Genomic DNA, 57,671 nt, shown 5'->3' with positions numbered 1-57,671 from the left:
ATCAAAGTTTTAATAAGTTACATGCAGAGCAGTTGTTATTTCTGCCCGGAGTACGGCAGATACGTTCCTTTATGGGATTACGCCAGGTGCTCTCAACCACGCAGTTACCTTTTTGATCATGCTGGCCCAACTGGGCCAGCTATCGATAAAGCACTATCAGCCGTTACGGAAAATATAGCTGTAAGCGCTCAGTGCTGGAGCACCGCCCAGGTGGGCGTACAGCACTTTGGAACCTTTAGGAAACTCTCCGCGGCGCACCATGTCGATCATGCCGTGCATGGATTTCCCTTCATAAACCGGGTCGGTCAATACCCCTTCAGTGCGGGCGCACAGACGAATCGCTTCCAGCGTTCCTTCGTTAGGCAGACCGTACTCCGGCCCACCGTAGCGGGTATCCAGCACCACGTCTTCTTCTGTGATCTCGCGGCCCAGTTCCACCAGATTTGCCGTGTTTTGCGCAATACGCAGGATCTGCGCCTTGGTTTGTTCCGGCTTGGCTGAGGCATCAATCCCGATAACGCGGCGAGAGCGCCCGTCAGCAGCAAAGCCTACCACCATCCCTGCCTGAGTACTGCCGGTGACGGAACAGACCACGATATAATCGAAAGTAAAGCCCAGCTCTTTTTCCTGCTGGCGCACTTCTTCGGCAAAGCCGACGAAGCCTAATCCCCCCAAGGGATGCTCAGAGCAGCCAGCCGGGATCGGGAACGGTTTTCCGCCATCTTGTGCCGCTTCTTCCATCGCTTGCTGCCAGCTTTGACGAATGCCAATGTCGAAACCGGCGGCATCAAGGCGTACATCAGCGCCCATAATGCGTGAGAGTTCGATATTGCCGACCCGATCGTAGACCGCATCCGCGTAATTTACCCAGTTCTCTTGAACCAGCACGCACTTCATGCCGAGGTGCGCAGCCACAGCAGCAACCTGACGCGTTTGGTTCGACTGAATACCGCCAATCGAAACCAGGGTGTCGCACCCTTGCTCCAGCGCTTCTGGGATCAGGTATTCCAGCTTGCGCGTTTTATTGCCACCAAACGCCAGGCCACTGTTGCAGTCTTCGCGTTTGGCATAAAGTTCAACATCACCGCCCAGATGTTCGCTCAACCGTTTCAACGGCGTGATGGGAGAGGGACCGAAAGTCAGCGGATAGCGGGGAAATTTCTCCAGATTCATCATCAAGCTCCAAAATAAAGTGGCATTAGGGAAACGGGAGATGGCTATTTCTTCGGAAATATCCTCACGCCGTAAAAACAGACTACCAAATTAATAATGAATTTAAATTGCGTTATTTATTTAATTTTCGACCATTAAAAACGAAAAAATTAAAAAAAAAGAACCAAAAAACCGAAAAAAAACAAAAAAAAGAAATAAAATTAACAAAGATTTTTAGTGTTCTGGCATCCCATAGCGCTGCCGCAATTGGCTGTCCATTTCCGTCAGCGTTTGCTTGAGAAACTGACAAAAGCTCGCCAGCAGCGCGGTGCGAGGACGCCCGATCTCGGTCTGAATTTGCAGCATGCGTTGCCCTAAGGGTTCGACGTTAACGCAGCGGATCTGAAGCTCATCGTTGAGCATGTGCCCCATCACCGAAAAATGGCTACAGATACCGATCGCGTCGCGATCGTTACGCACATAGCCAAATACCGCAGAAAACTGGTTGCTGGTAAACACCGGTTCGATAAACACGCTGTTCATTCGGCAGCACAGATCGAACAGTTGCCGGATGGTGGCTGTTTGATCCGGCAACACCAACGGATAGGCATTCAGATCGGACAAGGCGAAATCACGCGTCGCCAACGGGTGATCTCGATGCATAAATGCGGTAACCGGTGCGGGAAACGAGGCGATAACGTCAACCCCCGGCTCCGCTGCCAGACTAAACTTAATCTCCACGTCCCCTTCACCGTGCCGCACCCACTCCGGCACCTGCTGGCCGCTGCCGACAATCAGGTGGAAATTGACTTCAGGGTGCAACTGGCGAAAACGCGCCAGCAGCAGCGGCACCAGATTCAACGCCAGGCCATCGGTACACACCACGCGAATCGGGGTTTGCTGCCGGGATTTGAGGCCTTCCAGCTCAGCGATCGCCAGCTTCATATCCGCCATGCTGCGCCTGACATGGTTTGCCAGAATTTGCCCGGCATCATTGAGCACCATCCCGCGCGCGCTGCGCTCAAACAGCGACATGCCTAGACGCTTTTCCAACCGTTGGATATGGCGGCTAATCGCGGAAACCGCGACGAAAAGTTGCTGGCTGGCGGCGCTTAGTGAACCGGTGCTCACCACGGCCATAAAGTAACGGATTTCGGTATTGTGCATGGCTCCCCCCTTGCGCTAAAAAACGACAACGCGCGCACCGGAAAATCGGTACGCGCGAGTGTTGAGGCGAATACCCTGTTGGCGACAGGATCAAGCAACGATGGCGGAAGCCGCGTGCTGCTCTCGCTGGCGACACACTGCCGCCCCCTGCTCTGCCAGATCCCACAACATACCGGCCATCAGTTGTAGCGCTTCCTGCGCGACCGATTGCAGCAAGTGCTCATTCGGCGCGTGCTGGCTACAGGCCGGATAAGAGTGCGGCACCCACAGCGTCGGCAGTCCTCAGGTTTCAGAAAAACAGGCATTTGGCAGGCCGCCGCCGAAATTAGGCAGAATGGCGGCTTTTTTTCCGGTACTGCGGGCAATAGAGGCTTCGCCCCACGCTACCCAAGGGTCGCTGGGATCGAGGCGCGTCGCGGTAAAACAGTGATCGGGGGTGACCATCGTGACATCTTCAAACCCATGCGCATCCAGATGTTCACGCAAATAACGTGGAAAATTATCCACATCACTGCCGGGCACGTAGCGCATATGGCAATGCGCCAGCGCCACTGGCGGGATGGCATGGGCCGGTTTATCGGGATTGCCGGTAGTAAAGGCCAGCACGTCAAAGGTATTCCAACTGTAGAGCTTCTCTGCCGCCGTCAGGCCCGGCTCGTTCCAGTCAGGATCGATGGCCGGATCGTTGGGGCCCGCGCCCAAAGCGATATCACGCAGCAAATAACGCACCTGTTCGGGTAGTACTGCCGGGCGTAATCCCGGCACCAGAATGCGTCCACGCGCATCCACAATGCTGCTCAACGCATGGGCCAGACGAATGCCAGGGTTGGCCAACAGTCCGCCCCAGTTACCGGAGTGGTGCGCACTTTCACGTAGCTTGACCTGAAGCTCAACGTTAAACACGCCGCGCGAGCCCAGAAACAGCGTCGGGCGCTCGGCCACTACGCGCGGGCCGTCAGAAGCGATAAACAAATCCGCCGCCAACCAGTCGCTGTAGCGTGCGCACAGTGCTTCCAGCCCGGGGGAGCCGGTTTCCTCCCCCATTTCCAGAATCAGTTTCAGGTTATAACCGAGGCGGCCTTGCTTCGCTTTCAGCACCAGCATCAAGGCCGCCAGATTGATGGTGTGCTGGCCCTTGTTATCCGCCGTACCGCGTCCATACCAGCGATCGCCATCCGGCGTGACTTTCCAGGGATCGACCCCTTCCAGCCAGTTAGCTTCATCGCCCAGCACCACATCGCCATGGCCATAGGTCAGTAAGGTAAAGGGCGCTTCGGGTTCAATACGGCGCGCCAGCAGAAAAGGCCATTTTCCCGCGACCGGGTTATCCACAATGCGGCACTCAAAGCCTAATGCCTGAAGCGAAGGAACCATCTCTTCCGTCAGGTAGGCCATTATCTGTGGCCCCCGCGCGGCGACCAGACTTTCCGTTGGATAACTTACCCGCCGCGCCAGCGTTTCCAAAAACGCACCAGACGCCATATAGTCGCTCGCCGCTTGCATCAATTCTTCACGCGTCATCTGCCTGCATCCTTCTTCGTTTTTGCCGTGTTCAGGTCATAATCCACTGTAATGGGAGGAAATCTCGGGAATACCCAGCCCCGGCTCCGGCGTCAACACCGACGCGAGCAGTGCCTGGGTATAGGGGTGTCTCGGCGTGTCGAAAATCTGCTCGCGCGTCCCCTGCTCGACAATGACCCCTTTGCGCATCACGGCGACGTGATCCACCAGATGCTCCACCACCGCCAGGTTATGGCTGATAAACAGGTAAGTCAGACCGAGCTCCTGCTTGAGCGTCATCAACAGATTGAGGATTTGCGCCTGAACCGACACATCCAGCGCCGAGGTTGGCTCATCGCAGATGAGAATTGCCGGGCGCATAATCAGCGCGCGAGCGATGGCGACACGCTGGCGCTGACCGCCGGAAAGCTGGCCGGGATACTGCCCGTGGGTTCGGGTTGGCATCCCGACCCGGTCCAACATCTCCTGCACCCGCTGTTTGCGGGTTTCCGGGGTGCCGATGTTATGCAGCCGCAGCGCGACTTCGACGATATCGGCCACCGTGCGGCGCGGGTTCAACGAGGAGTAAGGGTCCTGAAAAATCGGTTGAATGCGGGTCGCCAGCGCTTTACGATCGCCGGCATCGATTTCACGCCCTGCAATCAGGACGTTGCCCGACGTCGGTGGCAACAGCCCCAGCAGCATCTTTGCCAGCGTACTTTTGCCGCAGCCAGATTCGCCCACCAGCCCAAGGGTTTCACCACGCCGCACGCGTAAAGAGACGTTATTGACGGCGGTAAAGATACCGGGCCGCGCAAACATGCCACGATTGAGGCGAAATTCGCGGCTCAGGGCACAAAGCTCAAGCGCCAGATCGTCATTGCCGGGAATGTAGGGAGCAGGTTGTACCGCGCCAAATGTGGTTACCGTTTCGCTCATGCCACATCCTCGCAGGCTTGTGCCTGCACACAACGTACGTGCTGCTGCGGCGTCACCGCAACATACGGCGGATTTTCACTGCAACAGGCCTGGGCGCTGGGGCAACGATTGCGAAACGCACACCCCTGCTGCGCACCGATAAGTCTCGGCACGACGCCGGGGATGGCCTGTAACAACTGGCCCGGAACGGTTTTTCCCCGCACCGGGATGCATGACATCAGCCCTTTGGTATAGGGATGTTGCGGATGTCCAAACAGTTCTTTCACAGGCGCAGTCTCAACAATCTGGCCGGCATACATCACCGCCACACGATCGGCGATGCGCGCGACTACGCCAAGATCGTGGGTGATGAAAATCACCGCAGTACCCAGTTCCTGCTGCAATTCGCGCAACATACGCAGGATCTGCGCCTGAATGGTCACATCCAGCGCCGTGGTCGGCTCATCCGCAATGATCAGCTCAGGCTCACACATCAGCGCCATCGCAATCATGATGCGTTGACGCAAGCCTCCCGACAGCTGATGCGGATACTGCCGCAGACGATCCCCGGCCTGCGGGATACCGACCCGTTCCATTAAATAGAGCGCACGCGCCCTTGCCTGGGTCGGCGTCACCTTGCGGTGCGCGTGCAGCGTCTCGCATAGCTGTTCACCCAACGTGTAGGAGGGATTCAGCGAGGTCATCGGTTCTTGAAAGATCATGGCGATCTGATCGCCACGGAGCGTCGCCATCTGTTTGTTGTTCAACGTTTGCAGATCTTGCCCTTTAAAGCGCAGGTGCGTCGCACTGCGCACCGCCTTACGCGGCAACAGCCCCATCAGGGCCAGCGACGTCATGGATTTACCGCACCCAGACTCGCCTACCAGACACAGCATCTCACCTTTATGCACCGAGAAATCAATACCGCGCACCGCGTGCAAGGTGCCCCGCGCCGTGGGAAGATCGACGCGCAGGTCTTTGATATCCAACAAGCTATCCTGACTCATGGCAACCTCCTCAGTTACGCCCGTCTACGGCGGTGATATCGCGCAAGCCATCACCGACCAGATTGATGCCGAGCACCACCACCGCCAGCACAATGCCGGGGATCAAAATCACCCAAGGCTGGAAGAACATGTAGGCTTTACCTTCTGCCACCATCAATCCCCAGGAGGGCATTGGCGGTTGTACCCCCAGTCCCAGAAAGGAGAGCGTGGCTTCCAACAAAATGGCATGGGCAATCTCGAGCGTAGCCACCACCGTCAGTGGCCCCACTAAATTGGGCAGAATTTCCCGTACCATGATGAAAGCAGACGATGCCCCCAACGTTTTCGCCGCAGCGACAAACTCCTCTTCTCGCAGTTGGCGCGTTACGGAGCGCGAGACGATCAGAAAGCGATCCCACAGCAATAACCCGAGCAGCAGAATCACCACGTTTACCGAGCCCCCCACCAGCGATGCCATCGCCAGCGCCACCAAAATCACTGGCATCGAGAGGCGAACCGTCAGCAGATAACTCACTATCGCGTCCACTCGTCCGCCGAAATAACCGGCGACCACACCCAGCGTGATGCCAATAACGCCCGCCAATGCGGCCGCGGCCAGCCCGATCAGTAGCGAAACCCGCGCACCAAACAGCAGGCGGCTTAAGTAGTCACGCCCCAGTTTATCGGTGCCCAAGATGTGCTCCCAACTGCCCTTCTCATACCAGACCGGCGGGATCAAACGTCGGCTGACATCCTGCGCATAAGGGTCGTGCGGACTGATCCACGGTGCCAACAGTGCCAGCACCACGACAATCCCTAAAATCACCACGCCCAACGTCATGCTGTGATGACCCAGGATGCGCCGCACGGCACGTTGCCACGGGCCTGGTTGCGGTAATAACCCCGTTTGTCCGGCCTCAGTTTGCGTTACTGTCACAGCGCCACCTCGCGAAAAAAATCCTAGCCACAATGCGGATGTCTTTTCAGATGCTTTCATGTTGCTTACCTCTAACGCGCACGTAAGCGCGGATCGAGCGCCGCATTGAGCACATCCGCCAGAAAGGTGAGAACGATATAGAACACCGCAATAATCAGTACGATGGCCTGCACCACCGGGAAGTCATTGCGGGAGATGGAATCCCACGCCAATTGCCCTAAACCTTGCAGCGCAAACACCGATTCAATCACCACCGAACCGCCCAACATAAAGCCAAGTTCCACCATCGCCAACGCGACCACGGGAATAATGGCATTGCGTAAACCGTGTTTAACGATGACGTGAAAAGCACTCAGTCCCTTGGCGCGCGCGGTGCGGATATAGTCAGCATTCAGCACGTCCAGCATGCCGGAACGGGTAAGCCGCATCAGGGAGGGCATGGCGTAGTAACCCAGCGCAATGGCGGGCAGAACAAAGTGTTGCCAGGTGGCGTTACCAGCGACCGGCAGCCACTTTAGCCCCACGGCAAAAATCAGGATCAGCAACAGCGCAAACCAAAAATTGGGCATTGCCTGCCCGAGCACCGCCGTCATCACGGCACTGCGATCGACCCAGGAATCACGGAACACCGCCGCCAATACGCCGAGCGGGATCGCTACCAGCAGCGCCAGTAGCAAAGAAACCGCCCCCAATTTCAGGGTGACCGGCATACGCTGCCCGACCAGCTCCATCACGGTGTGTTCAAAATAGAAAGAACGTCCGAAATCGAGGTGCAGTGCGGCCCAGAGCCAATGGCCAAACTGCGTGGCAAGCGGCTGATCCAACCCGTACCGGACACGAATCTGCGCAATCACCTCTGCCGTGGCTTCAGGACCGGCAATCGCTGCGGCCAAATCACCGGACAGGTGCAACAGAGAGAAACTCACCAGCGCCACGGTAAACAACACGGCGAGCGCCACCAGCAGCCGATGAAAAACGTACTTCGCCATAATGCGGCTCCTTCTTGGTCACAACGCTTCTCCCGTAGCAGGCATTACTTCCAACTGGACAGGGCAAAGCGCGGCAGTTCATCCGGCCAATCCTGAAAATTCAGATCGGAGGTAAAGGCGTAGTGGGTTGAGTAGGAGAACAACGGTGCAATATAAGCCTGAGAGGAGATACGCCCCAACGCGGTGGCATACAACGCAGCGCGATCCTGGGTGTTGATGGTTTCATCAGCCTTCAGCAAGGTATTGGTGACATCAGGATCCTTCCAGATATCATTGCCCTTGCCGCCAAAGTATGGCGTGGTGAACGCAGTAGCATCGTTAATCGAGAACGAGCCCCAGGTATTGAACGCCATGGGCGCTTTGCCGGAAATCAACGCGTCCGCCATCACCGGAAACTGTACGTAATGCAGTCGCGCGCGGATGCCAACCTGACGCAGATAGCCGATGATCGCCTCTGCATAATCACGTTCACGGTAGGCCCAGATATCCGTATCAAACCCGTTGGGATAACCCGCTTCTGCCAACAGCTGTTTGGCTTTTTGCGGATCAAACGGGTAATTGATCACCTTGCTGGCATCACAGGCGACCTGCTCGCGGAAGCAAGCGGTATAAACTGGCTTACTGCCGCCTTTCACCAGATTGGTCACCATGCTTTGGCGATCGATGGCGTAATTCACCGCCTGACGCACACGTACATCCTGAAAAGGCTTCCCTTCCGGCGAATCGCTGTGAATGCTCATCGCCACAAAGCCGACACGCATGGTTTCACCGCTTTTCACTGCGAGATTTGGCATGGAAGACAACGCCTCCGTCTGATCGGAAGGCACGCGCCAGATCCAATCCACCTGCCCAGTTATCAACTGTGCCAGGCGGGTTTCCGGATCGCGGATAACCACAAAATTCAGCTTGCCGATCTTAGGCTGGCCCAGGGGGCTCTCTTTGAAGTAATCGGGGTTTTTCTCCATGGTAACGCCCTGGCCGGGGATCACCTGCACCACCTTATACGGGCCGGTGCCGATCGGCGCACGGCTAAAGCCCGCCAGCTTCACACTCTGGAAATACTTTGCAGGAAAGATAGGTGTCGGGCCGGACAGATACTCCAACGCCGCCGGGAACGGTTTGGCTAAATGCAGGCGCACCGTGTAATCATCCACCTTTTCGGTGCGCGCAATCCAGTTCACGCTTTGCGGCACCACCGAGTCGGTATTTGGTCCGGCAATATGTTCGAAGGTATAGACGACGTCATCCGCCGTAAAAGCATCGCCATTATGAAATTTGACCCCTTGGCGTAAATGCATCAGTAATGCAGTCGGAGATTCCCACTGCCAATCGGTAGCCAGTTCCGGTTTGTATTCACCGGTTTTCGGATCGCGGTAAACCAGGTTGCTCCACACCAGATGGGCTAAGATCACCCCTTCCCGCATGGTATTGTGATAGGGACTGACATTTTCAATCTCACTGTCAGAGGCATAGACCAACGTATCATTGGCTTTCCCGGCGTAACTTTGGGCGGCCATTCCCATCAGCACTGCCGTGAACACATATTGTTGTAGCCGTCTTGCAAGTAAACGCGTCATGTTACTCTCCACACCATGAATAAAAGGAGGAATACAAGGATCATCGTTCATCCTGGTTCAGGGTGTTTTTGCAAGAGTGACGCCAACCGGGTTACCAGCTTGTTACTGATTTAAGACAGTTGCTTTCTCAAAACGAGAAACCGCCGCGCTGCTGCCGTTGTTGCGCATTGAGCAATAATAAATCGCTATCCATTGGCCATGCGCGCAGCGTGTTTGCGAGCAATCGCGCGATGTAGCGGTGCAGGGAAGAAGATCGATAACGGTGCAGAGCGTCGATTTTTTGCACTATTAACGAGAGTAGCGATAAGGTATTGCTATTTCTCGCTTTGAGAAACGGTGTTCGAAACCCCGCCGTCGGCGCGAATGCCGGGCAAGGTAAACAGGCGACAGGTGTTGCGATACAGCGCGTCCGCTATCACCTCGGGCGGCTCCGAACGCAGCTCACACAGGGTGTGAAACACATTGGCCGCGCGCTCGGGGAGATTGGGTTGTCCCTGAAAACCATTGAGCGGCATATCGGGCGCATCGGTTTCCAGCAACAGGCTGTCGAGAGGAAGGCGGGAAATCGCCTGACGGGTTTTATTGGCGCGTGGATAGGTAATGGTGCCACCGACACCAATGCAGTAACCCAATTTGATAAAAGCCAGCGCCTGCTGCTCGCTGCCAGCAAATCCGTGCACCACCCCTTTGCGCGGCACATCGATACGGCGCAACAGCTGTGCCAAACGGTCGTGTGTACGTCTTGAGTGCAGCATCACCGGTAAGTCGTAGCGCTTCGCCAACGCCAGTTGCGCTTGCAAAAGTTCGCATTGGCGTTCGAAACGGGGCTCGGCCATATACAGATCCAGCCCGATTTCCCCTACCGCGATCAGCCTGTCATCGCGTTGGCGTAGTTGTTGTTCAAGCAGATCCAGATCGCTGTCCTGATGATGAGCAACGTAGAGTGGATGCAGGCCAAGCGCAGCAAAAAGCGATGGGTGAGTGTGAGAAAGTGCAGTGATACGCGCAAAATAGCGGGACTCAACCGCAGGCACCAGGATATGCGTTACCCCGGCCGTAGCGGCGAGCGCAATACTTGCCACTTCATTTTCGCTTAACGGCGGAAAATCAAAGTAACAATGGGTATCTATAAAGGAAAACTGCCTGAGGAAATGATCCATGCCTTAGTATAACGCGGCCTTTGTGCAACGTTAAACAAGCGCAACTTAAAATCAGTAAGCGCTAAATCAGTGCAGCGTTGGCGAACCTTTTCCCACCTGCACAATAGAATCAGACAGCTCATCGCCCTCTTGCAGGCCGTAATCTTCCTGCAAGATGCCGGCAAGATAATCATTGTTACTTTCCAGCCAGGCACAATCGCTGTCAAACCACTCGGCCCACAGCGCCCAGAAGTTCCCTCTCAACTGCTTCCATCGACCTACCACGATATCGCTATTCATCACGAACCTCCCGAACAAACCGCACCGTAATCACACCAACGTTCAGCAAGCATCGCAAACAGTATGCGGGGTGACGATGACAATCTTATTATGGTTCAGATTGATTTTCGTTAACACCCCGTGCGCAGGCTAAAATTTCAGACAAATGGCGATTGTGATACTTCCATACCCTAAATAATTCGAGTTACAGGACAAAACGTTTACGTTTTGAACAGTGCTTGCGCTGGCCCTTTAGGGCGAGACACATTTATGAGTCTCGTAACGCGGCTAGTGAAGGAATCCCGATGAGCTTACTCAGGTAAGTGATTCGGGTAACTGAACGTAGCCAACACACCTGTAACTTGAAGTATGACGGGTATAGCTAGGGTCGCTTACGTCCCGCAAACAGACTGACCAAAAACAGGATGATCCCGACAATAAAGACAATTTTGGCCGCACCCGCTGCGGTACCAGCCAGTCCACCGAATCCCAATGCCGCCGCAATGAGTGCGATCACCAGAAAAATAATGCCCCAACGAAACATACGCTCTCCTTACCTTAATGAGGGTGAGTGGCGCTCGTCCTGAGGTTAATTACGCATACCGCTGCGTTTCCACCTGTATTGTGTTTTAACGACACCAAGTGCTAATTGGCTCGAGGATGGCGGAGGGTTACCCTCCGCCGACTACGTGAGCATTAAAGGGCGATATACCCGCCATACTGCAAGCTGCAGGTGCGTTGGCTGCGTTCACTAACCCGAATGAATCACTTACCTGAGTAAGCTCATCGGGATTCCTTCACTTGCCGCGTTACGAGACTCATAAATGTGTCTCGCCCTAAAGGGCCAGCGCAAGCGCTGTTCAAAACGTAAACGTTTTGTCCTGCAACTCGAATTATTTAGGGTAGAGGCCCGTTAATGGGTGACGGTCAGATCGTTTTTAACGCTTTTCACACCGGATACTGCCTTAGCGATACTCTCTGCGCGCGCTGACTGCGCAGTGTTTTTCACGTTACCGCTCAGTTGCACCACCCCTTCCTGGGTTTCCACTTTCACGTGGCGCGAGGGTACGATTTTGTCAGCCAGCAGTTTGGCCTTGATGCTGCTGGTGATAACCGCATCATCGGTATAAGAACCCACTGACTGGGTAGCATTATCCTTGATTTGCAGTTTGTCGCTTACCGACTGCACGCCTTCGGTCTTGGTCGCCACCGCTACAGCCTGTGCCGCCACAGCCTGGCTAGGAACAAAGCCGGTCAGCGTAACCACGCCTTTGGTGGTCGAGACGGAGATATCTCCGCTCTCGATCCCCTTGTCATCCATCAGGGCACTTTTCACCTTGGCGGTGACGGTGCTGTCGTCCATATACCCAGAAGCTTTCTGGAGAGAACTGTCAATCTTTGCGCCCGTGGTTGTCGCCGCCTGCTGCACTTTCTGCCCCAGCGTCTCTTCTGCCAGTGCATTCCCCGCCGTCAGCAGAGTACCCAGTACAACAGCCATCATCGTTTTTGCGTTAAGGATGTTTTTCATCGATTATTTCCTTTTGCTAGGGTCCACGCGGACATCAATCACGCTGGTGTTGGTACTCAATGCAACGCAGCAAGAAACAAGCGTTTAACGTTACCAAATATCACGTAGTCGATATAACACACTACATGTTTTGCCACCAGCAGTGAAACTCACTAATTGTTAACGCGATATTAACTATAGTGCATGGAACGACGATTCCTAGCGGAATAGGGCGGAAAAGTCCCCTAACGGCGGCATTTCGGATTTGTCCGTGGGAAAAAAAGGTGGGTAAAAACCGAATAAAATCAGACTAACCAATTGATAAATAAAAACAAAATAAAACCGGCGTTTAAAAAGCCGGACACGATGCCCGAATCCTTTTAAACGCCGGTTTTTTAACCGACCACACCGCTCTCGCGGGAAAATCAGTGCTCGCGGGTTTTGAAGAAGGTGACGTCCGGGTAGCGTTCCTGCGTCAAATTCAAGTTCACCATGGTCGGCGCCACATAAGCCAGGTTGTCACCGCCATCGAGCGCCAGATGCAATTCGTTCTTACGCTTGAACTCTTCAAATTTCTTCGCATCAGCACACTCTACCCAACGCGCAGTGGATACGTTGACCGATTCATAGATGGCCTCCACGTTGTACTCTGACTTCAGGCGCGCCACCACCACGTCAAACTGCAACACCCCGACGGCCCCGACAATCAAATCGTTGTTGGCCAGCGGACGGAACACCTGTACTGCGCCCTCTTCCGAAAGCTGCACCAGCCCTTTAAGCAACTGTTTCTGCTTTAACGGATCGCGCAGACGGATACGGCGGAACAGTTCCGGCGCAAAGTTCGGGATACCAGTGAATTTCATTTCTTCACCTTGCGTGAAGGTATCACCAATCTGGATGGTGCCGTGGTTATGCAACCCGATGATATCGCCGGGGAATGCCTCTTCCACATGGGAACGATCACCCGCCATAAAGGTCAGCGCGTCGGAAATGACTACATCCTTGCCGGTACGCACCTGACGCAGCTTCATGCTCTTTTCATACTTGCCGGACACTACGCGCATAAAAGCCACGCGGTCGCGGTGTTTAGGGTCCATGTTCGCCTGAATCTTGAACACGAAGCCGGTGAACTTCTCTTCCTGTGCGGTAACGGTACGGGTGTCGGTATTGCGCGGCATCGGCGCAGGCGCCCAGGCAACCAGTCCATCCAACATGTGATCAACGCCGAAGTTGCCCAGCGCAGTGCCAAAGAACACCGGTGTCAACGCACCAGACAGGAAAGCCTCCAGCTCAAACTCATGAGAAGCGCCCTGCACCAACTCCAGCTCCTCACGCAGCTGTGCGGCAAGATCTTCACCGACGGCTTTATCCAGATCCGGGTTATTCAAGCCTTTGACGATGCGCACTTCCTGAATCGTGTGGCCCTTCCCGGTCTGGTAAAGGTAGGTTTCGTCTTTATACAGGTGGTAAACGCCCTTGAACAGCTTACCGCAGCCAATCGGCCAGGTGATCGGCGCACAGTCGATTTTCAGTTCACTCTCGACCTCATCCAGCACTTCCATGGGATCGCGGATATCACGGTCAAGCTTATTCATGAACGTCAGGATCGGCGTATCACGCAGACGCGTCACTTCCATCAGCTTGCGGGTACGATCTTCCACCCCTTTTGCCGCATCGATCACCATCAGGCAACAGTCCACCGCCGTCAATGTGCGGTAAGTATCTTCAGAGAAGTCTTCGTGTCCTGGGGTATCCAGCAGATTGACCAACGCCTCCCGATACGGGAACTGCATCACTGACGTAGTGATGGAGATACCACGCTGCTTTTCCATCTCCATCCAGTCTGACTTGGCGTGCTGGTTCGAGCCGCGCCCTTTCACCGTCCCAGCGGTCTGAATGGCCTGTCCGAACAGCAGCACCTTTTCGGTAATGGTGGTTTTACCGGCATCGGGGTGAGAGATAATGGCGAACGTTCTGCGTTTCGCAACTTCGCGGGCGTATTCACTTGGAGACATGATTTTCAGGTTTCTTATGTTAACCACCCGGCGAGAGCATCGGCATCAGGATGTTAGCGTCAGGCAAAGTGGGAAAAAAACGTATTAGCCGGGTATTTTCCCTGATTTGTGGGTGAGACACAATCAATCGGCGCATATTCACGCAATACGCTGGAAATAAAAGGCAACGTATCCCCACAAGCTCCAGTGAAAGAAATCTGGCATGCTGTTTTCACCCAGCCCCGTCAGCGACCCATCAGGAGCAACGATGAAAGATTGGAACCCCGCGCTCTATTTACGCTTTGCCAACCAACGCACCCGCCCGGCGCAGGAATTGGTTGCCCGCATTGCCCATCCGAATCCCCACACCGTCAGCGATCTGGGCTGTGGGCCGGGTAACAGCACTGAGTTGTTAGCGCAGGCGTGACCGCACGCGACGGTGACCGGTGTCGATACCTCGGCAGCCATGCTGGCACAGGCACGCGAACGCCTGCCACAGCAGCAGTTTGAGCAAGCGGATATTGCTACCTGGCAGCCCGCGCAGCCACAGGATGTGATCTATGCCAACGCCTCGTTGCAATGGGTGCCGGAGCACGCACAGCTGTTTGCGCACCTGGCACGGCAGTTGGCGCAGGGGGGCATACTGGGGGTACAGATGCCGGATAATTTGGACGAACCCAGCCACCGACTGATGCGTGCGGTGGCCGAACAGGGAAGTTGGCGCGATAAGATTGGCGATACCGACAGTGTGCGCCAACGCCTGCTCACCAGCAGCGCCTATTACGACCTGCTGACGAATGCCGGTTGCGATGTCGATCTGTGGCGCACCACCTACTATCACCCGATGGACGACGCCCAGGCGATTGTCGATTGGCTACGCGCCACCGGCCTGCGCCCTTTCCTTGCGCCACTTGACGATGTCGAACAGGCCGCCTTCCTTGATAGCTATCGCCAACAGTTAGAAACGGCCTACCCGCCACACGCTGACGGTAAACGCCTGCTGGCGTTCCCACGCCTGTTTATCGTGGCGCGCAAACGCTGAGGAATAGGCAACAAAAAGGCCCGCACCGGCGGGCCTGAAATAATCGCTATACGTGGAACAGGTTATACCACCAGCGAAAGCAGCAGCACGATCAGTAATCCCACCACCGAGTTGGTCAGCTCCAACAGCCCCCACGTTTTGAAGGTGTCTTTAATCGACAGCCCAAAATACTCTTTAAACAACCAGAACGCGGCATCGTTAACGTGAGTCAGCGTGTTACTCCCTGAAGCGGTAGCGAGTACCATCAGCGCCGGGTTGACGTTAAAGGTAGTGATCATCGGGCCGACGATCCCAGCCGCCGTGATGGCGGAAACGGTACCGGCGCCGGTAGCAAGACGCAGCAATACGGTGATAAACCAGGCCATGATCAGCGGTGATACCGATGACGTGCGCATCATATCCGCAATATAATCGCCGACGCCGGTGTCCATGATAATTTGTTTAAACGCACCGCCCGCACCAATGATAAACACCACCATCGCCACTTTTTCAATGGCAACGGTATAGGATTTCATTACGTCGGACATACTTCTGCCGCGATTAACGCCAAAGGCAAACAGGCTGACTAATACCGCAATCAGCATACTGATTTGCGCACTGCCGATAAAATTAAGGAAAGGCAGCACCACGCTGTTTTTAGCAATAAACAGCTTCAGTACCGTAACACCGGTAATAATAATCGCTGGGATCAATGGCACCAACAGGCTCACCGCAAAGCTTGGCATCTCATCATCAGAAAATACCTTTTGCGATTCTAATAACTCAGGAATGGGACGATCCAAATTGCCCAGCAGTTTGGGCAACAGGATGCCCGAGCAAATCACGGTAGGAACGGCAACGATAATCCCGTGCAACGATAATCCCGTAAATATAAACCATCCCCATATCCGCATGGAATGCGGTCACCAGCGCCGTGGGACCAGGCTGAGGTGGGAAAAGACTGTGCGCTGTGGTTGCGGCGGCAACCATGGTGATACCCAATTTCAGGAAAGGGATTTTTGCTTCTCGGGCAATACTGATAACCAAAGGTGCCAAAATCAGGAAGGCCACTTCATAGAACATGGCCAGACCGAAAATCAATCCAATAACCAAGATAGCCCATTGGACTTTCTGCGGCCCGAATCTTTTCAGTAACGTTGATGAGACCCGCTGCGCTGCACCGGAATCCACCATCAATTTACCCAGAATGGCACCGAACAGGATAATTAATGCCAGATGCCCCAGCGTACTGCCGACGCCGTTTTCAATCGATTTACCAATTGCCTCAAGTGGTAACCCTTCACACACACCAACAAACATCGCTGCCAGCAGCAGTGCCAACATCCCGTTAATTTTAAATTTCATATTTAAAATTAACAACAAAACGACGCCCAGAGCCACCCATATAATGGGCAGCGCCTCAATAATGAAATTCATATTTTCCCCGTCAACATTCAATAAAAAAGCAAAATTAGTCAGACATTTCTTTTCTACATACATGACCACAACAAAACATGTCATACCAATTAAGCGCCCGTAATGCGCCAAAAACTGTGATGAAGATTGAAATTTTTTTTAAGGGGAAAATGACTCGCGCACTGGCGTGATTAAAGTCACAAAAATAAATGTAACGTATCCGATAAACACGTAATTAATGAGAAATGTATTATACCAATAAGGTGGAAATGGGAACCAAAAGACGGGAGGTGGCACGGCAGCACGCCATAACGCGCGCCACCGTTACTGATCTATACCCTAAATAATTCGAGTTGCAGGAAGGCCGGCAAGTGAAGAGCAAATCTGTCTGAAACAGATTTGAACAGCGCCTGCGCTGGCTCGTAGGATGAATCTCAGGAATGAGATTCATCCATCTCGATGGGCTTACTCAGGTAAGTAATCCGAGTGAGTGAACGCAGCCAACACACCTGCAGCTTGAAGTATGACGGGTATAGGGTTATGACTCAGGCTTGTCCGTATTCTCTTCCGGCCCAGACGCTGAGGTATTCTCGTCATCTTCCTTCACTGGCGTGTTGGCGGTGAGCAGATAGGGCGACTGCTGCCAGCGGCTTCGGCGATGCTGCAACAGGGTGCGGGCCAGAATAATACCAATCGCTAATGCCAGCAGAATCATCAGGCGCAAAATATTGGTAGTATTGTCGACCTGCTTGGCTTCGGTTGCCAACACGTGGGTATCGAGCGTCATGCGCAGAAACCCGATCGGGCCATCCTTGCCGTTGATGGGTTGCACAATCTGGTGGTTGAAATAGCTCCCCACCCGCTTGCCATCCAACGCCAGCCGGTCGCGCACCACAACCTCTTCCCCGGTGCGGGCAATCAATGAACCGTCTTGCTGATAGAGTGCGGCGTCAAGAATGCGGCTATTTTGCGTTAACTGCGCCAGCATCGTGCTGATTTTCTGGCTGTTATCATCGTTGCTTTCCATCAGCGGCGTCAGGCTGAACGCCACCTGCCGCGCCAGCGTGCGCGCAATGTCTTCAACCTGCTCGGAACGCGCCATTTGATGACTCAAGCTGAAATAGGACGCCCCCTGCATCAATGCGACCAGCAGCGCCAGGCAGATCAGCACAATAGCGGTGCGGTGTAAGCGGAATTTTAACCGGGTGTGGACCATGAGAATCCCTGAGCGATTTGCATACTTTCATGTTGCCAGAAGCGATAGCGATAGGATAGCTTGTTGCCCTGTTTTCTGAGTGATGTTCTGTTATGTTTACCCGCGTCAGTACGCGCTATTTTTGCCAGAAGAGGATGCCCCATGCCGAATAGTCAGACCTACCGCGATCTCCCTAACGAGATTAACTGTTGGCCGGGACTGCCGTTATCACTCAGCGGTGATGAACTGATGCCGCTCGACTACCGCGCGGGGGACACCGGCTGGCTGCTGTACGGCGATGTATTGGATAAAAACCTGCTCTCGCGTTACCAGCGCAAGCTCGGTGCAGCAATGGTGATCGTCAGCGCCTGGAACGTGGAAGATTATCAGGTGGTGCGTTTGGCCGGTTCGCTCACGCCGCGCGCCACCAAACTGGCCCATGAACTGGGGATGGATGTGGCCCCGATGTGCAACACCCCGACGCTGCGTGCGCCCGGTTTGCTGGTGATGGACATGGATTCCACCGCCATCCAGATTGAGTGTATTGATGAAATCGCCAAACTGGCCGGCACCGGAGAGAAGGTGGCGGCGATCACCGAGCGGGCGATGCGCGGTGAGCTGGATTTCTCCGCCAGTCTGCGTGAGCGCGTGGGCACCCTGAAGGGGGCCGATGCTGATATCCTGCAAAAAGTGCGTAAAAACCTGCCGCTGATGCCGGGGCTGACCTACATGGTTGAGCAGTTACAGGCTGCGGGCTGGCACGTCGCTATCGCCTCCGGCGGCTTCACCTATTTCGCCGATCATCTGAAAGAGAAGCTCGGCCTGGTGGCGGCCGTGGCTAACGAAATGGGCCTGCGCGACGGTAAGCTGACCGGCGAAGTGATAGGTCCGATTGTCGATGCCAAATACAAAGCCAAAACCCTGCGCCAACTGGCGGAACAGTTGGCGATCCCCGAAGAGCAGACCATTGCCATCGGTGACGGGGCCAACGATCTGGTGATGATCAAGGCATCCGGACTCGGCATCGCCTATCATGCCAAACCCAAAGTGAATGAGCAGGCGCCCGTCAGCATCCGCCACGCCGATTTAACCGGCGTCATGTGCGTACTGAGCGGCAGCCTGCGGCACGAAAAACGCTAACAGCAGTGAGGTGAACCGTGGCAAAAGCCGTTAAACGCGCCTTCGTTTGCAACGAATGTGGTGCCGACTACCCACGCTGGCAGGGCCAATGTAGCGCCTGCAACGCCTGGAACACCATTACCGAAGTGCGGCTGGCCGCCGCAGCGACGTCCCGCACCGATCGCCGCACCGGCTATGCAGGCGATCATGAGGGCATCAGTCGGGTACAAAAGCTGTCTGACATCAGCCTGGAAGCGCTGCCGCGTTTTTCCACCGGCTTTAGCGAGTTCGATCGCGTGCTGGGCGGCGGCGTGGTGCCCGGCAGCGCCATTCTGATCGGTGGCAACCCCGGCGCGGGGAAAAGCACCCTGCTGCTGCAAACCCTGTGCAAACTTTCCGAGCAGATGAAAACCCTGTACGTCACCGGCGAAGAGTCGCTACAGCAGGTGGCGATGCGTGCACACCGCTTGGGCCTGCCGACCCAGCATCTCAACATGCTGTCCGAAACCAGCATCGAGCAAATCTGCCTGATTGCCGAACAGGAACAGCCCAGGCTGATGGTGATCGACTCGATTCAGGTGATGCATCTGGCCGATATCCAATCCTCCCCCGGCAGCGTGGCACAAGTGCGGGAAACCGCCGCCTATCTCACCCGCTTTGCCAAAACGCGCGGTGTCGCTATCGTGATGGTGGGCCACGTCACCAAAGATGGTTCATTGGCGGGTCCCAAGGTGCTGGAGCACTGCATTGACTGCTCTGTGCTGCTCGACGGTGATGCCGATTCCCGTTTTCGCACCCTACGCAGCCACAAAAACCGTTTCGGTGCCGTCAACGAATTGGGGGTGTTCGCCATGACCGAGCAGGGATTGCGCGAAGTCAGCAACCCTTCGGCCATTTTTCTCAGCCGGGGTGATGAAGTCATGTCCGGCAGCTCCGTTATGGTGGTGTGGGAAGGCACGCGTCCACTGTTGGTCGAGATTCAGGCGCTGGTGGATCACTCGATGATGGCTAACCCGCGTCGCGTCGCCGTCGGCCTGGAACAGAACCGACTGGCGCTCCTGCTCGCCGTGCTACACCGCCACGGCGGGCTGCAAATGGCGGATCAGGATGTGTTCGTGAACGTGGTCGGTGGCGTAAAAGTCACCGAAACCAGCGCCGACCTGGCACTGCTGTTATCGCTGGTGTCCAGCCTGCGCGACAGGCCGCTACCTCAAGATCTGGTGGTGTTCGGCGAAGTGGGGTTATCCGGCGAGATAAGGCCTGTGCCCAGCGGCCAGGAGCGAATTTCCGAAGCGGCCAAACACGGCTTCAAACGCGCCATTGTGCCGCATGCCAATGCGCCAAAACGCCCGCCCGCCAACATGCAGGTGTTTGGCGTGAAAAAGCTGACTGACGCGCTGGCGATCCTCGACGATCTTTAACGCCTAACCTGCGGGAACATGCGCGCAGGTTGAGGATGCTTGTGGTATCTTGGTTTAGCATGCTAAACACACGTGCTAAACCAAGAGAGCCTGACAATGTCATCTTTTGATTACCTGAAACCCGCCATCCGCAAGAAAGGGTGTACCCTTCAGCAGGTTGCTGACGCAACCGGCATGACCAAGGGCTATCTCAGCCAGTTACTGAATGCCAAGATCAAAAACCCCAGCGCTCAAAAGCTGGAAGCACTGCACCGCTTTCTGGAACTGGAGTTTCCTCGCCACGATAAAACCATCGGGGTCGTGTTCGGCAAATTTTACCCGCTACATACCGGCCATATCTATCTGATCCAACGCGCCTGTAGTCAGGTTGATGAATTGCATGTGATCCTGGGTTACGACGAATCGCGTGACCGTCTGCTGTTTGAACACAGCGCCATGTCGCAGCAACCCACCGTGAGCGATCGTCTGCGTTGGCTGCTACAAACCTTTAAATATCAGAAAAATATCCGCATTCACGCCTTTAACGAAGAAGGTATGGAGCCTTACCCGCACGGTTGGGATATTTGGAGTCGCGGCATCAAAGCCTTTATGCAAGAAAAGGCTATTGAACCCAACTTTGTCTACACCAGCGAAGCCAAAGATGCCCCGCAGTATCGGGAACAGTTGGGCATCGACGCGGTATTGGTTGACCCAGAACGCTCATTTATGAACATCAGCGGCGCACAGATCCGCCACGATCCGTTCCGCTATTGGGATTATATTCCCACCGAAGTGAAACCCTTTTTCGTGCGCACCGTCGCCATTCTCGGCGGTGAATCCAGCGGTAAATCGACGCTGGTCAACAAGCTCGCCAATATCTTCAACACCACCAGCGCCTGGGAGTTTGGCCGGGACTATGTTTTTTCCCATCTGGGCGGCGACGAGATGGCGCTGCAATATTCCGACTACGACAAAATCGCGCTAGGGCAAGCTCAATACATTGATTTTGCGGTAAAATATGCCAATAAAGTGGCCTTTATCGATACCGATTTCATCACCACTCAGGCATTTTGCAAGCAGTATGAAGGGCGCGAACACCCCTTTGTCCAGGCGTTGATTGACGAATATCGGTTTGATCTGGTGATCCTGCTGGAGAACAATACGCCGTGGGTCGCTGATGGTTTACGCAGTCTGGGTAGCAGTACCGCACGTAGCGCATTCCAAACGCTACTCAAAACCATGCTGGTGAAGAATAACGCCCCTTACGTACACGTGACCGAATCCGATTATGACTCGCGCTTCCTGCGTTGCGTGGAACTGGTGCAGCAAATGTTGTCGCACCGTACGTCTGGCGGGCCGGACACGCCGACGCTGTAATCACCACTGCCAGCGGCGAGAGGGTGTCAGAATGGCGGGCAATGGGATGTCCCACGCTTCGTTAGGGATGGCATCAACCTGCTGGCAGTCATGTGCCAAGCCAATCGGGTATGGCCCTCGCTGCTGCCAGCCCTGTAAGGTCCGGTCATAAAACCCACCGCCCATGCCCAGACGTTGTCCCTGCGCATCAAACGCCACCAGCGGCGTAAACAGCACATCGAGTTGGGTTAGCGGCAACACGCGACGCACATCCAGACGCGGCTCAAAGATCTTCAGACGGTTCTTCACCAGCGGTGTCTGCGCATCGTAGTGTAAAAACAGCAAATGCCCCGGCGAAAACGGGTGCAGTACCGGCAGATACACCGCCTTTCCCTGCTGCCACAGACGGGCAATCAACGGCTGGGTATCCAACTCACCGTCAAACGATAAAAACAGCGCAATCCGCTGTGCCTGCTGCACTTCGGGTTGTTCCAACGCGCGTTCAGCAATCTGACTGGCAAACCGGGTTTGTTGCTCCTGCGTAAGGGCTCGGCGCAATTGGCGCACACGATCGCGCATGGCCTGACGCTGTTGCTGTGGCGAAACGGGCATGGACGTAGAAGTCATAGGCAATAACAGGGAAAAGAAAGGAGAGAGGGGATCTCCGAGATGCCGCCGCAGGTGGTAACCCTTGAACCCTTGGTTCAAGGTGAACATACCGTCGCAACCATAAGGCTTCTCGGACGAACCGATCATGCTCACCGGCTGCGGAGCGTTACATTCTGTTGGTTTGAAATATCGGCTCAGGGGACTGACCCGCAGACAAACACCTCAGAGAAATTTTATTCTTTACTCGTGAATAACTCTATCACGCTTTATAGCGAAAAACATCGGGCAACTAACAAAAATCGATTTAAAAAACCAAAACGCCAGCCCCTCTCGACTCACTCGAAAGGCGTACCCTGACGCTCGCTGATGCGCCCTTGCTCCAGCAATGCCTGCTCAATGGTCTGCTGCAACATGCGGATGCGCTGCTCCATATTCGCCGCGTAATCGCGCGTTTTCAGACGCTCTTGCGCCAATTCATGACACACGTTCAGTGCAGCGATAAACACCAATTGTTCCGTGTTGGTCACGCGTGTGCGTACTTTAAGATCCTGCAACCGCTGGTTAAGATCTTCCGCAGCCTGATTCAACGCTTCCTGTTGTTCCGGCGGACAATTGACTCTTAACGAACGGCCAAAGATTTGAATATCTACTGGTTGTGCAGACATGCCCCTTTCCTGCCTCATTTCGTTTTCTGCGCCGCAGAAAAAATTCATATCACGGACTGGCTACAGCCCCTTAACGCGGGCGCCACTATAATAACTCAACATAGAAGAAACAAGCCCTTTCTGGCATAGCAGCCGAGCTTGGTGGTAGCATAACACGATACCAACCCGCCAACGATGAACAAAGCACATGTCCATAGAAACCACGTATCCCGGCTATGAAACCCTAGACGCGCTCCTGACACAGCAACAAGTTGCACTGACGGCAGCGGAAATGCACGGGCTTATCAGCGGTATCCTGTGCGGGGGCAACACTGATGACAGCTGGAAAACGTTGTTACACGAGCTGACAAACGATGGCCTGGCGTTTTCTCACCTGGTTTCTCAGCCGCTGCAAACGCTGTATCAGGTCACCAAAGAAGCGCTGGAAGAGAGTGAATTTGAATTCCAACTGCTGCTGCCGGATGACGACAACACCGCCGTGAGCGTGTTTGATCGTGCCGACGCGCTGGCCGGCTGGGTCAACCACTTTCTGCTCGGGCTGGGCGTGGTTCAGCCGCGCCTGAGCAAGGCGCAGGGCGAGCTGAAAGAAGCCATCGACGATTTGCGCAATATTGCCCAACTCGGCTATGACGAAGATGAAGATCAGGAAGCGCTGGCGCAATCGCTGGAAGAAATCATCGAATACGTCAGAGTTTCCGCCATTCTCTGCCACAGTGAATATACACGCCCGGTACAGACCGCACCGGAGAAGAAAAAACCAACGCTACATTAATCGCGCATCCCGCCTTACCCGCAGGGGTTCCCTCGCAGGAAGGGAATTACCGAATGCGCATCACACAGGAGCAGGTGATGATTCAACAAGACGCTTTTGGTCAGGAATATACTCGCCGCCGCCAGCAGTTGCTGGAAAAAATGGCTCCCGCCAGCGCGGCGATCTTTTTTGCCGCACCGGAAGCCACACGCAGCGCTGACAGTGAGTACCCTTATCGCCAGAACAGCGATTTCTGGTACTTTACCGGGTTTAACGAGCCGGAAGCGGTGCTGTTACTGGTAAAAAGCGATGAGCACCATCACCACACTGTCCTGTTCAACCGCGTGCGCGATGTCACGGCAGAAATCTGGTTCGGACGCCGTCTGGGGCAGGAAGCCGCCCCGTCGCGTTTGAATGTCGATCGCGCCCTGCCCTTTAGCGACATCAATGCACAGTTGCACCTGCTGCTCAACGGACTGGACGTGATTTACCACGCACAGGGGCTGTACGAGTACGCGGATCGCCTGCTGTTCAACGCACTGGAAACGCTGCGAAACGGCACGCGTCAGGGGCTTATCGCACCGCCGACGCAGACCGACTGGCGTCCCTGGGTGCATGAGATGCGCCTGTTTAAATCGCCGAAAGAGCAAGAGCTGATGCGCCGGGCCGGAGCGATCACTGCCAAGGCCCATACCCGCGCCATGACAAGCTGCGAACCCGGCATGTACGAATACCAGTTGGAAGGGGAAATTCATCATGAATTTACCCGCCACGGTGCGCGCTATCCTTCGTATAACACCATTGTCGGCAGCGGTGATAACGGCTGCATTCTGCACTACACCGAGAACGAACGGCAAATGCGCGACGGCGATTTGGTGCTGATTGACGCCGGTTGTGAATATCAGGGTTATGCCGGTGATATCACGCGGACCTTCCCGGTAAGTGGAACATTCAGCGCCCCGCAGCGCGCGATTTACGACATTGTGCTGGCTTCACAGTGCAAGGCGCTGGCGCTGTTCAAGCCCGGTGTCAGCATTCGCGAAGTGAATGAGCAGGTGATTCGTATCATGGTCGAAGGGCTGGTTAAGCTCTGTGTGCTGAAAGGCAACGTCGATGAACTGATCGCCGAGCAGGCGCACCGCGCGTTCTACATGCACGGACTCAGCCATTGGCTGGGATTGGACGTGCACGATGTCGGCGATTACGGTGCGTCAGAACGCAGCCGTTTGCTGGAACCCGGCATGGTGCTCACGGTCGAACCGGGGCTCTATATCGCACCAGACGCCAAAGTGCCTCATGAGTACCGCGGCATTGGTATCCGCATCGAGGATGACATTCTGATCACTGACAGCGGTAACGACGTATTGACGGCAGGCGTTGTGAAAGACGCCGATGACATTGAAGCGTTGATGGCACAAGCCCGTGCCGCACGTCAGGCAGTGAGATAATCGCCATGACGATCCTGATAGTCGGCGGCGGCATGGCGGGAGCAACGTTGGCGCTGGCCATTTCCGCCCTTTCCGGCGGCACCCTTCCCGTCGAGGTGATTGAAGCACACTCACCGCTGGACAGCGCGCATCCCGGCTTCGACGCTCGCGCTATCGCACTGGCGCAAGGCACCGTGCAGCAGCTCAAGCGTATCGGTGTCTGGCAGGCTATCGCCAGTGAAGCGGAACCCATCACCGCGGTGCACGTCAGCGATCGCGGCCACGCCGGCGTGGTCAACATGCAGGCCAGTGATTATAGCACCGCCGCGTTGGGTTACGTGGTGGAGCTACATCAGGTTGGGCAAACCCTGTTTCGGTTACTCCACAATGCGCCGGGCGTGCGTGTGCACTGCCCGCGCAAGGTGGTGCACGTTGAACGCAGTGCCGAACAGGCCACCCTGCAACTGGATGACGGCAGTACGCTGCACGGGCAGCTCTTGGTGGCCGCGGACGGCTCTTCTTCCGCGCTGGCGCAGGCCTGCGGTATGCAGTGGCAGACCGAGGGGTATCCGCAGTTTGCCGTTATCGCCAACATCCGCACCCAACTGCCTCACGCGGGCAAAGCCTTTGAGCGCTTTACCCCTGACGGCCCGTTGGCACTGTTGCCGATGCGCGGTGGACGCAGTTCGTTAGTGTGGTGCCACCCGTTATCAAACCAGACGCAGGTGGGCGCCTGGAGCGAGGCCGAATGCCGCGCAGCGCTGCAACGCGCCTTTGGCTGGCGATTGGGCGCCATTACCCACATCGGCGAACGTCACACCTATCCGCTGCGATTGGTGACGGCAGCACGTCATATCGCGCACCGTGTGGCGCTGGTGGGCAATGCGGCGCAAACGCTGCACCCGATTGCCGGACAGGGATTCAATCTTGGGCTACGCGACGTGATGTCGCTGGCAGAAACCCTGACGCAGGCCGCTGCGCAACAGGAAGACACCGGCAGCTATCGCGTGCTGAGCCGCTATGCCCAGCGCCGAGAACCCGACCAGCAGGCGATCATTGCGCTGACAGACGGTCTGGTACGCCTGTTCGCCAACAGCGTTACCCCGCTGGAGATGGGCCGCAATCTGGGTTTGATGACCATGAATACCGTTGCGCCCGTGCGCGATACCTTTGCACGCCGCACCTTGGGGTGGGTCAGTCGTTAATGCAAGCAACAGGAAACAGGGCTTATGCAATCATTTGATGTGGTTATCGCAGGCGGCGGCATGGTTGGTCTGGCATTAGCCTGCGGCCTGCAAAAGTCCGGGCTGCGCATTGCCGTTCTGGAACAACGCATGCCACCACAAACGGCAGCGGACGGGGCTTATGCGCTGCGCGTCTCTGCCATTAACGCGGCCAGCGAATGCCTGCTGCGCCATCTTGATGTCTGGCCTGCGATCGAAGCACAACGCATCAGTCCTTATAACGCCATGTACGTGTGGGACAAAGACAGCTTTGGCAACATCCACTTCGAGGGCGAGGCCTATGGTTTTTCCCGCCTCGGACACATTATCGAAAACGATGTCATTCAACGCGCCCTGTGGCAGCGAGCCGAGAAAGCAAAAGACATTACCCTGATGGCACCGGCGGTATTGCAGCAGGTGGCCTGGGGCGAAAATGAAGCATTTATCACGCTGGACGATGGCACCATGCTCACGGCGCGCCTGGTGGTCGGCGCAGACGGTGCGCACTCCTGGCTACGTCAGCAGGCCGATATTCCGCTGACGTTCTGGGATTACGGTCATCACGCACTGGTGGCAACGGTGCGCACCGAACGCCCGCATGACGGCGTGGCGCGCCAGGTGTTCCACGGCGATGGCATTCTGGCGTTTCTGCCGTTGGCGGAGACAAACCTGTGCTCAATTGTCTGGTCACTGCCACCGTTGCAGGCCGAATCCATGCTGGCACTGCCCGAGGAAGACTTCGACCAACAATTGGCGATCGCCTTTGATATGCATCTTGGGCGCTGCACCACCCTCAGTGCCCGGCAAACACACCCATTAACCGGGCGCTATGCGCGCAGCTTTGCCGCGCACCGACTGGCACTGGTGGGCGATGCTGCACACACCATCCACCCGCTCGCCGGACAGGGCGTCAACCTCGGGTTGATGGATGTCGCCACGCTGATTGCCGAAATCAAACGGCTACAAGGGCAGGGCAAAGATTTCGGGCAACACCTCTACCTGCGACGTTATGAACGCCAGCGCAAGCACAGTGCCGCGCTGATGTTGGCCAGCATGCAAGGATTCAGAGCGCTGTTTAACGGAGAGAACCCAGCGAAAAAACTGCTGCGCGATGTCGGTCTGACGCTGGCAAACCATCTGCCGGGGGTAAAACCGGTGCTGGTGCGTCAGGCGATGGGATTAAATGACCTGCCGGAATGGCTGGCACACACCGCTACGCCGCAGTAGAGGAAGCGGTACGCCTGAGTGGGCGTACCGTTAACATTACTTCTTTTCGTGGCGCGTCGCTTTGTCCAGATAGCCCATCAGAAACGCCGACAGCACAAACGTCAGGTGGATAATCACATACCACATCAGCTTGTTATCCGGCGTGTTGCGCGCATCCATAAACACGCGCAGCAAATGGATGGAAGAGATGGCGACGATCGATGCCGCCACTTTATTCTTCAGTGAGCCGGAATCCATTTTGCCGAGCCAGCTCAGTTTCTCCCGATTCTCATCAATGTTCAGCGTCGAGACAAAGTTCTCATAGCCAGACAGCATCACCATCACCAACAGGCCGCCTACCAGCGTCATGTCAATCAGCGACAGCAGTACCAGGATCAGATCGGCCTCTGCCAATGCAAAGACGCTTGGCAGAATGTGAAACACTTCTTGGAAAAATTTGAGCATCAGCGCCAATAACCCGAGCGACAGCCCCAGGTAGATCGGAGCCAACAGCCAACGCGAGGTGTACATCAGGTTTTCAATAAAACGTTCCATAGTTCTTCTTTTTGCAGGTGAATAACCACCGTCGCGCAATGGGCACGCGACGGCAAAACGCACAGTTTACTGATCGACCACAGAACCATCTACATGAAGACGCGTTTTCAGCGGACGGCGACGGTAGGGATATTTTTCTGCCACATCATCCGCCAGTTCGATGCCAATGCCCGGCGCCGTGGGGATCTCCATAAACCCGTCAACGCACTTGAAGGTGCTCTTGACCACATCGCGCTTCAATACGCCATTCTCCACGCCGGTGGCGCCAAATTTCTCCGACAGCGCCGGTTGGTCGTCGCCGGGATATTCCAGCAGGGCAAAGTTGGGGATGCTCACCGCAATTTGCAAGCAGGCGGCCGTTGAAACCGGGCTGAGCGGGTTATGCGGCACCACCATCAGATCATGCGCTTCAGCCAGCGCTGCGATTTTCTTCGCGCCGGTAATACCTCCGCACATGCACACGTCTGGCCGCACGTAGGAGACGGCATTGCGCTTGATCAGCATAGCGAACTCTTGCAGGTTGTTCAGGCGCTCGCCGGTGGCAATCGGCACGTTGATTTTGTCTGCGACCTGCGCCATCGAATCAAAGTTATCGGCCCCGATCGGATCTTCAATAAAGTAAGGCAGATAAGGCGCGATACCCTGCGCAAACACAATTGCATCGTGCGGTTTCAGTCGACGATGCACTTCGATACAGAGATCGACATCATTCCCCACCGCTTCGCGATAAGCGCCAATGCGTTCGATGGCTTCGCCGATTTCTTTTGCATGGGTGATAAAATAGGGATCGCCGCGCGACTCATCCAAAAACGGCGTCAGGTGCCCAATAGCGGTAAACCCTTGTGCCTTCATCTTTTTCAGGTTGGCGATGGTCTCTTCCGTGGTTTTGCCACCGGCATGGGCATAGACCCGCGCCTTGTCGCGGCAGCGACCGCCCAGTAAGTTGTAGACCGGGGTGTCGTAGAATTTGCCCGCAATATCCCACAGCGCAATGTCGATAGCGCTGATCGCTCCCATGATAGCCGCACCGCGAAAATGCCAGCAGCGGTACATATACTGCCAGTGATGCTCAATACGCAGCGGATCTTGCCCGATCAGGTAAGTTTTTAGCGCTTCCACCGCGCCCATGGAGGCATCCAGAAACCCCCAGGTACCTGATTCACCGATCCCGACAAGACCTTCGTCCGTGTGAATCTCGACAAACAGGTAGCGATTCGCCAGGATGGTTTTGACATCCGTAATTTTCACGTTGCTTTACTCCACTTTCAGCCCGATGGGCCCCCAAACCGTTAGAATAACCCAAGCGTGCCGTGCTTCGTCAATGCTTAAACAGCTTTCCACTTGAAACGCTATTTCATTCTTTCCTTTGGTTATTTTTGTGACGCCAGTAGCCTTCACCTTTCGCATCTTGCCGTGGCGCGTGCCGGTAGTGGCATGGAGCGGAAGGTCTCCCCACCCTACCCTTTTTACACTTGCCCTATCGAACAATCCCCGTGATGCGTTCCTACACGTACTCCTACTCTGATTAGAATGAAAACAAGAGGGTTCTATGAATAGCGCAATTCTCCTCGGGCTTTTCTGGCATTTTGTCGGTGCTGCCAGCGCGGCCTGTTTCTACGCCCCGTTCAAAAAGGTCCGTCACTGGTCATGGGAAACCATGTGGTCACTGGGCGGTTTCTTCTCTTGGATTATTTTGCCCTGGAGCATCAGCGCCCTGCTGCTGCCAGATTTCTGGGGCTATTTCGGTTCATTCCGTTTTTCTACCCTGCTACCGGTATTTTTGTTCGGCGCCATGTGGGGCATCGGTAATATCAACTACGGGTTGACCATGCGTTACCTTGGCATGTCGCTCGGTATCGGTATTGCCATTGGCATTACCTTGATTATCGGCACCTTGATGACCCCGCTGTTGCAAGGCAAATTTATGCAGCTGTTTGGCACCACCGGTGGGCAGTTAAGCCTGGTCGGCGTAGGCGTAGCGCTGATTGGCGTGGGCGTGGTGAGCTACGCCGGTTTGCTGAAAGAGCGTGCGCTTGGCATTCGTGCTCAAGAGTTCAATCTCAAGAAGGGATTGATACTGGCCGTGATGTACGGCATTTTTTCTGCGGGTATGTCGTTCGCCATGGATGCAGCCAAACCCATGCATCAGGCAGCAGAGGCACTCGGCCTGAACCCACTCTATGTGGCTCTGCCAAGCTATGTGGTGATCATGGGTGACGGTGCCATCGTCAACCTGGGTTTCTGTTTCCTGCGTTTAGCCATGAGCCCCACTATCTCGATTAAAGCCGATCTGTCACAGGCCAAAACGCTGCTGATCACCAATGCACTGTTTTCCATCCTCGGCGGCGTGATGTGGTATTTGCAGTTCTTCTTCTACGCCTGGGGCCACGCCAACATTCCGGCCGATTACACCTACCTCAGTTGGATGCTGCACATGAGTTTCTACGTACTGTGCGGCGGCATTGTCGGGCTGTTACTGAAAGAGTGGAATAACGTGGGGCACAAACCGGTTAGCGTGCTGGTGCTGGGCGGGCTGATCATTATTCTCGCGGCCAACATCGTGGGGATGGGCATGGCATCCTGATACCCTTTTACAGGCCGCTCTCGAAAGCAAACACGGCTGGAGCGGCGTGTAACACCCTGCCAACATTGCACTATTTATCGCAAAAGACGCAACAATACTCAGTCATAACAACAAGATAATGTCACATGGTCAATAATGCTTACATAATCAAACATTATGCAACATCGGTGTTTTATCTATAAAACAATGAGTTATGAAAATAGTGCTTTTATTTCACGTTAGAAAATAAATCCCTTCAGGCGTATTATCCCCATCAAATCATTTACTTACAGCGCTATTGTCTATGGCGGTTAGCGCTATTTCTAGAAATAAATTGCAGTAAAATTCGTTATTCAAGGAGAAAGAGAAATGCAACTACGCACCACAAGGGATAAAATTCTGGTGGCATTGCTGGTGGGGATCATCGCTGGTGTGGTCTGCGCCCTGGCTAAATTTGGCTGGGAAATCCCCTTCCCGCCGCGTACGCCTCTGCGTGATCTGACCAACACGCCGCAGCAACTGTTGCAGCAAATGGGCATGTCTTTCGATATGTCTCACCTGAGCTACCTGTACAACGGCAACCCTCGCCCGATCATGAGCTTTATCATGCACTTCGGCTTTTCCATCACTTTTGCAGTGATCTATTGCGTGGTGGCGGAAGTGTGGCCGAAAATTAAACTGTGGCAAGGTGCGCTGTATGGTCTGGTACTGCACGTGGTGTTCCACGTTTTCCTGCTGCCGCTGATGGGCATCGTGCCAGCACCGTGGGATCAGCCGTTCGCTGAACACTTCTCCGAAATTTTTGGCCACATGTTCTGCTTCTGGCTGGTGGAAATTGTGCGACGCGATCTGCGTAACCGTATTACCCACGCACCGGATGTCGACGAGGTTGCTCGCTGAGTTTCGCCGTTCATCCTGCCAGAAAACGCTGGCGATAGGCGCTGGGTGATATGCCCTGCGCCTGATGGAACACCACCGAAAAGTAGTTACTGTCGTCAAAACCGCACTGCGCTGCCACTTCACCAATGGTCAGCCTGTCATAACGCAACAGCTCCATCGCCTTGCACAACCGTAGTTGGCGCAGGTATTGGGCCACGCTCATACCGGTTTCCTGCTTAAAGCGCGCGCCCAATCCGCGTACGCTAAAGTCATGCTGCTGGCAAAATGCATCAAAACGGAAGGGGCTGCCGATACTGGCTCTCAGCGCCAACATCAGCAGATCCAACTGGTGCGCATCGGCCAACTGTGGGCTATCAGGTAAATGACGGTAACGTAGCGCCAACAGCGCAATCTGCAATAACAGGACTTCGCTAAGCTGCAACGACAGCGTGTCCGACTTCATGCACTCCTGCGCCAAATCATCCACCTTGTCACGCAGCGTATCCATGCCCGCCGACCCCAGGCACCAGTAACGCTGAGACTGCGGCACATCAGCTCCCGGCAGCAGGTTATGCCAGTCTGTGGGCAGCGTCAGCCGATCGCGAACAAACAGGATATTGTCCAGTTCCAGATCGTTTACTGACTCATAGCTGTGGCGATCGTTGGCACTGACGTAGAACAGATCGCCACGCGTAATGCGGTAAGGCACATCGTTCCACAGGTGCAGACCGTTGCCGCGCCACACGATGACTAACTCTTCGAAATCATGATGATGCAGAGGAAAGTCAGGCTGGGGGTGACGCTCTGCCACCCGTACCGCCTGCTTATCGGTAAGGAAATAGTCTTCCGTTTGCAATTTCAAACCGCGCGTCATGGTCACACTCACCTCACCTACACGGGCGTTGTGTTATTCCGCAGCACTCCCCGTATGCTGACGTACGGATTTGGGCGCCACAGAGAACGCCTTGCGAAACTGCGTGGAAAAGTGATTACTGTCGCTGAAACCGCACGCGTGCGCAATGGTCGTAATCGATTCATCGCTCTGCTGCAAGCGGCGGCGCGCTTCCAGCAAGCGTAAACGGTTGAGGTAGCGCTGTGGCGTCATGCCGGTATTCTGCTTTAACTGGCGGTGCAGGGTACGCAGCGGTAGCGCAAAGCGATCGGACAATTCCCCCCAGTTCACCTCTTCACAGTAATTATTTTGCAACCAGCCAAGCAGCGCCTGCACCCCGTGTCGATCGCCATCCAGACTCTGGGTCTGGAAACATTTTTGCCGTAATAGCACCAGAATTTGCAAAAACACACTTTCGCTGGCGGCGATATCTTCTGGCGTATCGCGCTGGGCCAACAGCGACAGGCGCTCCAGCAGCCCTTTCAGTTGCTGCATGGTCGGCGCATTGACCTGCCACTGGCCTTGCCACTCTCCGTTTGGTCCGTAGGGCAAGAAGGACGCGATATCAGACAGAAAACGAAAACCGCGCGGCGAACGGTAGAGCACATTGGTCAGGAACAGGCCGTCAACGTCTTCGAACAGGTGGCGATCGTTATCACGAATAAAGAACACTGCCCCGCTGCATAACGCAAACGGCTGGTCGTTGAAAACGTGCACGCCAGCCCCCTGCTCCACCAGCACAATTTCCCAGAAATCATGATAATGCTCAGGAAACGCCTGTTGCGGCGCGCGCGGTTCCACGGCAACGGTCACCGAGCGAGAAACGAAAAACTCATCACCTTGTAGCAACGTCATTTCAAGCCCCCTGTTTTTCTGCTTTGCAACACGGCAAACATCGATAGAAAACAGCCTACCTACCCTGATGAGATTTCACCTTCAAATCCCGACGTTTCGCTTTCAGGGTGACGTCATTTTTCAAAGATTTCACCGTCAATTCACGGAAGTGTGGATAGGATCACAGGCACAAAAGGCACGGGATAACACGCACTGATTTCAACGAAGTGTGACGCCTTTCACGGCCAGCTTTGCCATTTTGCCAACCTACTCTGTCCCATGGCATTCACTGGAAGGCGACGCGCTCACCGGCTCTTTACACTGCGCAACATGAATCAGTGAAAGAGGAACGGCAATGGCGGTGAAAAATATTGTCGCAGTGGATTTAGGCGCCTCCAGTGGCCGGGTCATGCTGGCAACCTGGCAAGTCGAGAACAGGCAACTGGCGCTCAAAGAGATCCATCGGTTTACCAACCGTCTGGTAGAACAGGACGGGCACCATCTGTGGGATCTGGATGCGCTGGAACAGGAAATTCTCACCGGCTTTCACCGCATCACCGACAGCGGCATTCTTCCGGACAGCATCGGCATCGATAGCTGGGGCGTGGATTATGTGCTGCTGGATGCCGCCGGCGAGCGCGTCGATCTGCCCTATGCCTACCGCGATCACCGCACCGATGGCGTGATGGCACAAGCCATTGCGGAACTGGGTGCCGAGCATATCTATCATCTGACGGGCATTCAGTTTCTGCCATTTAATACCCTGTATCAGTTGAAAGCCTGGCGCAGCGCCAATCCCGGCAATATCGACAGCATTGCCCACTTTCTGATGATCCCGGACTATCTCCACTATCGTCTTACCGGTAGCCTCAGTTGCGAGTACACCAACGCCAGCACCACCCAGTTACTCAATTTGCACACCAAAAACTGGGATGCGTCGCTGCTGGCGTGGCTCGATCTGCCCGCCAGGTGGTTCAGTCCCCCAGCACAACCCGGAAAAACGCTCGGTGCCTGGACCTCTCCGGCAGGTGATGCCATTCCGGTGATCACCGTCGCCACACACGACACCGGCAGCGCCGTGGTGGCCGCGCCGCTGACCGAAGGCAACAGCGCCTACCTGAGCTCAGGCACCTGGTCGCTGATGGGCATTGAAAGCGATGTGCCCTACCACGACACGCGCGCACTGGCGGCGAATGTCACCAACGAAGGCGGCATCAACGGCACTTACCGCGTCCTGAAAAACATCATGGGCATGTGGTTACTGCAACGCGTGGCGCTGGAGATGAACATTGCTGATTTACCCGCACTGATTCGCGATGCCAGCGCACTGCCGCCGTTCACGCGTTTGATCAATCCGAACGACGATCGTTTTATCAATCCGCCGTCAATGTGTGAGGCCATTCGCGCCTTCTGCCGCGAACACCAGCAGGATGAGCCCGTTACCCAGGCCGAGTTCGCCCGCTGCATCTTTGACAGCCTGGCGCTGCTGTACCGCCGCGTCCTGCTGGAGTTGGGCGAGTTGCGCGGCACGCCGTTACGCCAGTTACACATTGTGGGCGGCGGATGTCAGAACGCGTTTCTCAACCAACTCTGCGCCGATGTTTGCCAGATACCGGTATTGGCAGGCCCGGTGGAGGCCTCGACGCTCGGCAATATCGGCTGTCAGTTGATGGCGCTTGACGCGGTTCCCACTCTCACGGCTTTTCGTCAGCAACTGGCGGAGAGCTTTCCATTACAACGTTATATCCCCCGTTCTATTGACGATTTTGCCGGACACTGGCGCCGTTTTGAGGCGCTGTGCCACGCCACTGAGGAGCTTACCGTATGAATACCGCCATTGAATCGGCCTGGCAGTTGGCCAAGGCGCGCTATGCCGCGCTCAACGTTGATGTTGAGGCTGCCCTGAAGCAACTGGATAACATCCCCGTCTCCATGCACTGCTGGCAGGGGGACGATGTGGTGGGCTTCGAGCAGTCCGCAGGCGCGCTCACTGGCGGTATTGCCGCAACCGGCAACCATCCGGGCAAAGCGCGCACCGCCGATGAACTGCGCGCCGACCTTGAGCAGGCGTTCCGCCTGATTCCGGGGTCGAAACGTTTGAATCTGCATGCGATTTACCTGGAATCCGAAGAGCCTGTCGCACGTAACGCCATCGAACCGAAACACTTCAGCCGCTGGGTGGCCTGGGCCAAAGAACAGCATTTGGGGTTGGACTTTAACCCCACCTGTTTCTCGCACCCGCTCAGCAGCGACGGCTTCACTCTCTCCCACCCGGGTGAGAACGTGCGCCGTTTCTGGATTGAACACTGTCAGGCCAGTCGTCGCATCTCAGCCTATTTTGGTCGCGAGCTAGGCACGCCTTCCGTGATGAACATCTGGGTGCCGGACGGCATGAAAGATCTCACCATCGATCGTCTGGCGTTTCGTCAGCGCCTGTTAAATGCGCTGGATGAAGTGATTGCCGAGTCGCTGGATGCGCAGCTCCACATTGACGCGGTTGAAAGCAAGCTGTTCGGCATCGGCGCAGAGAGCTTCACCGTGGGCTCCAATGAATTCTATCTTGGCTACGCCACCAGCCGCGGCACTGCGCTGTGCCTTGATGCCGGCCACTTCCACCCAACGGAAGTGATCTCCGACAAGATCTCCAGCGCCATGCTGTATGTACCGCACCTGTTATTACATGTCAGCCGCCCGGTACGCTGGGACAGTGACCACGTGGTGCTGCTGGATGACGAAACGCAAGCCATCGCCCATGAGATCGTGCGCCACAACCTGTTCGACCGCGTACATATCGGCCTCGATTTCTTTGATGCCTCCATCAACCGCGTTGCCGCCTGGGTTATCGGCACGCGCAACATGAAAAAAGCGCTGCTGCGCGCCCTGCTGGAACCCACCGAGCAACTGCGCCAATTGGAACAGGAAGGCGACTACACGGCACGTCTTGCGCTGCTGGAAGAGCAAAAATCGCTGCCGTGGCAAGCGGTGTGGGAACACTACTGCCAGCGCCACGATGTGACGCCGGGCAGCGAATGGCTGCAACAGGTACGCCATTATGAACAAACCATTCTTCGTCAACGTCAAGGGTAAGTGATTATGCAAGCAATTCTGTCTTCCTGGTTTGTACAAGGCATGATTAAAGCCACCAGCGATATGTGGCTCAAAGGCTGGGACGAACGCAATGGCGGCAACGTCAGCCTGCGCCTCGATGCCAAAGACGTCACGCCCTATGAGAGCGATTTCACCCCAACGCCACGCCACGAGGCGCTGTCACTGGCGATGCCAGAACTGGCAGGTTGCTGGTTTATCGTGACCGGTTCGGGTAAGTTCTTCCGCAACGTGCAGTTGGATCCGGCGGATACGCTGGTGTTATTGCAGGTGGATGACGATGGCAAAGGCTACCGTATTTTCTGGGGCTTGACCGGCGGCGGTTTGCCTACCTCTGAACTGGCGGCGCATTTCCAGTCGCACATCGTGCGCATGGCGGCCAGCCAGGGACGCGATCGCATCATCATGCACTGCCACGCGACTAACCTGATTGCACTGAGCTATGTGCTGGATCTGAACAGCGCGGCCTTTACTCGCGAACTGTGGGAAGGCAGTACCGAGTGTCTGGTGGTGTTCCCTGACGGTGTGGGCATTGTGCCGTGGATGGTGCCGGGCACCGACGCCATTGGCACTGCGACGGCGGAGCAAATGCAGTCTCACTCGCTGGTACTGTGGCCGTTCCACGGCATCTTCGGCACTGGCCCGACGCTGGACGAAGCCTTTGGCCTGATCGACACCGCAGAAAAAGCGGCAGAAGTGATGGTAAAAGTGCGCTCCATGGGCGGCAAAAAGCAGACCATCACCACGGAAGAGCTGATTGCGCTGGGCAAACGCTTTGGCGTCACACCGATGGAAGCGGCACTGAAGGCGTAATCCTCTCCGCACGTCATCCTCCGCCACACGCGGAGGATGACGGTCCGATTAACCCTTGGAGTTACCCATGCTACGAAAAGCCTTTGTTATGTCGGTATTCCCAACGTGTCACGACGAATATCAACGCCGCCACAATCCTATCTGGCCTGAGTTGGCCGAGGTGCTGAAAGCGCACGGTGCACACCACTACAGCATCTTTCTTGATGAGAAACGTCACCTGCTGTTTGGCTATGTCGAAATTGAATCAGAAGCACAGTGGGATGCGGTGGCACAGACTGACGTCTGCCAGCGTTGGTGGAAACACATGAGCGACGTGATGCCCGCCAACCCGGATAACAGCCCGGTGAGCGACGCGCTGCAACCGGTGTTTTACCTCGATTAAACACATCGCTGGCTAACACTGTGGCGCGATGATTACGCCGCAGTGTTATCACCTCAGGGGTTATACCCTAAATAATTCGAGTTGCAGGACAAAACGTTAACGTTTTGAACAGCGCTTGCGCTGGCCCTTTAGGGCGAGGCTCATTTATGCGTCTCGTCATGCGGCAAGCGAATGCATCCCGATGAGCTTACTCAAGTAAGTGATTCGGGTGAATGAGTGCAGCCAACGCACATGCAGCTTGATGTATGACGGGTATATCGTCTACTGATAATGCGAGACATCCGTGGCGCACACCCGCAGCCGATGACCATCCGGGTCCTGCGCCACAAAGGTGTAACCGAACTCCAGACGCGTCGGTTCCGCCACGATGGTAACCCCCTGAGCCACCCATGCGCGATAAAGCGCATCCACATCGCTGTCCGTTGCCTGACTCATACACAGTTCGATGCCACCCACCTGCGGCTGCGGCGGTGGGAATATGCCCTGGCGCGACTGCAAGCCGAGTGAGAATTCAGGCTGTAGCGCAAACAGGGTGAAATCGGGGAAGGTTTCCAACGGCGGCGCACCGAGCAAGGTTTGATAAAAACGGGCGCTGACATCAACATCCTGCACATACAGGATCAGGCTGTTCGGGGCAAAAGTCATCACGTACTCCTTGTCACAATGAAGGGCCTGTGCAAGCGGCATCAGGCCTGTGAGCACGTTAGCGGTATCAGGTGTCAGTTTCTGCCAGTAGGCTTTGAGCCCGGCGGCGTTTCCGTGTCAAACAGGCTTTTTCGCCAGGCTTGCAGCAAGTGCTCACGGCGTTTAGGAAATCTGCCGGGCAAACGCGTCAGCGTCGCGATGCGATCGGTACGAAAATGACGGAAATCCTGCCGCAATTCGCACCAGGCCGCCAGCAGTTGCGTTTGATCGAAGTACCCCAATGCTAATGGCCATAGCGTACGCGTTGAGTGCTGGTTTTTAAGATCACAATAGACAATGTCTATCCGTTGCTCCTGGCGAATCGCCAACCGCAGTTGGTAGATCACATCGTCGTCACTTTTATGCGCTTCGCTCGGACCAATGCGCAGCCCAGAGTGTTCCATCACATAGTGCAACGGCTGCGGAAGCACCGCACCAATCTTTCCCAGCGCCGATTGCGCGGCGGCCGCGAGGTGGCTGTCACCACGTTCATTCACCCAACGGGCTCCCAGTGCCAAGGCTTCCAACTCTTCCGGGGAGAACATCAGCGGCGGCAGCATAAACCCGGGACGCAGCAGGTAGCCCAAACCCGCCTCCCCTTCGATTCTGGCTCCTTGCGCTTGCAGGGTGCGAATATCGCGATAAAGCGTGCGCAGGCTGACGCCGAGCTGCTCGGCTAACTGTTCACCTCTCACCGGGAAGCGGTGCTGGCGTAATAGCTGTAATAACGCGAGTAAGCGTTGCGCGCGCGACATAACACACTCTCTGTATAGCAGTACCGATTAGCGCCATGATGCGCTGCTTTATCTCATCATGACATGTCTAATGATGTAAGTGGGAAAATAAGTAGGCCTTATTTTTATTGTTTTTACTTGATGCTTATTATGGCAATAATGATCACACCTATTATTTTTTAATTTCACTGCGCGTTTTTATTTATTTGTCTGTTTTATCTACACCGCGCAACAGGCCACGCCACAACCGCTTGAAACACCCGCAACAATCGCTGAAAGACAATAAAAATCAACCTAAAAAAACGCGTTTTTTGATGAATATGTAAAAAGAAACAAAAAAGTGTCGCAGCATTTTAATTCGGATAAAGAATTCCCTCAGGTTGCAGTTACCTTGAATAACATTCCCCGCCTGGTATTTAATGATGATGAAAAAACTGTCTCAGCTTTCACTGTTAACCAAACTGCTTTCCGGTTTTTCAATATTGATCGTATTGATGTTGTTGCTCGGTAGCGCCGCGTTGTATCAGTTACATCTCAACAACCAGAATATCGAATCCTACCGTGATAGCCGCTTGCCCGGTGTGCGCTACACGCTGGAGATGCGGGGCACGCTGTCCGAAATCCGTTTGCAACAAATTCAATATATTGCTTCGGTCACTGACAAAGAGCGTGAAGGACACCGCGTTGAGTTACTGGAAGATACCGCTATCTTCCAACGGGCGCTGGACAGCTACACCAAACTGCTCACCGCCAGCGGTCAGAAATCATTGTTAGATCCGATTATTGAAGGCTTCGGGCAATTTAGCGCCGTGAATCAGGACGTGATCGCGGCCGTGAGCAAAGGTCAGTTGGAGGAAGCATCTCGCATCAGCGGCGCGGTATCGTCAAAATACCGCAGCCAACTGATGAAAGACCTGGCAAAGCTGGTCGATATGGAAGTGGAGAAAGGCAACGCGGCGGCTCGTGAGGCCAGCAAAGGGTATCAGGACGCGAAATACACCCTGATCGGCATGCTGTTACTGGCGGTGGTGATGTCAGGCCTATTGGCACTGTTTATTTCTCGCAGTATTTCTCGCCAGTTGGGCGGCGAACCGCGTTACGCTATGGAAATCATGAACGAAATTTCTACCGGCAATCTGCTGACGGCCATCGCCCTGCGTCCGGGGGACAACCACAGTCTGCTGGCAGCCATCAGCCATATGAATCAGCGTCTGGCGGATACCGTGCAGAATATTATTGACGGCAGTGAATCCATCACCATGGCGTCCAATGAGATCGCCCAAGGCAACAGTGACCTGTCACAACGCACCGAAGAACAGGCCGCTTCATTGCTGCAAACTTCGTCCAACATGCAGCAATTAACGCAAACGGTACGACAAAATGCGGATAACGCCCGCGAAGCCAGCTCACTGGCACAGAAAACCTCTGATACCGCTTCACAGGGCGGCGAAATAGTTAACGATATGCTGGCACAGATGCAGGAAATTTCTGACAGTTCGCAGAAGATCGTCAACATTATTGCCGTGATCGAGGGTATTGCCTTCCAAACCAATATCCTCGCACTGAACGCGGCAGTAGAAGCCGCCCGTGCCGGCAGCGAAGGCAAAGGGTTTGCGGTGGTTGCCGGTGAAGTGCGCACGCTGGCACAGAAAAGTGCCGACGCGGCCAAGGAAATTAAAGCACTGATCGAGGGCACGGTAGAGAAGATCACCGAGGGCTCGCAACAGGCTGACAAAGCAGGCAAGGCGATGACCGACGTGGTGGATTCTGTCAATCAGGTATCCAAAATCGTGGCGGATATTTCGATGGCATCTGATGAACAACATATCGGGATCAAGGAGATCAGTGTCGCCATCGATCAGATGGATCAGGTCACTCAGCAGAACGCAGCATTGGTGGAAGAATCCGCAACCGCAGCAGAATCGCTGACCGAACAAGGTGAGCAGTTGCGTAATGCCGTGCGCTTCTTCCGTGTGGAACAGGCGTCTGCGTTGCGCTTACGTTAACCGGCGCTATCCCCTTCCACCGCATGTGGAAGGGGATAGTGGATTTACACGGCGTGCACGTTACTGAGACGGCGACTGGCACCAGGCAGCCACAGCAATAAAAAGCCCGAACGTCCGAGGCTGAATGCCAGATAGGCCAGCCACAAACCATGATTGCCGTATACCGGTACCAAAAAGTACCATGCAACAAACCAGGCCATAAGTGCCAGCAGCATGGAATTGCGCACTGGCGCAGTGTAGGTAATACCGGTAAACACACCGTAAAAAATAATGCCTGCCGCGCCGCACAGCGGAAACACCATCAGCCAGAGGCTATAGCGCTGACACAGTGCCACAATCTCCGCTTGATGGGTAAACCAGCCAATAACGCTATCCCCCTGCCAGGCCCATAACAGCGCCAGCAATCCCGACATCCACAGTGAAGACAGCGCAGAATAGCGCAAGGTCTGACGGAAGTGGTCAGCGTCGTTGGCACCGCGCGCACGACCGCTAAACACGCTGGACGCATTGGCAAAACCGTCAAACAGATACGCCATCAAATAGTGAATCTGAAACAGCACCGCGTTGGCGGCCAGCATTTCTGTACCAAAGGACGCCCCGGTTGCCACAAAGTGATTCGTCACCACCAGCAGGCATACCGTACGCAGCATCAGATCGCCATTCACCATCATGATGGCTTTGAACTCACGCCAGGAGAGCAAGGCGGCGGGCGACATGGCGGTCTTGTCCGGCGTCAGATAGCGATGAATCAGACGCAATCCCAACAACGTGCCGCTGATCTGCGCGATCAGCGTAGCGCAGGCAATGCCCGGCACGCCCCATTCGAACCCGCGCACAAACCACAATGCCAGCACCATATTCAGCACATTGATACCAATCTGGTTAAGCAGCACCGCGCGGGTTTTCAAACGCCCCATCAGCCAGCCCAAACAGACGTAATTCACCAGCGTAAAAGGAGCCCCCCAGATCAGAATGAAAAAGAAATCATGGGCGTGCTGGCGCACGGCGGCATCCGGTTTGAGCAAGGCCATGCTGGCCGAGAAAATGGGTTGCTGCAACGCCACAAACGCCAGACCGATGACCACCGCCATCAGCAGCGGACGAAACAGCGCGCTGGTCAGTAAGCGCGGATCGTCCAGCGCCTGCGCAGTAAAACCGGTGGTACTCACACGCAGAAAACCAAACAACCAGTAGAGGGTGCTAAAAATTACCGCGCCTACCGCCACACCGCCAATAAAGGCCGGATCGGGTAAATGTCCCACCAGCGCGGTGTCCACCGCACCGAGCAACGGTGTGGTCAGCGTCGAAATAACAAAGGGAAACACCAGTGCCAGATAGCTGGCATAGCTTACGCGAGCCAGCGCAGGAACGGGGGAAGACATGGAAAAAACGCACCTCAAGCAGCGTCAGAACGCCATTACCGACGTTAACAGGCGGCGAGCCGCGGGGTGTTGAACCTGCCCCAGTGCCGCCATATCATTCACCTGTTCAATGATTCGGCCCTGATGCAAAAACAACACGCGTTGACACAAATAGGTCACGGCGGTGAGATCGTGGCTGATAAACAGGTAAGTTAAGCCCAGACGTTGCCGTAACTCAGCTAATAAATCAAGAATTTGTCTCTGAACCGCCACATCGAGTGCGCTAACCGCCTCATCCAACACCACCAGTTCCGGCTCACAGGCGATGGCACGTGCGATGCACACGCGCTGCATCTGACCACCGCTAAGCTGGTGCGGATAGCGGGTGCCAAGCGCGTCGTCCAATCCAACCTGATGCAGTAACGCCACAGCGCGTTCGCGCGCCAACGTCCGACCTAACCGCCGCTGTAATCGCAAGGGCTCGGCCACAATGTCCGTAATGCTCATCAATGGATTTACTGAAGAAGCATAATCCTGAAACACCGCACCAACGCGGCCACCGTTGCCGATACCGCGCCGCCACAGGCCCGATGTTTCATACAGCGACGCGCCAGCCAATATCACCTCGCCCCTCTCTGGGCGCTCAAGGCCAAGTAACACGCGCCCCAGCGTACTTTTCCCGCTACCACTGGCACCGACGATCCCCACGCATTCGCCGCGTGCAATGTTGAACGAAACGGATTGCAGTGCGGCCTGCCATTCCCCCGTTGCACGCAACTGATAGCGCTGACTCAGATCACGCGCCTCAAGCCAGACACTCATGCGCCCTCCTCCTGCACGGTAACAGGTGGCGCCCACTGAGCGTAACGACCTAACATCGCCTGCCGCGCCTCCACCAGATAACGGGTATGCGCATGATGAGGATGGTTCAGCACCGCATGGGTTTCCCCCTGTTCCACCCGCCTCCCCTGATGCATGACCATCACGCTGTCTGCCAGACGCTGGATGGCCCCCAGATCGTGAGACACAAACAGCAGCGTCATCGCATTACGGGAGCGCAGTTCAGCAAACAGTTGTACGATCTCCGCCTGCGTCACGGCATCCAATGCGCTGGTCGGTTCATCGGCAATCAGCAGGCGCGGAGCCAGCCCGAGCGCGATGGCAATCGTCACCCGCTGCAACATGCCGCCGCTCAGTTGGGCGGGGTAATCATCAAAGCGCTTAGCCGCATTTTCCATACGCACCTGTTGCAGCAATGCGATGGCCTTCTCTTTGGCCTCACGGGGCCGCAACGCCAGGTGCGCGCACAGGGTTTCCACCATTTGCTTTCCGATGGGTTGCAGCGGATCGAACGCCGTCATCGGATGCTGTGGAATCAGGCTGATATCCCGTCCACGATAGCGGCGCAGCGCGGCATCATGAAACCCCAGTGGTTCATCGTCAGCAAAACGCAGGGTGCCTCGACAAACAAAGGCGGTATTCAGCAGCCCGAGCAGAGCGCGGCACAGCAGGCTTTTGCCACTGCCGCTCTCGCCGATCACCCCAAGGCAGCGGTGTGGTGCCAGCGAAAATGACACATCGTGCAGCAGCGCACGCGATGTTTGCGCCAGCGCGACCTCAAGATGTTCAACCTGTAACAACGGGGTATTCACAGCAGTGCGTCCTGATAAAAGGTATCTGGCACACACTAGCAGATAGCGTGCGGCACGCGGTGGCGCGACATCAAAAAACGGGGGATTAATGCAGGAAAAACGCCCCGTCAGGGGCGTTGGAGGTATTTAGCCTAATGCTTTCTCTACGCAGCGTTTGAACACGCGAACGCCCACTTCCAGTGAGTTGAGATCGAAATGCATATCCGGGTGGTGCAAGCCGGGTTTCAGGTTGGTGCCCAATCCCCAAAAGCCCGCTTTCACCTCGGGACGCAGACGCGGGTAGAAGAAGAAATCTTCACCCCCAGCGGTGCTTTTCGGCTCGGTCAGCCCCTGCGGGCCAAGCACATCAACGATAGCGTCGCTGATAAGCAAAGTGGCTTCGTCATGAATTTCCGCCGCCGGAATTTCTTTGGTCAGCACTACGTCGGCAGTCGCACCCAGTGCGGCAGCGCTGTGCTCAATCGCCAATTTGACTTTCTCTTTCAGCGTTTGCATCAGGTCATTCTGTGCAGAGCGCAAATCCCAGCACACCGTGGCGCGGTCTGGAATCGAGTTGGTCACACCGGCGTCACACAGGAAGCGGGTTGCCTTGACGCTCCAGGTCAGGTGCGGCGGCAGTGGAATGGCTTTGACCGCCATGACCGCCTGCGCGGCAGCTTCCAACGCGTTCACCCCCAAATGAGGACGGGCACCGTGTGCCGGTTTACCGTGGAAGGTCACTTCAAAGGTGCTGCTGGCAGAGTAGTGCATCGCAGGCACGGCTTCCCCCAACACGCACTCTTCAACCGGGCGCAGGTGGAAACCGAGAATCATATCCACATCGTCCAGCGCGCCGCCCTCCACCATGGCAATGGCACCCGTACCCAGCTCTTCTGCGGGCTGAAACAGAATACGCAGACGGCCTTTTTTGACGATCCCGTCACGAATAATCTCTTGCGCTGCCGTCAATACCACCGAGGAGTGCGCATCGTGCCCACAAGTGTGGCGCGCACAATGCTCACCGTCGATGATATGGCCCAGTGCATCCATATCCGCGCGCAGTGCCAGCAGTGGACCGGGCACGCCGCTGTCTAATTCCGCCACAATACCGGTTGTGCCGTTAATACCGCGCGTGACGCGATACCCCGCCGCCTCCATTTTGCTGGCAAGGTAGTCCGAGGTTTTAAACTCCTGGAAACCCAGTTCAGGAATGGTGTGCAGGTAGTTGTAATGCTCTAATACGATGGACATTGTTACGCTCTCTTTTCTCTTTATGCGTGCCGCAGGAGATTAATCATGCTGGACGATCTGCGTGCCAGCTTCGGCAGCATCAGGCAAAAAATACGCGCATGATCAGCATAGCAATCATGGCGTTGATAATGCTGGTCAGGATCAGCAGCGGCCAGTATTTCTTCGGCACATCCGCCACCCCGAGCAAGCGGCCCATGTACTGCAACTGTGAGCCCATCAGGAAAATGGCCGGAGCCAGAATCGTCACCATATGACCATCCAGCGTCCCTTTTGACAGCAGGCTGACAGCAACGCCAGTGCCTGCCGAGGCGGACAGCCAGGAGGTCAGCAGCACAGTGATCGCTTCGCCAGGCAGGCCGAACAGGCCCATGATCGGTGCGAACACTTTACCCAGCAGCGCCATGATGCCGAGTAAATTCAGAATTTCCGCGATCACATAGGCCATCAACACGTTGGGTAACAGGTTGTTGATAGCGATATTGAAGCCTTTACGCGCCCCCACCACAAAAATATCGAACGGGTTGTTGGACACCTTGGCCGGGCTGTTATTGCTCATTCTGAAAATCCTTGCGATAAACCGTATTAAGCACCACGCGCACCAGCGCAGCACCGACAAATTTCATGATGAACATCAGCACCAGCGGAATCACAATCGGTGCCGTCATCGAAAGAAACAGCGCGGAACCAATCGTGAAGTAGTTATTGATAAGTCCGGCACCGGAATACTGCCACGCACTCATGATCACCAAATCTTTCTGCGTGATATCGCCGCGATCGCTCAACTCTTTGGTCAGCGCCGCACCGGCGTCGGTACTTTGCAGATCGGTAATCATCGCCAGCCCCGTCAGACCGGGAATGCCAAGCAGCGGACGCAGCAGTGGCGTCAGCAAACGGTGCGCCGCGCGGATGGCACCGTAGTGGGTGAAAATTTCCAGCACGCCCAGCGCCAACATCACCGTCGGAACCAGCGACAGAGCGAAGATAAAGCCCGCTTTGGCACTGATGCCGCCCGCGCCGATAAAGTTGCCCCCCTCTTTGATGGCACCAAAGGTACCGCCGAGCGTTGTGAAATCGAAGGCCCCCAACCAATTCAGCCCATCGACCTTGAAAAATAGCCCTGAAAAAAACAGAATCGCCCCGACCAGCGCAATGTAGGGCCCTACTTTTCTGAGTAAGCCCGTACGCTGCACCGTTGGCTGCGTGATCTCTTCCGACATGCAAATCCCCTTTTGAGTCCCCTGCGTTGGTGAAAAAGTCACTCCCAACAGCGTTTTCAGCGCTGATGCCGTGACAAATGGAAAAAACTGCGACCAGCGTGTAGCACACACGCCAGAAATAGTGCTGAGATTGATAACGGAATAAGAGGCCGAGCCGTTATAAAACAAAACCCGTTTTGGGCCTTATATACCCTGAATCATTCACTTGTGCAGGCCAGAAGGGTAAACCTCAGCGATGCGGTTCCTCCCCCACGATGTGTTTACTCCGGTAAGTGATTCCGGTGAGTAACACAGCCAACGCACTTGCAACGTGAAATATGACGGGTATAAACGTTATACCTGCATCTCGAGGGATGATGTTCAGTCAATTGCAGCAACCTATCCTTTTTTATTTCCCCTAAACTTGTCAAGGCATATTCTCTCGACAGTCTTGCCGAAAAAGCAAATCAGCTTTCCGGAAATGCCAATACCGGCCGAAAACATAAAGCAGTAGGGGACAAAGACCAAATTTGCATACCGCATGCAGAAATCGAATAGCACTTCAACATTGAATTTATTGAAGATATTTCCATTTTCCGGGAGCGACTTCGCCAGAAAAAAATAATATGAAAAATCTGATAACAAGGTAGATAAATTCCACCTTCCCGTGTAGCAACATTATTTTCATCGTGATGTTGGTGATTTGTAATATTGTAAGGAGATCGTAATCTGATAATCAGCAAAAATGATTAAATAAACCCTACCCAAGCAGAGATTAATTCTGCTTTTTGCACACTTATTTAGAATAAAATAAAATAATCACGGGACATGTGATACACTTCGTTAGCATATCGCGGTATGGCTTGCTGAATATACCCTAAATAATTCAAGTTTCAGGAAGGCAGCAAGTGAGTGAATCCCGATGAGCTTACAAAAGTAAGTGATTCGGGTGAGTGAGCGCAGCCAACACACCTGAAACTTGAAGTATGACGGGTATAATCAATCAGCATGGCTTGTTTTCAACCACAATATTCATCAGGATAGACTATGTTGACGCTGCTGCATTTGCTCTCTTCCGTTGCATTGCTGGTATGGGGTACCCATATCGTACGCACGGGTATTATGCGAGTTTATGGCGCAAACCTACGCCGTATATTGAGTGCCAGCATCAAGAACACCAGCATGGCGTTTCTGGCGGGGATCGGCGTAACGGCGCTGGTGCAAAGCAGCAACGCTACTGCGCTGCTGGCAATCTCTTTTGTGTCGCAGCAACTGATTGCGCTTTCCCCTGCATTGGTGATTATACTGGGGGCGGATGTGGGTACTGCGCTCATGGCGCGTATCCTGACGTTCGACTTAGGCTGGCTTTCTCCCCTGCTGTTGCTCAGCGGGATCGTGGCATTTCTTTCTAACCGCAAGACCCGAGTTGGCCAGTTGGGGCGGGTGGGCATCGGTCTTGGATTGATCCTGCTGGCGCTGGAATTGATCGTCGCCTCTGCGGCCCCTATCACTCACTCCAGCGCCATTCTGGTGATTTTCACCTCCATTTCTGATGATACGCTGTTGGCACTGCTGCTTGGCGCGGTGTTCGCCATGGTCAGCTATTCCAGTCTTGCCACCGTGCTGCTGACAGCGACGCTGGCGGCGACCGCGCTGCTTCCGCTGAAAATGGCACTGTGTATTGTGATTGGCGCTAATCTCGGTAGCGGTGTGCTGGCGATACTCGGAGGACGCGGACAAAGTGCCAGCGCGCGACAATTGGTACTTGGCAGCATGTTGTTCAAGATTATCGGCTGCGTGTTGATTTTGCCTTGGCTGACACCGCTAGCACAGTGGATAGGCAACACGCACATCGCTTTTGACGAAGCCGTTATCTATTTTCATGTCGTCTATAACCTGCTGCGCTGCCTGCTGATGCTGCCGCTGGTGACCAGCATGGCGCGTCTATGCCGCCGTTTGGTGCCCCATGAAGATATGAATAACGCCACCGCCGCACCGCGCTATCTCGACAACAGCGCGCTGGATACCCCTTCACTTGCTCTCGCCAATGCGGTTCGTGAAACGCTGCGACTGGGCGACGTAGTGGCACAAATGCTGGAACGTTTTCGCCTGGTGTTATTGGGCGACAGAGAGCAAAAACGCGAGATCAGTCGCCTTGATGAAGAGGCTGACATGCTTCACAGCGCCATCAAGCTCTATCTGGCACAAATTCGTCAAGACGATTTGGGCGAGGAAGATTCGCGCCGTTGGGCGGAAGTGATCGACACGGCGTTAAACCTGAAACAAGCAGGCGGCATCCTCGAACATATCTCATCGTCGTTCACCAACAAGGCGCTGGATGCCCGACTCTCCTTATCCTCCGAAGGTATGGAGGAACTGCTGGCACTGCATCAACGCCTCACCAGTTCACTCTCGCTGGCGATGTCGGTGTTTCTCACCGGAGACATGACCAACGCCAAACGCCTGCGCCGAGCCAAGCACCGTTTGATTCTGCTGGGAAGACGCTACTCCCATGCGCACGTTGAACGTTTACATCAACAAAATCCGCAGAGTCTGGAAACCAGCTCGCTGCATATGGGGCTGCTGGGGGATATTCGCCGTCTGAACTCGCTGTTCTGCGCCGTGGCGTATCATGTGCTCGAACCGGATCCGGAAGATTCAGCAGAATAATCGTTGGCGCAACGACAGAAGGGCAGCAAAAATGCTGCCCTTCTGCACATTCATCATTCATCCTGTGATAAATGTTATACCACTAACAAACTTAACACGATTGAGGACGCGCGATTGCCAGTTCTTTATCCAGCGCACAGGGTGACGCACCACCGCCACTGCCGTTCCAGGTCGGCCCCATCGGCACCACGGGGATCGGCACACTGACCGGGCCGTGTTTAACCGCTTCCTGCACAACGGTTTGTACTGCACCACTCACAGCACCGCCCGCAGCGCCTGCGATACCGCCCACAGCGCCAAACCCGGCCCCCCACGCCATATTTTCTCCCAGCGTGTTAAGCAATTCTTTATTACTGCTTGCTTGGTCATTCCCTGCACCCGAGACATGTATCAACATACTTTCGTCAATTTCTCTCATACGACCTCCTGTTTAATATAACTAAAAAGAAAATTATCATATTTAAAACAATGGATACCAATGAAGAAACCAGACTTGTTGCCAAAGAAAAATGAATGTCTTTATCGTTCATAAAATCTATGAATAAGGGGTAAAGAAAACCATTAAAGCAGGACACAAATACAATAAATGAAATATGAACAAAATGTTTTTTTGTTTCTCTCTTGCGCAAAAAAATAGCATAGGACATTACTGAAAACCACACTGGAGAAAAAATACCTGATAACATTTTTCGCTCCAAATCTGATGAGTAGGAATCGATATATGCACAAGGGTATGAGTAAATCCAATATATCTTTATTTACGTTTTTATTCGTTCTAACTTCACTTATCCCATCCTGTCAGAATTTCACTAAAGGTGGTTTTATTTTTTCTTTCTTTATTTATTAAACCAACCACTGATTTGATAAAAAATTGAATTTCACCCCCATAACATTGACATCAGAAGGGGATTAACTATGCTATAGCGCGCCCTATATTAAAGCATGTGCGTTTTTCGAAAGTTTAACCCCTGTATTAGCTATAAATAATATGCAGAGAGGTATGCGTGTTTCGCAAGGAAGCGTTAGGACACAGAAAAATGCCATGGCAGGGAAAAGCCCTGTTACTCCCTGGCACATCACCTTGGTTCACCGCGCTGGTTTGCCTGTTTTTTCTATTCTCTTTTATACTCTTTGTCACTTTTGGCACTTACACCCGACGCGTCAATGTCGGTGGAGAAATTAGCACACACCCTCGCCCCGTAAGTATTTATTCAGGTGTACAGGGGTTTGTTGTGAAGAAATATGTTACCGAAGGGCAAGAAATTAAAAAAAACGATCCACTCTATCGTATTGATGTGAGTAAAAGTACCCGCAGTGGCGTTGTCAGTGATAACCACCGTAAAGACATAGAAAACCAACTGGTGCGTATCGATAATATCATTTCACGTATTGAAAAGAGTAAATCATCCACATTAGAGGCATTGAATAAACAAAAAAAACAATACAGTGATGCTCTTGAACGCTCTTCTGCCATTTTGACACGCGCTGAAGAAGGTATAAGCATCATGAAAACCAACATGGAGAATTATCGCCATTATCAGATGAAAGGATTAATTAACAAGGATCAGTTAATCAATCAAGTAGCACTTTATTATCAGCAACAGAATAACCTGCTTAGCTTAAACACTCAGAATGAACAAAATGCATTAAAAATTACCGGACTGGAAAGCGAACTGCGTACGCAGGAAGCCGAGTTTGATAATCGAATTTATCATATGGAATTACAACGCTATGAATTACAAAAGGAACGGGTGAATGCGGATGCAGAAGGTGAAATTATTATTCGTGCGTTATCCAGCGGAAAAATAGACTCCTTAAGCGTTAGCGTGGGGCAAATGATTAACGTGGGCGATAGTCTTCTGCAAATCATGCCGGATACCTTCTCCGCGTTCTACTTAGTGATCTGGGTGCCTAACGATGCCGTGCCTTACATCGCCATCAACGACAACGTCAATATACGCTACGAGGCCTTTCCTGCTGAAAAATTTGGCCAATTCTCCGGCACAGTGCAACTGATCTCAAAAGCCCCCGCCTCACAACAGGAAATGCAAACCTATCAGGGTGCACCGACTGACCGTGCCGCCGCGATTCCCTATTACAAGGTATTGGTCAGGCCGGACAAACAAACGATCCCTTACAACGGGAAAATCCTCCATCTGGAAAACGGGATGAAAGCGCAAACCACATTGTTTCTCGAAAAACGGAAAATATATCAGTGGATGCTGGCGCCGTTTTACGACATGAAACACAGCGCCACGGGGCCGGTTCATGAATAACCGCTGGCGCAAAAGCATTATCGACCAATTGGATCTGGGGTTGCGACGCCGACTCCCGATGCTGCACCAGACCGAATCAGCCGAATGTGGGCTGGCTTGTCTGGCGATGATTTGTAGCTACTACGGTAAAAATATCGATCTGAATGCCCTGCGCCAACAGTTTCGGCTCTCCAGCCGTGGCACCACGCTTGCCGGATTAAACGACTTCGCCGCACAGTTGGGGATGACAACGCGTGCGCTGTCGATGGAGTTGCACGAGCTTGAAGCGCTGAAAACCCCTTGTATCCTGCACTGGAACTTCAACCATTTTGTTGTGCTGGTCAGCGCCACGCATAACCGCTTTGTGGTGCACGATCCGGCACAGGGGCGTCGTACCGTTGAGTTAGCTGAGATAGCACGCTGTTTTACCGGCGTCGCATTGGAGGTATGGCCGGGCAGCGAGTTCAAGGCAGAAAAGATCACAAAACGCCTGAGTGCATGGCAGTTGATCCGCAGCGTGCACGGGATCAAAGGGGCACTGTTCAAGATCTTTTGCCTTTCTCTGGTCATCGAAGCCATTACGCTTATTATTCCGGTTGGCACACAACTGGTGATGGATCATGCGCTTCCCGCAGCCGATCGCGGATTATTGAGCCTGATCTGTCTTGCGCTGGTTTTTTTTATTCTGCTACGGGCCGCCATCAGCATGGTTCGTGCCTGGTCATCATTGGTGATGGGAACGCTGATCAACGTGCAATGGCAATCAGGCCTCTTTATGCACCTGATGCACTTGCCGCTGGATTATTTCGAAAAGCGTAAATTGGGAGACATTCACTCACGCTTTGGCTCTCTCGACACGCTGCGAGCCACCTTCACCGCCAGCGTGGTCGGTGCCATCATGGATAGCATCATGGTGGTGGGAGTGCTGATCATGATGTGGCTGTATGGCGGCCACCTGACACTGTTGGTGGTCGGTTTCACCCTTGTCTATATCCTGACCCGTTTTGCCACTTACAGCTACTATCGGCAGTTGTCTGAAGAGGCGCTGGTCAGGAGCGCACGTGCCAACTCCTATTTTATGGAGACGCTGTACGGCATTGCCACCATCAAGATGCAAGGCATGGGCGAACGACGGCACACCCACTGGCTGAATCTGCAAGTCGACACCCTCAATACTGGCATCCGCATCACCCGACTGGATCTGTTCTTCGGCGGCGTAAACACCTTTATCGCCGCCTGCGATCAAGTGGTGATCCTGTGGTTCGGTATCGATCTGGTTATCGATAATCAGATGACCCTTGGGATGTTTGTTGCGTTCTCGGCGTTTCGCAGCCAATTTTCTGACCGTATTGCTTCGCTGGTCGCGTTTATTCTGCAACTGCGCATGATGGGCCTGCACAACGAGCGCATCAGCGACATCGCACTGAATGAACAAGAAACCATCATGCCCACCATCAGTGCGCAAGTTGACATGCGCCCACTCTCATTAACCACTCATGCGTTGAGCTTTCGTTACGACAGCTTTTCTGCCCCGGTATTCTGCGATTTGAACATCACTATCGCGCCAGGGGAAAGCGTGGCGATCGCGGGCCCCTCCGGTGTGGGAAAAACCACGCTGATGAAAGTGCTGTGCGGACTGTTCACTCCGGAATCCGGCAAAGTCCTGATCGACGGTAACGATATTCAACACATCGGAGTGAACAACTACCGCAAAATGATCGGGTGCGTATTACAAGAAGATCGGCTGTTCAGCGCCTCGATACGCGAGAACATCTGCGGTTTTGAGCAAGAGATCGATGATGCCTGGATGATGGAGTGCGCCAGAGCCAGCTACATTCACGATACCATCATGGCATTGCCAATGGGCTATGAAACCCTGATCGGGGAACTGGGCGAAGGGCTTTCTGGAGGGCAGAAACAGCGCCTGTTTATCGCTCGCGCGCTCTATCGCAAACCGGGCGTTCTCTTTCTGGATGAGGCCACCAGCGCGCTGGACAAAGAGAGTGAAGCCGCTGTCAATCTGGCCATCAGGCAGATGAACATTACCCGAATCATCATTGCGCATCGAGAATCGACTCTCGCCAGCGCCGATAGAATCATCACCCTCGGCCCAGAGCGCGAATAGCCGGTATGCCGTAGTGGCATACCGAACGCGGCGTTGTCAGGCTTTGGTCGCTAAAATAACGCTGGAGGCCTTAATCAGGGCAATCAGCTCACTGCCCACGCTGACCTGCATCTCTGCCACACTTTCATTGGTGATAGTCGAGGTCAACACCAGCCCGCTGCCGGTGACCAAATGAATGGTCGAGTTGACCGCGCCGGGAATAACAGAGGTCACTTTGCCACGGAATTGGTTACGCGCGGAGAACACCAGGCCGCTGTTGGCCGAAGCCAGAATCACCCAGGGAGCCTTGACCAGTGCAATCGCCGCTTTACCCGGCACCAGACCCAGCGTATTGCTGCTGGCACGGGTGATCACGGTGGTCAGGGTTTCCCCTCCGTCCAACGTCAGAACCACTTCATTATTGACCGCGCCTTCCGTTACCGACGCTACCACACCAGAAAGTTGATTTCTTGCCGACACTGACATAGCTCGCTACTCCTGCTGATTAACAAGGGATTAGCGCTATCATGAACATATATCCCTCAAATTCAAAAGCGTTTTTTATTATTACTCCCAGAGGGGTAGCCGCCTGTCTTTTTTATAACTGCGCGCTATATCTCGAAGGGATTTATTCTTTTTTTTTACCGCAGGATACTGTTAGCGTGCGCAGTATTGTCCGTTTTTCTGCTCGGAATCATCCTGCTGATATGAATATCGATCTCCGCCAGTTACGGCATTTTATCGCCTTGATTGAGCATCGCAATTTCACTGCGGCAGCGCAGGCGATGAAGCTTTCCCAATCGGCGTTCAGCCGCAGCATCCAATCACTGGAACATGCGTTCGGTGCACGGCTGATCGATCGCAACAACCCATTGCAACCCACCCCCAAAGGGCGTGTGGTGTTGGATCATGCGCGTCGACTGATTAACCAAACCCAGGATCTGTTCAACGATATTCAGCAATTCAACGAAAAAGAAGCAGGAGAAGTGCATTTTGGCTGCGGTCCTGCTCCCGCCGCCTGGTTGATGCCGCAGGTGATTGGCCGCTTCTCCCACGACTATCCCAAGGTACGCATGGTGTTTCGCGTGGATAACTGGCAGGCACTCGGCGAGCGACTGATGGCGGAAACGCTGAGCTTTATTGTCGCCGACACCCGCAACTATGAATTTGACACCCGCTACCGGGTGCAGCCATTGAGCAAGCACCGCTGGGGTTTCTGCTGTCGCGAGGGGCATCCGCTGGCCGCCTTTGAAGAGATAAGCGTCGAACAGTTGTTTGCTTATCCGCTGGCAGCCACCATTCGCCCGCCCAATTTACATCGGGCGCTAGTTGAACTGAGCGGCAAACAGGACATCCGCACCAATATTGAATGTGAAAACGGCTACAGTCTGCTGGAAGCTATCCGTCATTCGGATGCGATTGGCACCACCAATCACGGTCACACGTCGGCACAGCAAGGGCTGCATATGCTGAAGATTGCTGGCCTTGATGACAACAGCGAAGCGTTTTATACCCACTATGGCATTGTGTCACTTGCCGATGCCCGCTTGTCACCGCTGACGCGTAAGCTGATCGATACCTTTGTGCAGGTCGACAAAGACCTGCACGGGGTAGCGGGTGTGTTACCCGCAAGTGAGGGTGAAGTCCCGAATAATCTGGTGTGAAAACACGGTACGCAAGCCAAAATAACCCGCTTGAGGGGATGCAGACAGGCGAGCACTGAAGTAAAGGGTGTTGTCTACCCAGAAGCGGGTCTCTCCCCGCGCCACTTCAATCACAATGCGATATTGCCTGCCGGGTTGCAGCAGGTGTGAAGCATCGGTGTATTACCCGAGCAATGCACGATCGCCCTGTCCGTTGTAGTAGCGAAAACGGGTGGTACTGTTCCAGTTACCGCCCATCCCAACATAATACAGCGCCAGGTTGTCATACTCATTCAACTGCCCGCGTCGGGTAAAAAGATCGCTGCGTTGCGGATCTCGCGCTGACCAAAACTGGTTAACGTCTGACAACCGATCGTAAGCCCCCCCCGCCAGACGCACTTCACGGGTAAAGGCGATACGATAATTCCCCACCAGCGGTTTATCTAACCACAGCGTCAGACCCGCAGCACTCTCAAACGCCAGTGCGTCATCGCTCAGCGTGAGGTGTGTATGCTGCGGATCTTCTTGTTCACCCCGCCAGATGAGCGGTTCGCCCTGCGCATCCTGCGACCAGCGCAGCGAAAAATGATGAGGATTATGCTCCTCTTCTGATACCTGTGCCGCCGGCGAGGCCAGTATCGTTGTGTCGGTACAGTTTGAATCCGTCATAGTGTGTTGTCCTGTCTTGGCTGCCCATCCGGCAGGCTCAAAGTGAAGGGGGAATCTCATCCAGCAGAGCCAGTAGCGCGATCGCCGCCAGCCCCCACTGTGCTACCGCGTTGGTTGATAGCGGCGCACCGTCGTCGAAGGCGACTTCGTCAATCGGCGCTAATACGTCAGGAGGAGTGAGGTGACGCAGGCGACCCGCGGCAGCAACCAGGCCACCATCCCCGCCGCTAAATTCTCGCCAGGCGCGCTGCGCCAGTGACGCATCGTCTAAACGGTGTGCCGCAAACGCGGTCAGCCGGGCATGGCCCTGCGCCAGATTGTTTTTTTTCACTCGCTTACCGATAAACGCGCTTAGCGCGGCGGGATCGTTATACAGTCGGCAATAGTCCAGCCAGGCGCGGGCGAAATCAGGATCGGGCAGCAGATCGAGCAGCTCACTACAAATCTCCGTCAGACCAAACACGGCGCTCAAATGAGAAATACCAATCTGTTCCGCTGGTGCAGGCTGAAAACGTCCGCTACGGGGATCGAAATCGGCGCTGCCGGTAAAAAAACCGTGTGGCTGGCGTGCAAGGGTTTGCATACTGTTAAGCAGACGTTCACGTTGAGCCGAATCGCCGTGGCGCTCCCAGGCCGTGAGCCAGGCAGCTGCTACTGCACCCCAGTCCGTACCAAAAGCCAAATTGACCCCGTGCGGGTCGGTTGGTGCAACCTGACCGATTTTGCGTCCAGGCAAAACCGTAGCCAACGCTTGCGCACCGTCAACCTGTTCATCCAGCAGTTCACCGATGCGTTCATCCGCCGTCAGGTAATAGAGAAAACGGCGATTGGCGACGGTCGAAATGCGCAACTGTTTGGCACTGTCCCCCCAGTGGCGCACGTTGTGGCGGGAGCCCAGCGGGGAGAAACGTCCCTGATGGTAAACATCCACCTCGCCGGTGTGACGCGTCATCGCCTCCGCCATACGAAATACATCAGCGCGTCCGCTGTGCAAAAAGTAGTACCACAACCAGAGATCGGTACTGAGTTCTGAGTTATCCCAGGCGTAACCGCCCACGTCATAACGCCACACATGGCGATCGCTATCATAGGTGTGCATCACATCGCCGAAATCCCAGAAGCCGTACCATTTGCGCTGTTCAACCTCCTGCTGGTAGCGTTCGAAATACCAGGCGAGCTGCCCCTCTAGCTGTTTACGCTGTGGCGTATCCCCTCTGGCCGGTGACCACAGTGGGCCGAAGGCACGCGCACGCGCCAGATCCTCAGGCAGTGCCACCAGCAACGGCGGTTGCTGCATTCTTTGCGCCAGACGCGCTAAATGGGCGTTATCCGGCGTGGCGGACAGCACATCGATAAACAGCTCGCTAGTGCGAGCAATACCTTGTGGCGTGGAGAACCCCGGCTCGTAATCCTCATAGGTGATCGCTAACCCCTCCAACTGCTCTGCCGTATTCTCCTGGCCTAATACATCGTGGTAACCGCGCATCTCCATCGGTTCCGCCCAGGGATACCAGAGCCACAGGGTCACGGTGGCGCTGTCTCGGTGGGCATCGTCCAGCGCTAAACTCGCGGGATAGCTTTGCCAAAAATGGCGAACGCCAAAGGCAATGCCACCCTGCGGCGTGCCCAGATACCCAACGCCCGCCGCACGTCCACCGGTCGCCGCCAACACCCAGCCCTGCCCTGCTGACGTGCGTTTGTGAATCTGAAACCCATCGGGGTGATGCTGCGTCAGACGATAGCAACCAAACGCTGGGATATAGGCCAACCGCTTTCCTACTTCAGGGGAAAATGCCGCCACCGGTGGCGTAGCGTTACCGTTACGCTGAGCCGCTATCGCCCCCGCACCGGGATCGCGGCGTAATCCACTCAGGCCACGCACCGCTTCAGCAAAGACGCCACCGTCTGCCG

Annotated in this window: 49 protein-coding genes, 1 other RNA gene and 4 pseudogenes (2 of these 54 cut by a window edge); 20 read left to right on the top strand and 34 right to left on the bottom strand. The window is 54.8% G+C overall.

The window, feature by feature from the left end:
• Positions 1–116: the 3' end of an Lrp/AsnC family transcriptional regulator gene (locus tag K6K13_RS02105; RefSeq protein WP_222159342.1), read on the top strand. It extends 388 nt beyond the left edge of the window; the window shows 116 of its 504 coding nt (coding positions 389–504); the start codon falls outside the window, past its left edge; its stop codon occupies positions 114–116.
• 40 nt (positions 117–156) lie between these two features.
• Here the strand turns inward: K6K13_RS02105 and K6K13_RS02100 are convergent, their stop codons facing one another.
• The 13 genes and pseudogenes from K6K13_RS02100 to prfC all read right to left on the bottom strand — a co-directional run bounded on the left by K6K13_RS02100 (position 157) and on the right by prfC (position 14,166).
• Positions 157–1,173, bottom strand: a complete 1,017-nt coding sequence (locus K6K13_RS02100; RefSeq protein WP_222160934.1) for a 1-aminocyclopropane-1-carboxylate deaminase — start codon at positions 1,171–1,173, stop codon at positions 157–159.
• Positions 1,174–1,386: 213 nt separating this feature from the next.
• Positions 1,387–2,319 carry a LysR family transcriptional regulator gene (locus K6K13_RS02095; protein ID WP_222159341.1) on the bottom strand — a complete coding sequence of 311 codons (933 nt, stop codon included), beginning with the start codon at positions 2,317–2,319 and terminating at the stop codon, positions 1,387–1,389.
• A gap of 90 nt (positions 2,320–2,409) precedes the next feature.
• Positions 2,410–3,840, bottom strand: a pseudogene (locus K6K13_RS02090) (M20 family metallopeptidase).
• Positions 3,841–3,876: 36 nt separating this feature from the next.
• A complete protein-coding gene (locus tag K6K13_RS02085) occupies positions 3,877–4,758 on the bottom strand; it encodes an ATP-binding cassette domain-containing protein (RefSeq protein ID WP_222159340.1) in 882 nt (293 codons plus the stop codon).
• Positions 4,755–5,744, bottom strand: coding sequence for an ABC transporter ATP-binding protein (locus K6K13_RS02080; protein ID WP_222159339.1), 990 nt, complete (start codon positions 5,742–5,744; stop codon positions 4,755–4,757). The genes K6K13_RS02085 and K6K13_RS02080 overlap by 4 nt, the downstream gene beginning before the upstream one ends.
• A gap of 10 nt (positions 5,745–5,754) precedes the next feature.
• Positions 5,755–6,660 carry an ABC transporter permease gene (locus K6K13_RS02075; protein ID WP_252120393.1) on the bottom strand — a complete coding sequence of 302 codons (906 nt, stop codon included), beginning with the start codon at positions 6,658–6,660 and terminating at the stop codon, positions 5,755–5,757.
• A 71-nt stretch (positions 6,661–6,731) separates the two neighbouring features.
• Entirely contained in the window at positions 6,732–7,649 is a 918-nt protein-coding gene (locus K6K13_RS02070; protein WP_222159337.1) for an ABC transporter permease, read from the bottom strand.
• A gap of 44 nt (positions 7,650–7,693) precedes the next feature.
• Positions 7,694–9,226 carry an ABC transporter substrate-binding protein gene (locus tag K6K13_RS02065; RefSeq protein ID WP_222159336.1) on the bottom strand — a complete coding sequence of 511 codons (1,533 nt, stop codon included), beginning with the start codon at positions 9,224–9,226 and terminating at the stop codon, positions 7,694–7,696.
• A 314-nt stretch (positions 9,227–9,540) separates the two neighbouring features.
• The gene (locus tag K6K13_RS02060; RefSeq protein ID WP_222159335.1) at positions 9,541–10,386 is read right to left on the bottom strand and encodes a TatD family hydrolase; all 846 of its coding nucleotides are present in this window, start codon (positions 10,384–10,386) and stop codon (positions 9,541–9,543) included.
• Between the two features lie 66 nt (positions 10,387–10,452).
• Positions 10,453–10,665 (bottom strand): CsbD family protein, encoded by a 213-nt coding sequence (locus K6K13_RS02055; protein ID WP_222159334.1) that lies wholly within the window; start codon positions 10,663–10,665, stop codon positions 10,453–10,455.
• 361 nt (positions 10,666–11,026) lie between these two features.
• Positions 11,027–11,188 (bottom strand): DUF1328 domain-containing protein, encoded by a 162-nt coding sequence (locus K6K13_RS02050; protein ID WP_196906570.1) that lies wholly within the window; start codon positions 11,186–11,188, stop codon positions 11,027–11,029.
• A gap of 369 nt (positions 11,189–11,557) precedes the next feature.
• Complete coding sequence (gene osmY, locus K6K13_RS02045) at positions 11,558–12,172, bottom strand: molecular chaperone OsmY (protein ID WP_222159333.1); 615 nt, start codon at positions 12,170–12,172, stop codon at positions 11,558–11,560.
• 404 nt (positions 12,173–12,576) lie between these two features.
• Positions 12,577–14,166: a peptide chain release factor 3 gene (gene prfC / locus K6K13_RS02040; RefSeq protein WP_222159332.1), complete on the bottom strand. Its 1,590-nt coding sequence runs from the start codon at positions 14,164–14,166 to the stop codon at positions 12,577–12,579.
• 247 nt (positions 14,167–14,413) lie between these two features.
• Here prfC and tam point away from each other — a divergent pair.
• Positions 14,414–15,187, top strand: a pseudogene (gene tam / locus K6K13_RS02035) (trans-aconitate 2-methyltransferase).
• Positions 15,188–15,249: 62 nt separating this feature from the next.
• On the opposite strand, the pseudogene K6K13_RS02030 reads toward tam, so the two are convergent.
• Both K6K13_RS02030 and K6K13_RS02025 read right to left on the bottom strand, forming a co-directional pair.
• Positions 15,250–16,591: pseudogene (locus tag K6K13_RS02030) on the bottom strand (gluconate:H+ symporter).
• 529 nt (positions 16,592–17,120) lie between these two features.
• Positions 17,121–17,798, bottom strand: a complete 678-nt coding sequence (locus tag K6K13_RS02025) for a YtjB family periplasmic protein (protein ID WP_222159331.1) — start codon at positions 17,796–17,798, stop codon at positions 17,121–17,123.
• 141 nt (positions 17,799–17,939) lie between these two features.
• Between K6K13_RS02025 and serB the strand changes: the two genes are divergently transcribed.
• The 3 genes from serB to nadR all read left to right on the top strand — a co-directional run bounded on the left by serB (position 17,940) and on the right by nadR (position 21,673).
• Entirely contained in the window at positions 17,940–18,917 is a 978-nt protein-coding gene (serB, locus tag K6K13_RS02020) for a phosphoserine phosphatase (RefSeq protein ID WP_222159330.1), read from the top strand.
• A gap of 17 nt (positions 18,918–18,934) precedes the next feature.
• Positions 18,935–20,317, top strand: coding sequence for a DNA repair protein RadA (radA, locus tag K6K13_RS02015; protein WP_222159329.1), 1,383 nt, complete (start codon positions 18,935–18,937; stop codon positions 20,315–20,317).
• A gap of 96 nt (positions 20,318–20,413) precedes the next feature.
• Positions 20,414–21,673, top strand: a complete 1,260-nt coding sequence (gene nadR / locus K6K13_RS02010) for a multifunctional transcriptional regulator/nicotinamide-nucleotide adenylyltransferase/ribosylnicotinamide kinase NadR (RefSeq protein ID WP_222159328.1) — start codon at positions 20,414–20,416, stop codon at positions 21,671–21,673.
• Here nadR and K6K13_RS02005 read toward each other — a convergent pair whose 3' ends face one another.
• The 3 genes from K6K13_RS02005 to zapA form a co-directional block, all read right to left on the bottom strand.
• On the bottom strand, positions 21,674–22,279 hold the full coding sequence (locus K6K13_RS02005) for a 5-formyltetrahydrofolate cyclo-ligase (protein WP_222159327.1): 606 nt from the start codon (positions 22,277–22,279) through the stop codon (positions 21,674–21,676). It abuts the gene before it with no gap.
• Between the two features lie 30 nt (positions 22,280–22,309).
• A non-coding RNA gene (gene ssrS / locus K6K13_RS02000) (6S RNA) lies at positions 22,310–22,493 on the bottom strand.
• Positions 22,494–22,596: 103 nt separating this feature from the next.
• Positions 22,597–22,926, bottom strand: coding sequence for a cell division protein ZapA (gene zapA, locus K6K13_RS01995; RefSeq protein WP_195315702.1), 330 nt, complete (start codon positions 22,924–22,926; stop codon positions 22,597–22,599).
• Positions 22,927–23,113: 187 nt separating this feature from the next.
• Between zapA and K6K13_RS01990 the strand changes: the two genes are divergently transcribed.
• The 4 genes from K6K13_RS01990 to ubiI are packed head-to-tail and all read left to right on the top strand — an operon-like array spanning position 23,114 to position 27,554.
• Positions 23,114–23,698, top strand: coding sequence for a YecA/YgfB family protein (locus K6K13_RS01990; RefSeq protein WP_222159326.1), 585 nt, complete (start codon positions 23,114–23,116; stop codon positions 23,696–23,698).
• 53 nt (positions 23,699–23,751) lie between these two features.
• The gene (gene pepP, locus K6K13_RS01985; RefSeq protein WP_252120392.1) at positions 23,752–25,125 is read left to right on the top strand and encodes a Xaa-Pro aminopeptidase; all 1,374 of its coding nucleotides are present in this window, start codon (positions 23,752–23,754) and stop codon (positions 25,123–25,125) included.
• Positions 25,126–25,130: 5 nt separating this feature from the next.
• On the top strand, positions 25,131–26,309 hold the full coding sequence (gene ubiH, locus K6K13_RS01980) for a 2-octaprenyl-6-methoxyphenyl hydroxylase (protein ID WP_222159325.1): 1,179 nt from the start codon (positions 25,131–25,133) through the stop codon (positions 26,307–26,309).
• A 24-nt stretch (positions 26,310–26,333) separates the two neighbouring features.
• Positions 26,334–27,554, top strand: a complete 1,221-nt coding sequence (gene ubiI, locus K6K13_RS01975; RefSeq protein ID WP_222159324.1) for an FAD-dependent 2-octaprenylphenol hydroxylase — start codon at positions 26,334–26,336, stop codon at positions 27,552–27,554.
• A gap of 36 nt (positions 27,555–27,590) precedes the next feature.
• On the opposite strand, the gene K6K13_RS01970 is transcribed toward ubiI, so the two are convergent.
• On the bottom strand, positions 27,591–28,088 hold the full coding sequence (locus K6K13_RS01970) for a TIGR00645 family protein (RefSeq protein WP_222159323.1): 498 nt from the start codon (positions 28,086–28,088) through the stop codon (positions 27,591–27,593).
• A gap of 66 nt (positions 28,089–28,154) precedes the next feature.
• Complete coding sequence (gene dgoD / locus K6K13_RS01965; protein ID WP_222159322.1) at positions 28,155–29,336, bottom strand: galactonate dehydratase; 1,182 nt, start codon at positions 29,334–29,336, stop codon at positions 28,155–28,157.
• 301 nt (positions 29,337–29,637) lie between these two features.
• Here dgoD and rhaT point away from each other — a divergent pair, with 301 nt between their 5' ends.
• Positions 29,638–30,672, top strand: coding sequence for an L-rhamnose/proton symporter RhaT (rhaT, locus tag K6K13_RS01960; protein ID WP_222159321.1), 1,035 nt, complete (start codon positions 29,638–29,640; stop codon positions 30,670–30,672).
• 348 nt (positions 30,673–31,020) lie between these two features.
• Entirely contained in the window at positions 31,021–31,551 is a 531-nt protein-coding gene (locus K6K13_RS01955; RefSeq protein ID WP_222159320.1) for a YagU family protein, read from the top strand.
• Between the two features lie 10 nt (positions 31,552–31,561).
• Here K6K13_RS01955 and K6K13_RS01950 read toward each other — a convergent pair whose 3' ends face one another.
• Together K6K13_RS01950 and rhaS are read right to left on the bottom strand one after the other, a co-directional pair.
• Entirely contained in the window at positions 31,562–32,404 is an 843-nt protein-coding gene (locus K6K13_RS01950; protein WP_222159319.1) for a helix-turn-helix domain-containing protein, read from the bottom strand.
• Positions 32,405–32,437: 33 nt separating this feature from the next.
• Positions 32,438–33,277 (bottom strand): HTH-type transcriptional activator RhaS, encoded by an 840-nt coding sequence (gene rhaS / locus K6K13_RS01945; RefSeq protein ID WP_222159318.1) that lies wholly within the window; start codon positions 33,275–33,277, stop codon positions 32,438–32,440.
• A 334-nt stretch (positions 33,278–33,611) separates the two neighbouring features.
• Between rhaS and rhaB the strand changes: the two genes are divergently transcribed.
• From rhaB to rhaM, 4 genes are all read left to right on the top strand, one after another.
• The gene (gene rhaB / locus K6K13_RS01940) at positions 33,612–35,084 is read left to right on the top strand and encodes a rhamnulokinase (RefSeq protein WP_222159317.1); all 1,473 of its coding nucleotides are present in this window, start codon (positions 33,612–33,614) and stop codon (positions 35,082–35,084) included.
• Positions 35,081–36,343 (top strand): L-rhamnose isomerase, encoded by a 1,263-nt coding sequence (locus K6K13_RS01935; protein WP_222159316.1) that lies wholly within the window; start codon positions 35,081–35,083, stop codon positions 36,341–36,343. Before rhaB ends, K6K13_RS01935 begins: the two co-directional genes overlap by 4 nt.
• Before the next feature lie 6 nt (positions 36,344–36,349).
• Entirely contained in the window at positions 36,350–37,174 is an 825-nt protein-coding gene (gene rhaD / locus K6K13_RS01930; protein WP_222159315.1) for a rhamnulose-1-phosphate aldolase, read from the top strand.
• Positions 37,175–37,241: 67 nt separating this feature from the next.
• Entirely contained in the window at positions 37,242–37,556 is a 315-nt protein-coding gene (gene rhaM / locus K6K13_RS01925) for an L-rhamnose mutarotase (RefSeq protein ID WP_222159314.1), read from the top strand.
• 261 nt (positions 37,557–37,817) lie between these two features.
• On the opposite strand, the gene K6K13_RS01920 is transcribed toward rhaM, so the two are convergent.
• Entirely contained in the window at positions 37,818–38,201 is a 384-nt protein-coding gene (locus tag K6K13_RS01920) for a VOC family protein (protein WP_222159313.1), read from the bottom strand.
• Between the two features lie 74 nt (positions 38,202–38,275).
• On the bottom strand, positions 38,276–38,995 hold the full coding sequence (locus K6K13_RS01915; RefSeq protein ID WP_222159312.1) for a helix-turn-helix transcriptional regulator: 720 nt from the start codon (positions 38,993–38,995) through the stop codon (positions 38,276–38,278).
• 404 nt (positions 38,996–39,399) lie between these two features.
• Between K6K13_RS01915 and K6K13_RS01910 the strand changes: the two genes are divergently transcribed.
• Complete coding sequence (locus K6K13_RS01910) at positions 39,400–40,980, top strand: methyl-accepting chemotaxis protein (protein ID WP_222160932.1); 1,581 nt, start codon at positions 39,400–39,402, stop codon at positions 40,978–40,980.
• A 44-nt stretch (positions 40,981–41,024) separates the two neighbouring features.
• Here the strand turns inward: K6K13_RS01910 and K6K13_RS01905 are convergent, their stop codons facing one another.
• The 6 genes from K6K13_RS01905 to K6K13_RS01880 all read right to left on the bottom strand — a co-directional run bounded on the left by K6K13_RS01905 (position 41,025) and on the right by K6K13_RS01880 (position 46,440).
• A complete protein-coding gene (locus K6K13_RS01905; protein WP_222159311.1) occupies positions 41,025–42,362 on the bottom strand; it encodes an MATE family efflux transporter in 1,338 nt (445 codons plus the stop codon).
• A gap of 24 nt (positions 42,363–42,386) precedes the next feature.
• Positions 42,387–43,163, bottom strand: a complete 777-nt coding sequence (locus K6K13_RS01900) for an ABC transporter ATP-binding protein (protein WP_222159310.1) — start codon at positions 43,161–43,163, stop codon at positions 42,387–42,389.
• Positions 43,160–43,993: an ATP-binding cassette domain-containing protein gene (locus K6K13_RS01895; protein ID WP_222159309.1), complete on the bottom strand. Its 834-nt coding sequence runs from the start codon at positions 43,991–43,993 to the stop codon at positions 43,160–43,162. The genes K6K13_RS01900 and K6K13_RS01895 overlap by 4 nt, the downstream gene beginning before the upstream one ends.
• Before the next feature lie 126 nt (positions 43,994–44,119).
• Positions 44,120–45,223 (bottom strand): M20 peptidase aminoacylase family protein, encoded by a 1,104-nt coding sequence (locus tag K6K13_RS01890; protein WP_222159308.1) that lies wholly within the window; start codon positions 45,221–45,223, stop codon positions 44,120–44,122.
• Between the two features lie 79 nt (positions 45,224–45,302).
• Complete coding sequence (locus tag K6K13_RS01885) at positions 45,303–45,779, bottom strand: YjiG family protein (RefSeq protein ID WP_222159307.1); 477 nt, start codon at positions 45,777–45,779, stop codon at positions 45,303–45,305.
• Positions 45,769–46,440 carry a nucleoside recognition domain-containing protein gene (locus K6K13_RS01880; protein ID WP_222159306.1) on the bottom strand — a complete coding sequence of 224 codons (672 nt, stop codon included), beginning with the start codon at positions 46,438–46,440 and terminating at the stop codon, positions 45,769–45,771. Before K6K13_RS01880 ends, K6K13_RS01885 begins: the two co-directional genes overlap by 11 nt.
• Positions 46,441–47,466: 1,026 nt before the next feature.
• Between K6K13_RS01880 and K6K13_RS01875 the strand changes: the two genes are divergently transcribed.
• Positions 47,467–49,089 carry a Na/Pi cotransporter family protein gene (locus K6K13_RS01875; RefSeq protein WP_222159305.1) on the top strand — a complete coding sequence of 541 codons (1,623 nt, stop codon included), beginning with the start codon at positions 47,467–47,469 and terminating at the stop codon, positions 49,087–49,089.
• A gap of 91 nt (positions 49,090–49,180) precedes the next feature.
• On the opposite strand, the gene K6K13_RS01870 is transcribed toward K6K13_RS01875, so the two are convergent.
• Positions 49,181–49,507, bottom strand: coding sequence for an E492 group microcin (locus K6K13_RS01870; RefSeq protein WP_222159304.1), 327 nt, complete (start codon positions 49,505–49,507; stop codon positions 49,181–49,183).
• 586 nt (positions 49,508–50,093) lie between these two features.
• Here K6K13_RS01870 and K6K13_RS01865 point away from each other — a divergent pair.
• Positions 50,094–51,365 carry an HlyD family secretion protein gene (locus tag K6K13_RS01865; protein ID WP_222159303.1) on the top strand — a complete coding sequence of 424 codons (1,272 nt, stop codon included), beginning with the start codon at positions 50,094–50,096 and terminating at the stop codon, positions 51,363–51,365.
• Complete coding sequence (locus tag K6K13_RS01860) at positions 51,358–53,469, top strand: peptidase domain-containing ABC transporter (RefSeq protein ID WP_222159302.1); 2,112 nt, start codon at positions 51,358–51,360, stop codon at positions 53,467–53,469. Before K6K13_RS01865 ends, K6K13_RS01860 begins: the two co-directional genes overlap by 8 nt.
• Positions 53,470–53,505: 36 nt before the next feature.
• Here K6K13_RS01860 and K6K13_RS01855 read toward each other — a convergent pair whose 3' ends face one another.
• A complete protein-coding gene (locus K6K13_RS01855) occupies positions 53,506–53,934 on the bottom strand; it encodes a TOBE domain-containing protein (RefSeq protein ID WP_222159301.1) in 429 nt (142 codons plus the stop codon).
• 221 nt (positions 53,935–54,155) lie between these two features.
• Here K6K13_RS01855 and K6K13_RS01850 point away from each other — a divergent pair, with 221 nt between their 5' ends.
• Positions 54,156–55,112 (top strand): LysR family transcriptional regulator, encoded by a 957-nt coding sequence (locus K6K13_RS01850; protein ID WP_222159300.1) that lies wholly within the window; start codon positions 54,156–54,158, stop codon positions 55,110–55,112.
• Here the strand turns inward: K6K13_RS01850 and K6K13_RS01845 are convergent.
• Together K6K13_RS01845 and K6K13_RS01840 are read right to left on the bottom strand one after the other, a co-directional pair.
• Positions 55,071–55,760 (bottom strand): annotated as a pseudogene (locus K6K13_RS01845) (DUF6250 domain-containing protein). The gene K6K13_RS01850 and the pseudogene K6K13_RS01845 overlap by 42 nt on opposite strands.
• Before the next feature lie 37 nt (positions 55,761–55,797).
• Positions 55,798–57,671: the 3' portion of an exo-rhamnogalacturonan lyase family protein gene (locus K6K13_RS01840; RefSeq protein WP_222159299.1), read on the bottom strand. Its footprint extends 856 nt past the window's final position; only the last 1,874 of its 2,730 coding nucleotides appear in the window; its start codon lies beyond the right edge, outside the window; its stop codon occupies positions 55,798–55,800.

The organism is Symbiopectobacterium purcellii, assembly GCF_019797845.1.
GTDB classification, from domain to species: Bacteria; Pseudomonadota; Gammaproteobacteria; order Enterobacterales; family Enterobacteriaceae; genus Symbiopectobacterium; species Symbiopectobacterium purcellii.
Note: the sequence above shows the minus strand (reverse complement) of the source record. Positions and strands in the feature narration are given on the sequence as shown.

Excerpts from the sequence above, each read along its gene's own strand:
- K6K13_RS02100 (WP_222160934.1), bottom strand. The coding sequence starts at position 1,173 with ATGAATCTGGAGAAATTTCCCCGCTATCCGCTGACTTTCGGTCCCTCT.
- K6K13_RS02095 (WP_222159341.1), bottom strand. The coding sequence starts at position 2,319 with ATGCACAATACCGAAATCCGTTACTTTATGGCCGTGGTGAGCACCGGT.
- K6K13_RS02085 (WP_222159340.1), bottom strand. The coding sequence starts at position 4,758 with ATGAGCGAAACGGTAACCACATTTGGCGCGGTACAACCTGCTCCCTAC.
- K6K13_RS02080 (WP_222159339.1), bottom strand. The coding sequence starts at position 5,744 with ATGAGTCAGGATAGCTTGTTGGATATCAAAGACCTGCGCGTCGATCTT.
- K6K13_RS02070 (WP_222159337.1), bottom strand. The coding sequence starts at position 7,649 with ATGGCGAAGTACGTTTTTCATCGGCTGCTGGTGGCGCTCGCCGTGTTG.
- K6K13_RS02065 (WP_222159336.1), bottom strand. The coding sequence starts at position 9,226 with ATGACGCGTTTACTTGCAAGACGGCTACAACAATATGTGTTCACGGCA.
- K6K13_RS02060 (WP_222159335.1), bottom strand. The coding sequence starts at position 10,386 with ATGGATCATTTCCTCAGGCAGTTTTCCTTTATAGATACCCATTGTTAC.
- K6K13_RS02055 (WP_222159334.1), bottom strand. The coding sequence starts at position 10,665 with ATGAATAGCGATATCGTGGTAGGTCGATGGAAGCAGTTGAGAGGGAAC.
- K6K13_RS02050 (WP_196906570.1), bottom strand. The coding sequence starts at position 11,188 with ATGTTTCGTTGGGGCATTATTTTTCTGGTGATCGCACTCATTGCGGCG.
- osmY (WP_222159333.1), bottom strand. The coding sequence starts at position 12,172 with ATGAAAAACATCCTTAACGCAAAAACGATGATGGCTGTTGTACTGGGT.
- prfC (WP_222159332.1), bottom strand. The coding sequence starts at position 14,166 with ATGTCTCCAAGTGAATACGCCCGCGAAGTTGCGAAACGCAGAACGTTC.
- K6K13_RS02025 (WP_222159331.1), bottom strand. The coding sequence starts at position 17,798 with ATGGTCCACACCCGGTTAAAATTCCGCTTACACCGCACCGCTATTGTG.
- serB (WP_222159330.1), top strand. The coding sequence starts at position 17,940 with ATGCCGAATAGTCAGACCTACCGCGATCTCCCTAACGAGATTAACTGT.
- nadR (WP_222159328.1), top strand. The coding sequence starts at position 20,414 with ATGTCATCTTTTGATTACCTGAAACCCGCCATCCGCAAGAAAGGGTGT.
- K6K13_RS02005 (WP_222159327.1), bottom strand. The coding sequence starts at position 22,279 with ATGACTTCTACGTCCATGCCCGTTTCGCCACAGCAACAGCGTCAGGCC.
- zapA (WP_195315702.1), bottom strand. The coding sequence starts at position 22,926 with ATGTCTGCACAACCAGTAGATATTCAAATCTTTGGCCGTTCGTTAAGA.
- K6K13_RS01990 (WP_222159326.1), top strand. The coding sequence starts at position 23,114 with ATGTCCATAGAAACCACGTATCCCGGCTATGAAACCCTAGACGCGCTC.
- pepP (WP_252120392.1), top strand. The coding sequence starts at position 23,752 with ATGCGCATCACACAGGAGCAGGTGATGATTCAACAAGACGCTTTTGGT.
- ubiH (WP_222159325.1), top strand. The coding sequence starts at position 25,131 with ATGACGATCCTGATAGTCGGCGGCGGCATGGCGGGAGCAACGTTGGCG.
- ubiI (WP_222159324.1), top strand. The coding sequence starts at position 26,334 with ATGCAATCATTTGATGTGGTTATCGCAGGCGGCGGCATGGTTGGTCTG.
- K6K13_RS01970 (WP_222159323.1), bottom strand. The coding sequence starts at position 28,088 with ATGGAACGTTTTATTGAAAACCTGATGTACACCTCGCGTTGGCTGTTG.
- rhaT (WP_222159321.1), top strand. The coding sequence starts at position 29,638 with ATGAATAGCGCAATTCTCCTCGGGCTTTTCTGGCATTTTGTCGGTGCT.
- K6K13_RS01955 (WP_222159320.1), top strand. The coding sequence starts at position 31,021 with ATGCAACTACGCACCACAAGGGATAAAATTCTGGTGGCATTGCTGGTG.
- K6K13_RS01950 (WP_222159319.1), bottom strand. The coding sequence starts at position 32,404 with ATGACGCGCGGTTTGAAATTGCAAACGGAAGACTATTTCCTTACCGAT.
- rhaS (WP_222159318.1), bottom strand. The coding sequence starts at position 33,277 with ATGACGTTGCTACAAGGTGATGAGTTTTTCGTTTCTCGCTCGGTGACC.
- rhaB (WP_222159317.1), top strand. The coding sequence starts at position 33,612 with ATGGCGGTGAAAAATATTGTCGCAGTGGATTTAGGCGCCTCCAGTGGC.
- K6K13_RS01935 (WP_222159316.1), top strand. The coding sequence starts at position 35,081 with ATGAATACCGCCATTGAATCGGCCTGGCAGTTGGCCAAGGCGCGCTAT.
- rhaD (WP_222159315.1), top strand. The coding sequence starts at position 36,350 with ATGCAAGCAATTCTGTCTTCCTGGTTTGTACAAGGCATGATTAAAGCC.
- rhaM (WP_222159314.1), top strand. The coding sequence starts at position 37,242 with ATGCTACGAAAAGCCTTTGTTATGTCGGTATTCCCAACGTGTCACGAC.
- K6K13_RS01920 (WP_222159313.1), bottom strand. The coding sequence starts at position 38,201 with ATGACTTTTGCCCCGAACAGCCTGATCCTGTATGTGCAGGATGTTGAT.
- K6K13_RS01915 (WP_222159312.1), bottom strand. The coding sequence starts at position 38,995 with ATGTCGCGCGCGCAACGCTTACTCGCGTTATTACAGCTATTACGCCAG.
- K6K13_RS01910 (WP_222160932.1), top strand. The coding sequence starts at position 39,400 with ATGAAAAAACTGTCTCAGCTTTCACTGTTAACCAAACTGCTTTCCGGT.
- K6K13_RS01905 (WP_222159311.1), bottom strand. The coding sequence starts at position 42,362 with ATGTCTTCCCCCGTTCCTGCGCTGGCTCGCGTAAGCTATGCCAGCTAT.
- K6K13_RS01900 (WP_222159310.1), bottom strand. The coding sequence starts at position 43,163 with ATGAGTGTCTGGCTTGAGGCGCGTGATCTGAGTCAGCGCTATCAGTTG.
- K6K13_RS01890 (WP_222159308.1), bottom strand. The coding sequence starts at position 45,223 with ATGTCCATCGTATTAGAGCATTACAACTACCTGCACACCATTCCTGAA.
- K6K13_RS01885 (WP_222159307.1), bottom strand. The coding sequence starts at position 45,779 with ATGAGCAATAACAGCCCGGCCAAGGTGTCCAACAACCCGTTCGATATT.
- K6K13_RS01880 (WP_222159306.1), bottom strand. The coding sequence starts at position 46,440 with ATGTCGGAAGAGATCACGCAGCCAACGGTGCAGCGTACGGGCTTACTC.
- K6K13_RS01875 (WP_222159305.1), top strand. The coding sequence starts at position 47,467 with ATGTTGACGCTGCTGCATTTGCTCTCTTCCGTTGCATTGCTGGTATGG.
- K6K13_RS01870 (WP_222159304.1), bottom strand. The coding sequence starts at position 49,507 with ATGAGAGAAATTGACGAAAGTATGTTGATACATGTCTCGGGTGCAGGG.
- K6K13_RS01860 (WP_222159302.1), top strand. The coding sequence starts at position 51,358 with ATGAATAACCGCTGGCGCAAAAGCATTATCGACCAATTGGATCTGGGG.
- K6K13_RS01855 (WP_222159301.1), bottom strand. The coding sequence starts at position 53,934 with ATGTCAGTGTCGGCAAGAAATCAACTTTCTGGTGTGGTAGCGTCGGTA.
- K6K13_RS01850 (WP_222159300.1), top strand. The coding sequence starts at position 54,156 with ATGAATATCGATCTCCGCCAGTTACGGCATTTTATCGCCTTGATTGAG.